Origin of the sequence: Desulfovibrio legallii (genome assembly GCF_900102485.1) — a bacterium.
GTDB lineage: Bacteria > Desulfobacterota > Desulfovibrionia > Desulfovibrionales > Desulfovibrionaceae > Desulfovibrio > Desulfovibrio legallii_A.
In genome coordinates, this window is the sequence record NZ_FNBX01000016.1 from 1 (window position 1) to 57,108 (window position 57,108).

The 57,108-nt window shown below is 64.9% G+C and carries 49 protein-coding genes and 3 tRNA genes (1 of these 52 only partly in view); 35 read left to right on the plus strand and 17 right to left on the minus strand.

Annotated elements, in window-relative coordinates:
• From BLS55_RS09320 to BLS55_RS09385, 14 genes are all read left to right on the plus strand, one after another.
• On the plus strand, window positions 1–216 hold a 216-nt coding region (locus BLS55_RS09320; RefSeq protein ID WP_257243200.1), incomplete at its 5' end, for an indolepyruvate ferredoxin oxidoreductase subunit alpha.
• Window positions 213–1,364, plus strand: coding sequence for a 2-oxoacid:acceptor oxidoreductase subunit alpha (locus BLS55_RS09325; protein ID WP_092153120.1), 1,152 nt, complete (start codon window positions 213–215; stop codon window positions 1,362–1,364). The genes BLS55_RS09320 and BLS55_RS09325, both read left to right, overlap by 4 nt.
• A gap of 1 nt (window position 1,365) precedes the next feature.
• Window positions 1,366–2,163: a 2-oxoacid:ferredoxin oxidoreductase subunit beta gene (locus BLS55_RS09330; protein WP_092153121.1), complete on the plus strand. Its 798-nt coding sequence runs from the start codon at window positions 1,366–1,368 to the stop codon at window positions 2,161–2,163.
• 4 nt (window positions 2,164–2,167) lie between these two features.
• Window positions 2,168–2,725: a 2-oxoacid:acceptor oxidoreductase family protein gene (locus BLS55_RS09335; protein WP_092153122.1), complete on the plus strand. Its 558-nt coding sequence runs from the start codon at window positions 2,168–2,170 to the stop codon at window positions 2,723–2,725.
• A 215-nt stretch (window positions 2,726–2,940) separates the two neighbouring features.
• On the plus strand, window positions 2,941–4,113 hold the full coding sequence (gene sucC / locus BLS55_RS09340) for an ADP-forming succinate--CoA ligase subunit beta (RefSeq protein ID WP_092153123.1): 1,173 nt from the start codon (window positions 2,941–2,943) through the stop codon (window positions 4,111–4,113).
• Window positions 4,110–4,985 (plus strand): succinate--CoA ligase subunit alpha, encoded by an 876-nt coding sequence (gene sucD / locus BLS55_RS09345; RefSeq protein WP_092153124.1) that lies wholly within the window; start codon window positions 4,110–4,112, stop codon window positions 4,983–4,985. Before sucC ends, sucD begins: the two co-directional genes overlap by 4 nt.
• A 284-nt stretch (window positions 4,986–5,269) precedes the next feature.
• Entirely contained in the window at window positions 5,270–5,458 is a 189-nt protein-coding gene (locus BLS55_RS09350; protein WP_092154589.1) for a hypothetical protein, read from the plus strand.
• 141 nt (window positions 5,459–5,599) lie between these two features.
• Window positions 5,600–6,856: an MFS transporter gene (locus BLS55_RS09355; protein WP_218970740.1), complete on the plus strand. Its 1,257-nt coding sequence runs from the start codon at window positions 5,600–5,602 to the stop codon at window positions 6,854–6,856.
• Window positions 6,853–7,722, plus strand: coding sequence for a DUF6282 family protein (locus tag BLS55_RS09360; RefSeq protein WP_092154591.1), 870 nt, complete (start codon window positions 6,853–6,855; stop codon window positions 7,720–7,722). The genes BLS55_RS09355 and BLS55_RS09360 overlap by 4 nt, the downstream gene beginning before the upstream one ends.
• On the plus strand, window positions 7,719–8,477 hold the full coding sequence (locus tag BLS55_RS09365) for an MBL fold metallo-hydrolase (protein WP_092154593.1): 759 nt from the start codon (window positions 7,719–7,721) through the stop codon (window positions 8,475–8,477). The genes BLS55_RS09360 and BLS55_RS09365 overlap by 4 nt, the downstream gene beginning before the upstream one ends.
• 50 nt (window positions 8,478–8,527) lie before the next feature.
• Window positions 8,528–9,907: an FAD-binding oxidoreductase gene (locus tag BLS55_RS09370; protein ID WP_092154594.1), complete on the plus strand. Its 1,380-nt coding sequence runs from the start codon at window positions 8,528–8,530 to the stop codon at window positions 9,905–9,907.
• A 1-nt stretch (window position 9,908) separates the two neighbouring features.
• Window positions 9,909–11,060 (plus strand): (Fe-S)-binding protein, encoded by a 1,152-nt coding sequence (locus tag BLS55_RS09375; RefSeq protein WP_092154596.1) that lies wholly within the window; start codon window positions 9,909–9,911, stop codon window positions 11,058–11,060.
• Window positions 11,061–11,128: 68 nt separating this feature from the next.
• Window positions 11,129–12,592: an SLC13 family permease gene (locus BLS55_RS09380; protein WP_092154598.1), complete on the plus strand. Its 1,464-nt coding sequence runs from the start codon at window positions 11,129–11,131 to the stop codon at window positions 12,590–12,592.
• A gap of 18 nt (window positions 12,593–12,610) precedes the next feature.
• Window positions 12,611–13,891 carry a nickel pincer cofactor-dependent isomerase, group 22 gene (locus BLS55_RS09385; protein ID WP_092154600.1) on the plus strand — a complete coding sequence of 427 codons (1,281 nt, stop codon included), beginning with the start codon at window positions 12,611–12,613 and terminating at the stop codon, window positions 13,889–13,891.
• A gap of 99 nt (window positions 13,892–13,990) precedes the next feature.
• Here BLS55_RS09385 and BLS55_RS09390 read toward each other — a convergent pair whose 3' ends face one another.
• Window positions 13,991–16,063 (minus strand): methyl-accepting chemotaxis protein, encoded by a 2,073-nt coding sequence (locus BLS55_RS09390; RefSeq protein WP_257243201.1) that lies wholly within the window; start codon window positions 16,061–16,063, stop codon window positions 13,991–13,993.
• 455 nt (window positions 16,064–16,518) lie between these two features.
• Here BLS55_RS09390 and nifH point away from each other — a divergent pair, with 455 nt between their 5' ends.
• From nifH to BLS55_RS09445, 11 genes are all read left to right on the plus strand, one after another.
• Window positions 16,519–17,340 carry a nitrogenase iron protein gene (gene nifH / locus BLS55_RS09395; protein ID WP_092154604.1) on the plus strand — a complete coding sequence of 274 codons (822 nt, stop codon included), beginning with the start codon at window positions 16,519–16,521 and terminating at the stop codon, window positions 17,338–17,340.
• A gap of 27 nt (window positions 17,341–17,367) precedes the next feature.
• A complete protein-coding gene (locus BLS55_RS09400) occupies window positions 17,368–17,691 on the plus strand; it encodes a P-II family nitrogen regulator (protein WP_092154606.1) in 324 nt (107 codons plus the stop codon).
• A 9-nt stretch (window positions 17,692–17,700) separates the two neighbouring features.
• A complete protein-coding gene (locus tag BLS55_RS09405; RefSeq protein WP_092154608.1) occupies window positions 17,701–18,078 on the plus strand; it encodes a P-II family nitrogen regulator in 378 nt (125 codons plus the stop codon).
• Window positions 18,079–18,092: 14 nt separating this feature from the next.
• Complete coding sequence (nifD, locus tag BLS55_RS09410; protein ID WP_218970741.1) at window positions 18,093–19,691, plus strand: nitrogenase molybdenum-iron protein alpha chain; 1,599 nt, start codon at window positions 18,093–18,095, stop codon at window positions 19,689–19,691.
• On the plus strand, window positions 19,691–21,055 hold the full coding sequence (locus BLS55_RS09415) for a nitrogenase component 1 (RefSeq protein WP_092154612.1): 1,365 nt from the start codon (window positions 19,691–19,693) through the stop codon (window positions 21,053–21,055). Before nifD ends, BLS55_RS09415 begins: the two co-directional genes overlap by 1 nt.
• Window positions 21,056–21,134: 79 nt before the next feature.
• On the plus strand, window positions 21,135–22,544 hold the full coding sequence (gene nifE, locus BLS55_RS09420) for a nitrogenase iron-molybdenum cofactor biosynthesis protein NifE (protein WP_092154613.1): 1,410 nt from the start codon (window positions 21,135–21,137) through the stop codon (window positions 22,542–22,544).
• Between the two features lie 69 nt (window positions 22,545–22,613).
• Window positions 22,614–25,304, plus strand: coding sequence for a nitrogenase cofactor biosynthesis protein NifB (gene nifB, locus BLS55_RS09425; RefSeq protein WP_092154615.1), 2,691 nt, complete (start codon window positions 22,614–22,616; stop codon window positions 25,302–25,304).
• A gap of 79 nt (window positions 25,305–25,383) precedes the next feature.
• Window positions 25,384–26,313 (plus strand): homocitrate synthase/isopropylmalate synthase family protein, encoded by a 930-nt coding sequence (locus tag BLS55_RS09430; RefSeq protein ID WP_092154617.1) that lies wholly within the window; start codon window positions 25,384–25,386, stop codon window positions 26,311–26,313.
• Window positions 26,306–27,154 carry a beta/alpha barrel domain-containing protein gene (locus tag BLS55_RS09435; protein WP_180365439.1) on the plus strand — a complete coding sequence of 283 codons (849 nt, stop codon included), beginning with the start codon at window positions 26,306–26,308 and terminating at the stop codon, window positions 27,152–27,154. The genes BLS55_RS09430 and BLS55_RS09435 overlap by 8 nt, the downstream gene beginning before the upstream one ends.
• A gap of 145 nt (window positions 27,155–27,299) precedes the next feature.
• On the plus strand, window positions 27,300–27,947 hold the full coding sequence (locus BLS55_RS09440) for a Fe-only nitrogenase accessory AnfO family protein (RefSeq protein ID WP_180365440.1): 648 nt from the start codon (window positions 27,300–27,302) through the stop codon (window positions 27,945–27,947).
• Between the two features lie 50 nt (window positions 27,948–27,997).
• Window positions 27,998–28,939, plus strand: a complete 942-nt coding sequence (locus BLS55_RS09445; protein ID WP_092154623.1) for a hypothetical protein — start codon at window positions 27,998–28,000, stop codon at window positions 28,937–28,939.
• 131 nt (window positions 28,940–29,070) lie between these two features.
• Here the strand turns inward: BLS55_RS09445 and BLS55_RS09450 are convergent, their stop codons facing one another.
• From BLS55_RS09450 to BLS55_RS09460, 3 genes are all read right to left on the minus strand, one after another.
• Complete coding sequence (locus BLS55_RS09450; protein WP_092154625.1) at window positions 29,071–29,817, minus strand: DUF4851 domain-containing protein; 747 nt, start codon at window positions 29,815–29,817, stop codon at window positions 29,071–29,073.
• A 106-nt stretch (window positions 29,818–29,923) separates the two neighbouring features.
• A complete protein-coding gene (locus tag BLS55_RS09455) occupies window positions 29,924–32,551 on the minus strand; it encodes a tetratricopeptide repeat protein (protein ID WP_257243202.1) in 2,628 nt (875 codons plus the stop codon).
• 250 nt (window positions 32,552–32,801) lie between these two features.
• Window positions 32,802–33,884, minus strand: a complete 1,083-nt coding sequence (locus BLS55_RS09460; RefSeq protein WP_092154626.1) for a sigma-54 interaction domain-containing protein — start codon at window positions 33,882–33,884, stop codon at window positions 32,802–32,804.
• Window positions 33,885–33,982: 98 nt separating this feature from the next.
• On the opposite strand from BLS55_RS09460, the gene hrpB reads away from it, so the two are divergent.
• Together hrpB and BLS55_RS09470 are read left to right on the plus strand one after the other, a co-directional pair.
• On the plus strand, window positions 33,983–36,616 hold the full coding sequence (gene hrpB / locus BLS55_RS09465) for an ATP-dependent helicase HrpB (RefSeq protein WP_092154628.1): 2,634 nt from the start codon (window positions 33,983–33,985) through the stop codon (window positions 36,614–36,616).
• 77 nt (window positions 36,617–36,693) lie between these two features.
• Window positions 36,694–36,770: transfer RNA gene (locus BLS55_RS09470), tRNA-Arg, on the plus strand.
• A 314-nt stretch (window positions 36,771–37,084) separates the two neighbouring features.
• On the opposite strand, the gene BLS55_RS09475 is transcribed toward BLS55_RS09470, so the two are convergent.
• From BLS55_RS09475 to lysS, 3 genes are all read right to left on the minus strand, one after another.
• A tRNA-Thr gene (locus BLS55_RS09475) sits at window positions 37,085–37,160 on the minus strand.
• Between the two features lie 66 nt (window positions 37,161–37,226).
• Window positions 37,227–37,823: a ribosome biogenesis factor YjgA gene (gene yjgA, locus BLS55_RS09480; protein ID WP_092154630.1), complete on the minus strand. Its 597-nt coding sequence runs from the start codon at window positions 37,821–37,823 to the stop codon at window positions 37,227–37,229.
• Between the two features lie 3 nt (window positions 37,824–37,826).
• Window positions 37,827–39,332: a lysine--tRNA ligase gene (gene lysS, locus BLS55_RS09485; RefSeq protein ID WP_180365443.1), complete on the minus strand. Its 1,506-nt coding sequence runs from the start codon at window positions 39,330–39,332 to the stop codon at window positions 37,827–37,829.
• Between the two features lie 290 nt (window positions 39,333–39,622).
• Here lysS and BLS55_RS09490 point away from each other — a divergent pair, with 290 nt between their 5' ends.
• The 3 genes from BLS55_RS09490 to BLS55_RS09500 all read left to right on the plus strand — a co-directional run bounded on the left by BLS55_RS09490 (window position 39,623) and on the right by BLS55_RS09500 (window position 42,354).
• Complete coding sequence (locus BLS55_RS09490) at window positions 39,623–40,186, plus strand: glycine cleavage system transcriptional repressor (protein WP_092154632.1); 564 nt, start codon at window positions 39,623–39,625, stop codon at window positions 40,184–40,186.
• A gap of 12 nt (window positions 40,187–40,198) precedes the next feature.
• Complete coding sequence (locus tag BLS55_RS09495; RefSeq protein ID WP_092154634.1) at window positions 40,199–41,584, plus strand: PFL family protein; 1,386 nt, start codon at window positions 40,199–40,201, stop codon at window positions 41,582–41,584.
• Between the two features lie 80 nt (window positions 41,585–41,664).
• Window positions 41,665–42,354, plus strand: a complete 690-nt coding sequence (locus BLS55_RS09500; protein WP_092154636.1) for a DNA-3-methyladenine glycosylase family protein — start codon at window positions 41,665–41,667, stop codon at window positions 42,352–42,354.
• 294 nt (window positions 42,355–42,648) lie between these two features.
• Here the strand turns inward: BLS55_RS09500 and BLS55_RS09505 are convergent, their stop codons facing one another.
• The 10 genes from BLS55_RS09505 to BLS55_RS09550 all read right to left on the minus strand — a co-directional run bounded on the left by BLS55_RS09505 (window position 42,649) and on the right by BLS55_RS09550 (window position 50,829).
• Window positions 42,649–44,160, minus strand: a complete 1,512-nt coding sequence (locus BLS55_RS09505; RefSeq protein WP_257243203.1) for a bifunctional metallophosphatase/5'-nucleotidase — start codon at window positions 44,158–44,160, stop codon at window positions 42,649–42,651.
• Window positions 44,161–44,753: 593 nt separating this feature from the next.
• A tRNA-Thr gene (locus BLS55_RS09510) sits at window positions 44,754–44,829 on the minus strand.
• A 255-nt stretch (window positions 44,830–45,084) separates the two neighbouring features.
• Window positions 45,085–45,465, minus strand: a complete 381-nt coding sequence (locus BLS55_RS09515; protein WP_092154637.1) for a hypothetical protein — start codon at window positions 45,463–45,465, stop codon at window positions 45,085–45,087.
• Between the two features lie 207 nt (window positions 45,466–45,672).
• On the minus strand, window positions 45,673–46,641 hold the full coding sequence (gene gluQRS, locus BLS55_RS09520) for a tRNA glutamyl-Q(34) synthetase GluQRS (protein ID WP_092154639.1): 969 nt from the start codon (window positions 46,639–46,641) through the stop codon (window positions 45,673–45,675).
• Window positions 46,642–46,650: 9 nt separating this feature from the next.
• The gene (locus BLS55_RS09525) at window positions 46,651–47,163 is read right to left on the minus strand and encodes a rhodanese family protein (protein WP_092154640.1); all 513 of its coding nucleotides are present in this window, start codon (window positions 47,161–47,163) and stop codon (window positions 46,651–46,653) included.
• A gap of 8 nt (window positions 47,164–47,171) precedes the next feature.
• Window positions 47,172–48,191 (minus strand): NlpC/P60 family protein, encoded by a 1,020-nt coding sequence (locus BLS55_RS09530; RefSeq protein WP_092154642.1) that lies wholly within the window; start codon window positions 48,189–48,191, stop codon window positions 47,172–47,174.
• Between the two features lie 82 nt (window positions 48,192–48,273).
• Window positions 48,274–48,678 (minus strand): flagellar basal body rod C-terminal domain-containing protein, encoded by a 405-nt coding sequence (locus BLS55_RS09535; protein WP_092154644.1) that lies wholly within the window; start codon window positions 48,676–48,678, stop codon window positions 48,274–48,276.
• A gap of 120 nt (window positions 48,679–48,798) precedes the next feature.
• A complete protein-coding gene (folE2, locus tag BLS55_RS09540) occupies window positions 48,799–49,626 on the minus strand; it encodes a GTP cyclohydrolase FolE2 (RefSeq protein WP_092154680.1) in 828 nt (275 codons plus the stop codon).
• Window positions 49,626–50,042, minus strand: a complete 417-nt coding sequence (gene nikR, locus BLS55_RS09545) for a nickel-responsive transcriptional regulator NikR (RefSeq protein WP_092154645.1) — start codon at window positions 50,040–50,042, stop codon at window positions 49,626–49,628. Before nikR ends, folE2 begins: the two co-directional genes overlap by 1 nt.
• 22 nt (window positions 50,043–50,064) lie before the next feature.
• Complete coding sequence (locus BLS55_RS09550) at window positions 50,065–50,829, minus strand: class I SAM-dependent methyltransferase (RefSeq protein ID WP_092154647.1); 765 nt, start codon at window positions 50,827–50,829, stop codon at window positions 50,065–50,067.
• Between the two features lie 237 nt (window positions 50,830–51,066).
• Between BLS55_RS09550 and carB the strand changes: the two genes are divergently transcribed.
• The 5 genes from carB to galU all read left to right on the plus strand — a co-directional run.
• Complete coding sequence (carB, locus tag BLS55_RS09555; protein WP_092154649.1) at window positions 51,067–54,309, plus strand: carbamoyl-phosphate synthase large subunit; 3,243 nt, start codon at window positions 51,067–51,069, stop codon at window positions 54,307–54,309.
• 69 nt (window positions 54,310–54,378) lie between these two features.
• Window positions 54,379–55,509, plus strand: coding sequence for a glutamine-hydrolyzing carbamoyl-phosphate synthase small subunit (gene carA, locus BLS55_RS09560; protein WP_092154651.1), 1,131 nt, complete (start codon window positions 54,379–54,381; stop codon window positions 55,507–55,509).
• Between the two features lie 219 nt (window positions 55,510–55,728).
• Complete coding sequence (locus BLS55_RS09565) at window positions 55,729–56,157, plus strand: hypothetical protein (RefSeq protein WP_092154653.1); 429 nt, start codon at window positions 55,729–55,731, stop codon at window positions 56,155–56,157.
• Window positions 56,158–56,187: 30 nt separating this feature from the next.
• Window positions 56,188–56,430 carry a glycine zipper domain-containing protein gene (locus BLS55_RS09570; RefSeq protein ID WP_092154655.1) on the plus strand — a complete coding sequence of 81 codons (243 nt, stop codon included), beginning with the start codon at window positions 56,188–56,190 and terminating at the stop codon, window positions 56,428–56,430.
• 170 nt (window positions 56,431–56,600) lie between these two features.
• A protein-coding gene (gene galU / locus BLS55_RS09575; RefSeq protein WP_092154657.1) for a UTP--glucose-1-phosphate uridylyltransferase GalU crosses the window boundary here: on the plus strand, window positions 56,601–57,108 show its 5' portion. 365 nt of this gene lie beyond the right edge of the window; only the first 508 of its 873 coding nucleotides appear in the window; its start codon is at window positions 56,601–56,603; its stop codon lies off the right edge, out of view.

The window sequence follows — 57,108 nt, forward strand, 5'->3', positions numbered from 1 at the left end:
GTCTACATCAATCGCCAATGGTGCAAAGGCTGCGGCATCTGCGTGGCCTTTTGTCCCAAGAAGGCGCTGTCTCTGGATGACGCGGGCAAGGCCTGCCATGATCCTGAGCTGTGCGTGGAGTGTGGCATGTGCGAACAGTACTGTCCCGACCTGGCCGTGACGGTGGAAAAAACCGCCAGGGCAAGCAAGGCCGGCAACGGCAAGGAGGCCGCATGAGCGAGGGCGAAATCCGTTTCGTGCAGGGCAACGAGGCCTGTGTGCGCGGCGCTCTGTATGCCGGGGTGCGTTTTTTTGCGGGCTACCCCATCACCCCATCCACCGAGGTGGCCGAGCACCTGGCGGAGCAGCTGCCCCGCGTGGGCGGCAAGTTTGTGCAGATGGAGGATGAAATCGCCTCCATGTGCGCGGTGTGCGGGGCTTCCCTGGCCGGGTCCAAGGCCATGACCGCCACCAGCGGGCCGGGCTTTTCCCTCAAGCAGGAGGCCATCGGCTATGCGGTCATGGCCGAGATTCCCTGCGTGGTGGTCAACGTGCAGCGCGGCGGGCCTTCCACAGGCCTGCCCACCAAGGTGGCCCAGGGCGACGTGAACCAAGCCCGCTGGGGCACCCACGGCGACCACGCCATCATCGTGCTCACGGCGTCCACCATTCAGGACGTGTTCAGCATCACGGTGGAGGCCTTCAACCTGGCCGAAACCTACCGCACGCCGGTCATCCTGCTGTTTGACGAGGTGGTGGGCCACATGCGCGAAAAGCTCTTCATCCCGCCGGCGGGCGAGCTGCCCGTGGTGGAGCGCCTGCGTACGGACGTGGCCGCGGGGGTCAACTACCACCCCTACCTGCCGCGCGAGGACGGCCGCCTGCCCATGTCGGACTTCGGCGGCGTGCACCGCTACAACGTCACGGGCCTGTTCCACGACATCTGGGGCTTCCCCACGGAGAATCCGGAACAGGTCAGCAAGCTGGCCTACCACCTGGTGGACAAGATCGAAAACCGCGCCCACCTGCTGGCCCGCTGGAAGGAATTCTACCTGGAGGATGCGGAGCACATCATCATCTCCTACGGCTCCTCGGCGCGCAGCGCGCGGCACCTGGTGGAGACCCGCCGCGCCAAGGGCGACCGCATCGGCCTGCTGGAGCTGCAGACCCTCTGGCCCTTCCCGGCCCAGCTGGTGCGGGAAAAAACCGCCCACGCCCGCAACATTTTTGTGGTGGAGATGAACATGGGCCAGGTCACCACCCAGGTGAAGCAGGTGGTGCAGAAGCCGGACCGCGTGTTCCTGGTCAACCGCATGGACGGCATCATGGTCACGCCCACGGATATCGGCAAAGTCATGCGGGTTATTGAAGGAAGGGGGTTCTGAGATGAGCGTGCAGAATATCCGGGAGCGGTTCTTCCCCCACATCTGGTGTCCCGGCTGCGGCCACGGCACCATCCTTAACAACCTGCTGCACACCGTGCAGGAACTGCAGATAGATCCCTCCAACATGTGCATGGTTTCGGGCATCGGCTGCTCGGCGCGCATTTCCGGCTATGTGGATTTTCACAGCATGCACACCCTGCACGGCCGGGCCCTGGCCTGCGCCACGGGCATCAAGCTGACCCGGCCGGAGCTCAACGTGGTGGTGCCCATGGGCGACGGCGACGCCATGGCCATTGGCGGCAACCACTTTATCCACGCCTGCCGCCGCAATATCGACATGGTGGCCATCATCATGAACAACCGCATCTACGGCATGACCGGCGGGCAGTACTCGCCCCTTTCCGGCGAGGGCATCCTGGCCACCACCGCGCCCTACCACAGCATTGACCACGCCTTTGACACGGTGAAGCTGGCTACTGGCGCGGGGGCCTCCTTTGTGGCCCGCACCACTACCTTCCACGTCAAGGAGATCGTGAGCCTGCTCAAAAAGGCCTTTGCCCACAAGGGCTTCGCCGTGGTGGAAATCCTCACCCAGTGCCCCACCTACTTCGGGCGCAAGAACAAGATGGGCGGGGCCGTGCAGATGCTGGAATGGTACCGCGACAATACCGCCCCCCTGGGCTCCAAAAAGCTGGAGGAGAACCCCAACCTCATTCCCCGCGGCGTGTTCGTGGACGAACAGCGCCCCGAATACTGCGAGGAATACGCCAAAATCATCGCCAAGGCCCACAAGGAGTAGCCCCATGGAAAGATACCGTTTTCTTCTCTCCGGCTCCGGGGGCCAGGGCATCATCACCATGGCCATCCTGCTGGCCGAAGCGGCGGCCCTGTACGAAGGGCTGGTGGCCGTGCAGTCCCAGTCCTACGGCCCGGAAGCCCGCGGCGGGGCCACCCGCTCGGACGTGATTATCGCGGACAGCGAGATCTTCTTCCCCAAGGTCAACCAGCCCAACGTGCTGGTGGCCCTTACCGACGAATCCGCCGCCAAGTACCTGCCGCTTATCCGGCCCGGCGGCATGTGCCTTTACGACAGCGACCTGGTGCACCCCTCGGCCCGCATCGACGCCCGGCGCGTGGGCCTGCCCCTGTTCCACGCCGTAAAGGAAGCCTTTAACGGCAAAACCCAGGCCTTCAACATCTGCGTGCTGGGGGCCCTGGCTACCCTGACCAAGGCCGTGCGCCTGGAATCCCTGGAAAAAGCCCTGGCCGACCGCTTTGCTCCGGCCTTCCACGAAAGCAACAAAAAAGCCCTCCACCTGGGCGCGCAGATGGCCGCGGCCGCGCCTTCGGCCCAGGCGTAAGGGGAAACTGCCTCCGGCGGCCAGGGGGGCACGCCCCCCTGGACCCCCTTTTCACCGCTCCTGGTCCCACAAGGCTTGTTTCAGGGTACGCCCAGCGCGTTTCCTGAGAGAATAAAAGTTTTTGGGGGTGGGGGCGTGGGGGAGGAGACCCTTTTTCAAAAGGGTCCCTCCCCCACAAAAAAACAACAAAATAACAACATAACAAAGGCTTATCCATGAATATTCACGAATACCAGGCAAAGGGCCTGCTGGGCCAGTTCGGCGTGCCCGTGCCCGCGGGAGCGCTGGCGGCCACGGCGGCCGAGGCCCGCGCCGCGGCGGCAGGCCTGCCGGGCCCGGTGTGGGTGGTCAAGGCGCAGATCCACGCGGGCGGCCGGGGCAAAGGCGGCGGCGTGCAGGTCTGCAAGAATCTGGACGCAGTGGAGGCCGCGGCCGGGCACATCATCGGCATGCAGCTCATCACGCACCAGACCGGGCCGGAAGGTAAGAAGGTGCACAAGGTCTGGGTGGAGCAGGGCACGGAGATTGCCCGCGAGCTCTACCTGGCCGTGGTGCTGGACCGGGGCGCGCAGCGCCTGACGGTCATGGCCTCGCCCGACGGCGGCATGGACATTGAAGACGTGGCCGCGCGCACGCCGGAGCGCATTTTTACCACCAGGCTGGACGGCGGGCACCACATCTGGCCGTACCAGGCGCGGCAGCTCTTCTTTGGCTGCGGGCTCACGCCGGAGCAGGTGGGCAAGGGCGCGGCCCTGGTGCAGAACCTGGTGCGCCTGGCCGTGGAAAAGGACGCCGTGCTGGTGGAGATCAATCCCCTGGCCGTGACCACGGCGGGGGACATTGTGGCCCTGGACGCCAAGATGGATTTTGACGAAAGCGCCCTCAAACGCCACCCGGACGTGGCCGCCATGGACGACCCAGAGGAAGGCGACCCCCTGGAGCGCAAGGCGCGGGAGCTGGGCGTGAACTATGTGCGCCTCTCCGGCTATGTGGGCACCATGGTCAACGGCGCGGGCCTGGCCATGGCCACTATGGACGCCATCAAGCAGGCCGGGGCGGCGCCCGCCAACTTTCTGGACGCGGGCGGCGGGGCCAACGAGCAGATGGTGGCCGCGGGCTTTGAAGTCATGCTCTCCGATCCGCATGTGCGGGGCATCCTGATCAATATTTTCGGCGGCATATTGCGCTGCGACATCGTGGCCCAGGGCGTGGTCAACGCGGCCCGCAAGGTGGACCTGCGCCTGCCCCTGGTGGTGCGGCTGGAAGGCACCAATGTGGAAGAAGGCCGGCGCATCCTCAGGGAAAGCGGTCTGAACTTTGAAACGGCGGCCTCCATGAGCGAGGCGGCGCACAAAATTGCGGCCCTCACCGCTGGAGGTGCGGCATGAGCATATTGGTCAACAAAGACACGCGCGTGCTGGTGCAGGGCCTCACGGGGCGCGAAGGCCGCTTCCATACGGAGCAGATGCTGGCCTACGGCACCCAGGTGGTGGCGGGCTGCACGCCGGGCAAGGGCGGACAAAGCGTGCTGGGCGTGCCCGTGTTCAACACCGTGGCTGCGGCCGTGAAGGCAACGGGCGCGGACGTGAGCGTGGTTTTTGTGCCCGCAAGCGTGGCCGCGGACGCCGTGTGTGAGGCCGCAGACGCGGGCCTGCGCCTGGTCATCTGCATTACGGAGCACATCCCGGTGCTGGACATGGTGCGGGTCAAGGCCCGACTCAAGGACACGGGCACGCAGCTGGTGGGCCCCAACTGCCCAGGGGTCATCACTCCCGGCCAGTGCAAGATCGGCATCCAGCCCGGCTACATCCACAAGCCCGGCTCCGTAGGGGTGATCAGCCGCTCCGGCACCCTGACCTATGAGGCCGTGCACCAGCTTACAGCGCAGGGCCTGGGCCAGAGCACCTGCGTGGGCATCGGCGGCGACCCCGTGCCAGGCCTGTACTTTACGGATCTGCTCAAAATGTTCCGGGAAGACCCGGAAACCGAAGCCGTCTGCCTGATCGGCGAAATTGGCGGCGACGGGGAAGAAAAGGCCGCCGCCTACATCAAAGAAAGCGCCTACCCCAAGCCGGTGTTCGGCTTCATTGCCGGGCTTACGGCCCCCAAGGGCAAGCGCATGGGCCACGCCGGGGCCATCATCAGCGGTTCCAAAGGCCGGGGCGAGGACAAAATCGCCGCCCTGGAGGCTGCGGGCGTGACCATCATCCACGAGCTCGGCCGCCTGGGCGAAACCGTAGCCGGAACGTTGCGGGCTTAGCCCTCCAGGCCCGCAGGCGGAGGGGCCTTGTCATGCCGCCCCTTCGCCTTCCAAAACCGCGTGCGGGGGGAAATATTGCCGTCCGCCGCACGCCCGCAAGACGCGGCGAACCCGAAGCCGCGCTTGCGGAAAGACCCTGGAAAGGGCCCTGCCGCCTGGCCGTTGGTCAAAATTTCTGCCGACGGCCTGAGCAAGATTGAGGTTCCCAGCGGAAAAGATCGCCGCACGGCAAATGTCCCGGGCCGCGCGGGGGTGCCATGTCAACCGGGGAACAAGGAGCCTATGTGAAAACAAAACAGCTTGTTTCTTTGATCGCGGCTGTAGCGGCCATGTTGTGGATAGCCTTCCTGTCTCCGGAAATGGAAGGCCTGAGCCCCAAGGGCAAGGCCGCGCTCGGCGTGGGCGTCTTCGGCGCCGTCTTCATGAGCCTGATGGTTTATACATACTGGACCTGGATCGGCATGTTCAAATAACCCGCCCGGCGCGGGCGGCAAAGAAACCGCCCGCGCCGACAGCCCTGACGGCGCGCCCCAGCTTTGCGCTCTTTTCCGCCCTTTGGCGACGCACAGCCCGACGCACGACCCTTTGCGACCTCAGCTGAAGGAGGGAGATACGTGAGCAGCAACAGCCACTGGTATGACTTTATGGAACGACGCCACCTCTATGCCCTCATAGGCGGCCTCGGTGCCTGGACCATGGACGCCATGGACATGCTTTTGTACGTCATGTCGCTGACGACCATTATGAAGGAATTTCAGATCAGCATGGCCGTTGCCGGCATGCTGGCTTCCGTCACGCTGCTTTCGTCAGCCTTTGGCGGCGTCATTTTCGGCGTAGTCGCCGACAAAATAGGACGAAAAAAATCGCTGCTGATCGCCATAGCCATCTACACCGTCTGTACCGGCCTGAGCGCCCTGGCTCGCTCCGTGCCGGAGCTCGTCCTCTACCGCACCATCCTGGGCCTGGGCATGGGCGGGGCCTGGGCCGCGGGCGCGCTGCTGGTTAACGAAACCTGGCCCTCGGAACACCGGGGCAAAGCCTCCGGCTTCATGCAGGCCGGCTGGGCCATCGGATATATGCTGGCGGCCGTGCTGGCCGGGCTGATTCTGGCCGACCACGGCTGGCGCATGCTGTTCCTTGTGGGCATTATTCCCTCTTCCATCATCCTCATCTTCATCTTTTTTGCCTGCGAAGAACCCCAGGTCTGGCTGGACTACCGCCGAAAGCAGCGCCTCACCCCAGCCAATAAGACAGAAAAAATCAGATTTTTCGATATCTTCAAGGGACGCCTGCTGCGACTTACGCTCATCGGCGTACTGTTTACCTCCTTCCTGCAGCTGGCCTATTGGGGCCTGTTCACCTGGCTACCGGGCTTTTTGTCCACACCCGTGGCCAAAGGCGGCGCGGGCATGGACATTGTGAAAACCTCCGGCTGGATCTTTGCCATGCAGCTCGGCGCGCTTGCGGGGTACTCCGCCTTCGGCTTCCTGGCGGACAAATGGGGCCGCAAACAAGCCTTCATCTTCTTTCTGGCCATTGCCGCCGTACTGGTGCCCGTGTACGGCAGCCTGCGCAGCCCTGGGTGGCTGTTTGTCCTCGGCCCCTGTATCGGCTTTTTCGGTTCGGGCTATTTCAGCGGCTTCGGGGTGCTGCTGTCAGAGATTTTCCCCACCCGCCTGCGCGGCGCCGGGCTCGGCTTCGTTTATAATACCGGACGCGGCGTCAGCGCCCTTGCGCCCATCATTATCGGCAGCCTGGCCGCGCAGTTCGGCATCGGCACCTCCCTGTTCATCACGTCGTTTTTTTACCTTTGCGGCATAGGCATCATCTTTCTGCTGCCGGAGACCAAAGGACAGGAGCTGCAAGAATGACGGACGCCACCCTGCTGCACGGCGCGTGCGACCTGCACATCCACTTCGGGCCGGATACGACGCCGCGGAAGATGAACGCTCTGGAAACAGCCCGCGCGGCGGCCGCCGCCGGCATGCGGGCCATTCTGCTCAAATGCCACCAAAGCCCCACCCAGGGAGTGGCGGCCTGCGCGGACGCCGCCGTGGACGGCGTACGGGTGTTCGGCGGGCTGGTTCTCAACGCCGCCGTGGGCGGCATCAACCCCGCGGCGGTCAAAGCGGCCTGCGCCATGGGCGCAAAACAGGTCTGGATGCCCACGGCTTCAGCCGAACAGCATCTGCGCCACTTCGGCGGCGCGCCGGAAACGGCCGTGCCCGTTTTTGACAGCAAAGGCAGGCCCGTGCCGCACCTGGAAGAAGTGCTGGGGCTTATTGCCGAAGCGGACGTTATCCTCGGCACCGGCCATCTGAGCCCGGCCGAAAGCGTCCGGATTGCGAATCTGGCCAGGGCCTGCGGGGTGAAAAAAATACTGGTGACCCATCCGGAATTTGAATGTGTGGCCATGCCCACGGAGATGCAAAAAAGCCTGGCCGCCAAAGGGATTTTTTTTGAACGCTGCTTCTACGCCAGCATGTCGCGCCAGGGTCTGCCCGTAGAGTCCATTGCCGCGCAGATCCTGGCCGTGGGCTATGAAAGCACTGTGCTTTCTTCAGATATGGGCCAACCGGAAAATCCCGCCCCTGCACTGGCCCTGGCGGACTTCCTGCAACGCCTGGCGGCCTGCGGCCTGCCCCGCGAACGCCTGCGGCGCATGGTCTGTGACGCCCCGGCCGCGCTGCTGGGCCTGGAGCCGCCCTGCGACGGCGCAGAGGAGGCGCGCGCATGAACCTGCATGTGCTTTATGAAGGGCTGCCCGCCAGATTGGCGCAGGACTACCTTTCGTGGCCCACCTGCGCCTGCGTGCGCAGCGGCGGCGTCAACATCCTTTTTGACACGGGCTTTGCCACCCAGCGGCAACGCCTGCCGCAACGCCTGCGCGAGGCCGCCGGCCTTGCGCCGGAAGACATCCACATTGTGGTGCTGAGTCACCTGCATTACGACCATGCCTACAATTTTGACCTTTTTCCCCAGGCGCGCATCCTGGCCCACACGCGGGAAATAGAACACGCCCTGCACGGTGCAGCCGGCGAATTTGCCTACCAGAATTTTCTGACCCAGGCCATTGCAACGAGCGGCCGCCTGGAAGGGGTGGAGGAAGGCTACAGCCCGGCCCCCGGCGTCAGCGTGCTGTTCGTGCCAGGGCACACCCCCGGCTGTCTCGCCCTGCTTCTGGAGGATGCGGACGCGCCGCCCACCGTTCTGGCCGGGGATGCGGTAAAAAACCTGGCGGAACTGGCCACGGGGCGCATGCCCATGGTTGCGCTGCCGGAAGAAGCGGCGGCTTCCATCCGCAAAATCCGCCGCCGGGCGGCCGTGGTCGTGCCTGGGCATGACCGCATGCTGCATGTGTTTCCGGACCGGATCGAGGCCGCCGCAGGCCTGCCGCTGACCCTTGTTTACGCTGCGGGCTGCGTGCCGCCGGGGCATCCGGACCGCGTGGCCCTGGGCCTGCCTGCAAGCGCCCTGCCCGTTGTTCCGTAAGGCCGGACGCAGACATAACGCACTTTGTTAATGGAGACCAGGAGGAAACTATGTCGGAAGAATATGCCACCGCACTTACGCCGGAACACAAAAAATTTTTGCAGGATCTCTTCAAGGATGGCGTCTCCTTTGACCCGGAAACGCTGCGCGTCTACGCTTCCGACGCCAGCCTGCGCACAGGCGTGGTGCTGGCCATGGTCCGCCCGGAAAATGCGGCGCAGCTCTGCGAGTTTATGCGCTGGGCCGAAGAACAGCGCGTGGTCGTCCATCCGCGCGGGCGCGGCACCAGCCTTTCCGGCGGCTGCGTGCCCACGGTTCCCGGCATTGTGGTTTCCATGCTGGGCATGGACAGGATTCTGGACATTTCCAAGGAAGACTTCGTGGCCGTGGTGGAGCCCGGCGTCAACACCGCGCTGCTCCAGGCGGAGTGCGAGAAGCTCGGCATGTTCTATCCGCCGGATCCGGCCAGCGGCAAGGCCACCAGCGTGGGCGGCAATGTGCTGACCTGTGCGGGCGGTCTGCGCGCCGTCAAGTACGGCGTCACCCGCGACTATGTGCTGGGCGTGGAAGCCGTGCTGCCCGGCGGCAAGATGGTCAAATTCGGCGGGCGGTCGCACAAGGACGTCATCGGGCTGGACCTGGGCCGCCTGTTTGTGGGCAGCGAAGGCAGCCTGGGCATTGTGACCAAGCTCACCCTCAAGCTCCTTCCCAAGCCCGAAGCCTCGGCCTCTGTGCTGGTGGGCTACCCTTCACTGGATGCGGCCCTGGCCTCCATGGGCAAGGTCTTTGCGGCGGGCATTCTGCCCTGTGCCGTGGAATTCATGAATGAAACCGTGCTGGAGATCCTGACCAAAACGGGCGAAGTGCCTTGGCCGGATACGGTCAAATCTCTGCTGCTGTTCCAGGTGGACGGCAGCCGCGATACCGTGCCCCTGGAAAACGCCCGGCTCTCCAAACAGCTGGACGACGCCCTCTGGCGCATGGAAGGCGTGGGCAAGGAAGAGGAGGACAAACTCTGGGCCTACCGGCGCAGGGTTTCGGCCGCCTCCTATGTGCTGGGGCCGGACCGCATCGGCGGGGACATGGCCGTGCCGCGCGGCTCCATTCTCAAGGCCGTGCGCCGGTTTGAAGAAATTGCCGCCGCCAACGGTAAACGGCTTATCGGCTTCGGGCACGCGGGCGACGGCAACATCCACGCCAACCTGCACTACGACGCCTCAGACCCGGACGACGCCCGCCGCACCCAGAAAACCCACCACGAGCTGGACGACGCCGCCCTGGAATTCGGCGGCAGCCTTTCCGGCGAACACGGGGGCGGCTGCCTCAAGGATGTAGGCAAACAGCTGGGCAAAGAGGAACACGCCCTGATGCGCGCCGTGCGGAAGGTTTTTGACCCCCACGGCATCCTCAATCCCGGCAAGGGGTACTAAGATGAAACGCGGATGCACACAGTGCGGCGAATGCCTCAACGTCTGCCCGGTCTACGCCTTGTTTAAGCGAGAGGAATACGCGCCCAAGGGCAAACGGCTGCTTATGGAACCCCTGGACGCCGAATACGGCGACGCCGCCACGGCGCAGCTCTCCTGGGAGCGCGTCCGCCATCTGGCCCGGCTCTGCGCCGGTTGCGGGCGCTGCCAGCGCGTTTGCGCGCGCAAGCTCTCCACCAGCGAACTGCTGGCCGACGCGCGGGCCAGAAACCCCCACTGGACGCAAAGCCTGTGGGAACTCTGGATCCGCCGGGCCGGGCCGCTCTGGCCCCTGGCCGGAAAAATCTCCATGCTCGCGCCCGACGCCGCCGTGCCCGCGGGGCTGCGTTCCTCTCTGGCCACGGCCCGCGCCCTGGTGGACCTGCCCCCCATCAAACCCTGGCTTACCCTCGCGCCCACGCAAAAAGCCCCGGGCACGCCTGTGGTCCTGTTCAGCGGCTGTACCGCCGTCAACGCCCGCCCGCGCTGGGTGGCCAAGGCACGCGAGCTGCTGGCCGCCTGGGGCTACCAGGTGCTGGACGGTTCCGCCTTTACCTGCTGCGGCGGCACCCTGCACCACGCAGGCCGCTACAAGGCCCAGGAGGCGGTGCGCCAGAAGAATCTTCAGGTCTGGCGCAACCTGGGCCGCCCCCTGGTGGCGAGCTTCTGCGCCTCGTGCAAGCACAGCCTGGACGAATACGCCGCAGTGCTGCCCGAAGGCGAGGCCGCCCAGTGGAAAGAGAAGTGCCGCGGCCTTTCCGCCCTGCTGGAGCATCCCCGCATCCAGGCCACGGCGGAAGCCCCGGCCGCAGCGGCCTACCACCAGCCCTGCCACTGGGGCACGGCCGATCCTGACCTGCCCTTGCTCAAACAGGGCCTGCCAGGCCTGAAAAAAGGCACGGGATTGTGCTGCGGCATGGGCGGCATCCTCAAAATGAGCAATCCGGATCTCTCCATGGACATGGCCCGCAAATGTATGGATGGCTTTGCCCCGGAGGCCCGTCACATTATCACCGGGTGCAGCGGTTGCGTCATGCAGCTTTCTTCCGTGGCCGCCGCAAAGCACAAGGAGGTACGCCACTGGCTGGATATCGTCGCCGTGGACGCCGGAAACTGAACCCGCCCCGCAACGACGGAAGAACCACATGCTAACCCCGCCCCCAGGGCGGACGAGGAGGCGTCTTTATGGCGAACAAATTTGAAGAATACGGCAAAAAATACGGCACCGTCATCGCCGTGCTGGTGGCCCTGCTGGTGTGGTGTCTGCCCACGCCGGAGGGCATGAACCTGACCCAGCACAAACTGCTGAGCATATTTTCCGGCGCGGTCATCCTTTGGGTAACGCTCAGCGTTTCCGTAGCCACCAGCAGCTTTATCATCGTTTCCCTGCTCTACTTCTGGGTAGGCAACGCCGAAGGCGCCCTGAAGGGCGGCTCGCTGGTGCACAATGCCGGGTTCGCCCTTTCCGGCTTTGCCTCGCCGGCCCTGTGGATGCTCATTACCGGCTTCATCATTTCCATCGCCATGACGGAAACGGGCATGGCGCGCCGGGTGGCCCTGCACCTTATGCGCAGGTTCGGCAAAACGCCCGGCGGGGCCATCCTTTCGCCCATGATCGCCAACCTGCTGGTTGCCCCCCTTACCCCTTCCAACACGGCCCGCACGGCGGCCATGCTGCCCATTGTGGAAGGCGTGGCCCAGGCCTACCGCGTAGAGCCCGGTAAAAGCAATTTCGGCAAAGCCCTCTTCCTGTCCAATACTTTTGCCTCCAACATCACGGCGGGCGGCTTTCTTACAGCCACCATCCCCAACCCCATTGCCATCGGCATGATCGTGGCCGCTCTGGGCACGGCCGCTTCCGTGACCTCCTGGGGCTTCTGGGCCCTGGCCGCCCTGCCCACCACGCTCATCGTGCTTGTGGGCAGCCAGTATGTGGTGCGCTGGCTCTTCCCGCCGGAAATGAAGACCATCCCCGGCGGGCTGGAATATGTGGAAACAGAGCTGCGCGCCATGGGGCCCACCACGCCCCGCGAAAAAAAGGCGCTGCTCTTCTTCAGCCTGGCGCTCCTCCTCTGGGCCACGGACATGTGGCACCACTTCAATTCCACCATGGTGGCCTTTGTGGTGAGCACGCTCATCCTGCTGCCCAAGGTGGGCGTTCTTTCCTGGAAGGAGGCGCAGAAATCCATCCCCTGGGAGCTCTTTGTCTATTTTGGCGGCGTCATCACCCTGAGCAACGTGCTGACCAAGACCAAGGCCTTTGAATGGGTCATCAAATCCGGCATCACGGGCCTGGGCCTCACCAATGTGGACATGATGCCCCTGATGATCGGCCTTATGGGCTTCACCATTTTCAGCCACATTATCTGGTCCACCACCACGGCCATGGCCGGCGTCATGATCCCCATTTACATCGGCCTGGCGCAGAGCTTTGGCTTTCCCGTGGCCGGCTTTGTGCTGCCTCAGGCCATTCTTATGGGCTACGCCCTGTTCCTGCCCTTCAACACCATGGGCAACATCATCATGTTCGGCGCGGGCTACTACACGGTGAGCGAGCAGCTCAAGGCGGCCTTTGCCGTGGGCCTGTTTGCCTGGGCGGCCTGGGCGCTGACCGCCGTGGCCTGGTTCCCCGTCATTGGTTTGTATTGATAAGGAGAGAAACGAACGATGAGTACAACCCGCAAACCCTTGCCGCCCATGGCGCGCGTGCGCCAGTGCTTTACGCGCCCCAAGGTGGACGACCCCGTAGCGGAAATGACCGCCCAGATGCGCCTGCTGGCCCCGCGCATTAAGCCCGGAACCACAGTGGGCATCACTGCCGGCAGCCGCGGCATTCAGAATATCTGCCCCATGCTGGCGGCCGCCATAGCCGTGGTGCGCCAATGCGGCGCAACCCCTGTACTGCTGGCCGCCATGGGCAGCCACGGCGGCGGCACGGCCCAGGGACAGAAGGAAGTTCTCGACAGCCTGGGCATCACGGAAAAAAATCTGGGTGTCAAGGTCATTACCTGCGATACCTGCCGCAGCATCGGCCAGACCCCGGACGGCCTGGTGGCCTATATGCTGGATTCGGCCTTTTCCGTGGACGCCATTATCCCCATCAACCGCGTTAAGACCCACACCTCCTTCAAGGGCTGCGTAGAAAGCGGCATGTGCAAAAAGCTGGTGGTGGGCCTGGGCGGCCCAGGCGGGGCCGGGCAGTTTCACAGCCTGGGGCAGGCCCAGCTGCCGCGCCTGCTGGTGGAGGTGGGCAAAATCATTCTGGAGAAAATGCCGGTCATCGGCGGCGTGGCCATTGTGGAGAACGCCTACGAAGAAACGGCGCGCATCGTGGCCCTGCCCGCCGAAGCCATGATCGAACAGGAAGTGGAGCTCTTGGCCTGGTCCAAAACCCTCATGCCCGCCCTGCCCGTGGACAGCCTGCACGGCCTTATTGTGGAGGAAATGGGCAAGAACTTCAGCGGCACCGGGGTGGACACCAACATCATCGGCCGCCTGCGCATTACCGGCGAAGCCGAGCCGGAGCGCCCCAAAATCCGCTATGTCTCCGTGCTGGATCTTTCGGAAGAATCCCACGGCAACGCCACGGGCATCGGGCTGGTGGACTTTACCACCCAAAAGCTGGTGGATAAGGTAGATCGCCGAGCCACCTACCTCAACAACCTCACCACCACCTTTGTGACCCGCGCCTTTCTGCCCACCTGGTTCGATACGGAGCAGGAAGCCCTGGAAACCATGATGTTCTGCCTGCGAAGCATCCCCAAGGATCAGGTGCGGCTGGTGCGCGTGCCCAACACCCTCTACCTTACGGACTTCTTCGCCACAGAGGCCGTGCTGCGCGATCTCACCGACGCAGCGCGCTTCACCCTGGTGCACGAACCGCGCCCGGTGCAGTTCGATGCCCAGGGGGCGCTGCTGGACCGCATTGGCAGGCCCCACCAGGCATAGCGCAACTACCGGCCATACAAGAATAAATGAAACGCGCCGCACGGGAATGCAACACCCCCGTGCGGCGCGACGACGTTTGCGCCTCTGTAACAGCCCCGCCTATCCCTGCTTCATGCCCGCTATAAGGTCGCTCAGCCGGCGGGCCTGCGCGGCCAGCTCGGCCACGGCCTTGGCGGCCTCGTCCATGGCGGTGGCCGTCTGCCCGGACATGTCGTTAACCTGGACGATGGACTGGTTGATCTCCTCACTGGCGGCGGACTGCTGCTCGCTGGCCGTGGCGATGGCGCTGACCTGATCCGCCGCACCGGCCACGCTCTCCACAATCTGTTGCAAGGCCGCGCCGGAATCTTCCGCATACTTGGTGGCTGTTTCCACCGCGCCCAGGGCCTTGTCCATAGCGTCCACGCTCTGGGCCGTGCTTGTCTGAATGGCGCGGATGGCGTTGCCCACATCGTTGGTGGAGGCCATGGTCTTTTCCGCCAGTTTGCGCACTTCGTCGGCCACTACGGCAAAGCCGCGTCCGGCCTCGCCCGCGCGGGCGGCCTCAATGGCCGCGTTGAGGGCCAGCAGGTTGGTCTGGTCCGCAATATCCGAAATGACGCCCATGATCTTGCTGATGGAGAGAGCGTGCTCATTGAGCGTGCCCATGTCCTCCTTAAGCGCCAGAGAAACGGTGTGCACCTCCGCAATGCTCTCCAGAGCGCCGCGCACCACGTCCGCGCCGTTGGTGGCGTTGGAGCGGGTGGTCTCCGCAGCGTTGGAGGCGTTGGCGGCGCTTTTGGCCACTTCCTGCACGGTGGCGTTCATTTCATTCATGGCCGTGGCGGCCTCGCCCAGGCGCTGCGCCGAAGCGGCGGCCCCGCGGTTGACCTGCTCCACCTGGGCCGCCAGCTGGTCGGAGGCGCTGGAAATAACGCTGACTACCTCTTCCAGCTGCCCGGCGGCAGCCAGCATGCCTTCGCGGCGGGCGCTTTCGGCCTTTCGGGCCGCTTCTTCGGCCTTGGCCGTGGCCTGTCGGGCCTCTTCGCCAGCCTGTTCCGCAGCCTGAGTCTTGGCCGCGCTTTCGTCCAGCAACTGCTTGATGTTGCCCACCATATGGCCCATAGCCTGGCCCAGGACGCTGAATTCGTCCCCCCGGCGGCGGGCCGCATCCAGCAGAGCCGTCTCCTGCGCGTCCAGCTCCAGATGGCCCCCGGCCGCAGCTTCGGCCAGGGAGGAAATGCCGCCCAAAAGCCGCACCATGCCGCGCACGGCCAAAAAGATAATGCCGCCCACCAGGAGCACGCAGCCCAGGGTCAGCAACGCGCTGTTGGAGAGCATGGCGCGCACGGGGCTGAAAATTTCCGCCCGGTCAAATTCCACGCACAGAATCCAGCCCTCCACGGGCATGGTCTTGTAGTAGAGGCCTTTCTCTTCCCCCTGGGCGTTCACAAAACGGGTGCGGCCCTGGCCCTGGCGCAGCAGCTCCTGCACATGGGGAACGGCGCTTTCGTCCTTGCCCATGCGCTTGGCCTCGGGGTGCAGCACCATCCGGCCCTTGAGGTCGTAAGCGTAAACCAGGCCCTTGCTGCCCACCTTGATCAGATCTGTCGTGCCGGCAGCCAGGTCGGCGTTGGCGATGCCCGCCATGACGATGGCCGCCACCTTCCCTTCACGCTTGATGGGAAAGGCCGCCACCGTGGCCGTCTTGCCCGTGGCAGCGCTGATGATGCCCTCCACACAGGGCTCACCCTGGCGGGCCTTGAGGTAATAATTCCGGCTGGCAAAGCTGGTGCCGACGAATTTTTCGTTGGCCTGGCCCGCCCCCTTGAGGTGGTGCCCCAGCACCATGCCGTCCGGGGCCAGCAGCCCGGCGAAGTACACACTGCGGTTGTTGTCTGTAAACGAGCGCAGGGCCTTGTCCGCGCGCTGGGCCAGATTGCCGTGCAGCACGTCCGCATCGCCGCGCTCATAGGCGTCTATGTAATCGCTGATGCGCTGATTTTCCGAAAGCGTTTTCAGGGATTCCGTAAGCCCCAGAAAAACGCCGTTCAGGCCGATGCTCTGGCTTTCCAGAAGCGCGCTCATATCTGTGCGGATCTGCGCGCGCAGAGCTTCCTCCGCCATCTTGTAGCTTACGCCCGCCACCAGGAGCAGCCCGGCTATGGCAGGCAGCAGTATCCCCAGCGACATTTTCTTCAATAACCCGATTTTCATGCCGTTCCTCTGTGCGTCAAACAGTTTCGGGCCAAGGCCCTAACCCGGGAAGTCTTTTTTTACAATACCGTTAAAATCCCCTTGAGCGCCGATTCACCGCCCCCCCCTCCAAGCGCTGCTGTTGTTTCTCTCCGTTCCTTTCGTAACTTTCTGAAATTTCTTTAGCTGTCTCCAAAAGCCGTTCCACAACACAAAATTGTTTCGTTAAAAAATCCGCTTGGGCCAGTATTATTTTTTTACAATCAATTTCAATTGATTATCTATGTGTCCATTTTTTTCAACAATAAAGTACTTTTTTACAAAAATGTTTTGATTGCGCACGCAGATAATAAAAAAAATTAATTATTAAAGATAGATATGTGTGCGGCACACTTTCTGCACAAAGCGTGAACAGCGCACAAACGCGCAACGCCAAACCAAGAGGAAAAATCATGCGACAGGTAGCTATTTACGGCAAGGGCGGCATCGGCAAGTCCACCACCACACAGAACCTCAACGCCGGCCTGGCTGAGATGGGCAAGCATATTATGATCGTGGGCTGCGACCCCAAGGCCGACTCCACCCGCCTTATCCTGGGCGGCCTGGCCCAGCAGAGCGTGCTGGACACCCTGCGGGAAGAAGGCGAGGACATCGACCTTGATCTCGTCCTGAAGGAAGGTTTCGGGGGCATCCGCTGTGTGGAATCCGGCGGTCCTGAACCGGGCGTGGGCTGCGCCGGGCGCGGCATCATCACCTCCATCGGCCTGCTGGAACGCCTGGGGGCCTACACCGAAGACCTGGACTACGTGTTTTACGACGTGCTGGGCGACGTGGTCTGCGGCGGCTTCGCCATGCCTATCCGTGAAGGCAAAGCCCGGGAAATCTACATCGTGGCCTCGGGCGAGATGATGGCCCTCTACGCGGCCAACAACATCTGCAAGGGCATCAAAAAGTACGCCAACACCGGCGGCGTGCGCCTGGGCGGCATCATCTGCAACAGCCGCAACGTGGACGGCGAGGCCGACCTCGTCTCCGCCGTGGCCAAAGAAATCGGCACCCAGATGATCCACTTCGTCCCGCGCGACAACATGGTGCAGCGCGCGGAAATCAACAAGCAGACCGTCATCCAGTTCGACCCCTCCTGCACGCAGGCCAGTCAGTACCGCACCCTGGCCCAGAAGATCGACGGCAACGACATGTTTGTGGTGCCCAAGCCCCTCTCCCAGGAGCGCCTGGAAGAGCTGCTGATGGAACACGGTCTGCTGGACGCCTAACCCCCAAGCCACTCACGGAGAACACCCATGCAAATGATCCGCACCATCATCCGGCCCGAAAAAACCACGGAAGTGCTTTCCGAGCTCCTGGCGGCGGGTTTTCCCGCCGTGACCAAGCTCGACGTGGTGGGCCGCGGCAAGCAGAAGGGCATCATGGTCGGCGACATCCAGTACGACGAAATCCCCAAGCAGATGCTCATTCTGGTGGTCAGCGACGAAGATAAGGACGACGCCGTCCGCGTGATTCTGCGCACCGCCAAAACCGGCGACGGCCACTATGGCGACGGACGCATCTTTGTCTCCGCCGTCAGCGATGCCTGGACCATCAGCAGCGGCAAGGCCGGGCTCTAGGAGGCCGTTATGCAGGAAATTGTAGCAATGGTCCGCGCCAATATGGTGGCCCCCACCAAGGAGGCCCTGGCCAAGGCGGGCTGCCCCTCCTTCACCTGTATGAAGTGCCTGGGCCGCGGCAAAAAGGGCATGGACCCCGCCACTCTGCGCATGGTTATGGAAAGCGGCGAACTGCCCCGCACCCCCGACGGCGAGGCCCTTACCGAGGTGGGCCGCCTCATCCCCAAGCGCCTCTTCAACATCTGCGTGCCCGACGACAAGGTGGAGGCCGTGGTTCAGGCCCTCATCGCGGCCAACAGCACGGGCCACCCCGGCGACGGAAAAATCTTCGTCGTTCCGGTGGAGGAATCCTATGTGGTCCGCACCGGCGAGCGCGCCGACGCATAAGGAAGGTAACGAGTATGACAATGGACGCCAACGCCGTAGTGCTTGAGCGCTACAACGCCAAAGTTTTTAAAAACCGCAAGGAGCATATGCTCCGGGTGGACCCGGCGGCGGAGCAGCAGCAGATCATCGCCAACACCCGCGCCATTCCCGGCATCATGACCAACCGGGGCTGCTGTTACGCGGGCTGCAAGGGCGTGGTGCTGGGCCCCATCAAGGATATGGTGCTTATCACCCACGGCCCCGTGGGCTGCGGCTTCTACAGCTGGGGCACGCGCCGCAACAAGGCCAAGCCCGAAGACGGAAGCAAGGATAACTTCATCCAGTACTGCTTCACCACCGACCTGCAGGAGCCGGACATCGTCTTCGGCGGCACCAAGAAGCTCAAGAAGGCCATCGACGAGATCATGGAGCTCATGCACCCCAAAACCATCATGATCGCCGCCACCTGCCCCGTGGGCCTTATCGGCGACGACATCCAGGCCGTGGCCTCCGAAGCGGAGAAAGAATACGGCATCCGCTGCGTGGCCTACAGCTGCGAAGGCTATAAGGGCGTGAGCCAGTCCGCCGGGCACCACATCGCCAACAACGGTCTGATGAAGAAGGTCATCGGCACCGGCGAATACGAGCCGGCCACCAAATACTCCGTCAACATCCTCGGCGAGTACAACATCGGCGGCGACGGCTGGGAGCAGGAACGCATCCTCAAAAAGATCGGCTACGAGGTGGTCTCCATCTTCACGGGCGACGGCTCCGTTGAGCGCATTGCCAGCTCCCACAAGGCCAACCTCAACCTGGTCCAGTGCCACCGCTCCATCAACTACATCGCCGAAATGATGAAGACCAAGTACGGCGTGGATTGGCTCAAGGTCAACTTCATCGGCATCGAAGGCACCATAGAAAGCCTGCGCCACATGGCCGCCTACTTCGGCGACCCGGCCCTCATCCAGCGCACGGAGGAAGTCATCGCCGAAGAGCTGGCCGAAATCCAGGACCAGGTAGAGGCCTACAAAGCCCGCCTCAACGGCAAAACCGCGGCGCTCTTCGTGGGCGGCAGCCGCTCCCACCACTATCAGGGCCTGCTTAAAGAGCTGGGCGTCAGCACCGTGCTGGCCGGCTACGAATTCGGCCACCGTGACGACTATGAAGGCCGCGAGATCATCCCCACCATCAAGGAAGATGCGGACAGCAAAAACATTGAGCACCTGGACGTGACCAAGGACGAGCAGAAGTACCACGCCTTCCTCACCCAGGAGCAGTACGACAAGCTGGCTGCGGAAATCCCGCTGGAAAAGTATGCCGGCATGGTCAAGGACATGGACGAAGGCTCCTATGTGGTGGACGACCTCAATATGTACGAGGCCGACAAGTTTGTGGAAGTGCTTAAGCCGGACATCTTCTTCTCCGGCATTAAGGACAAATACGCCCTGCAAAAGGCCGGGACTCTCTCGCGCCAGCTGCACTGCTATGACTACAGCGGCCCCTACGCGGGCTTCAAGGGCGCCGTGCAGTTTGGCCACGACGTCTGCATGGGCTACTTCACCCCGGCGTGGCACATGGTCACCCCGCCCTGGAAGACGCGCGCCACCCTGCAAGGCTCTGTGGGAGAAAAGTAATGCTTGACCTTACCCCCAAAACCCATCTGAACCGCTCGGGCATCCTCATCAACCCGTGCAAGACCTGCCAGCCCGTGGGCGCGCTCTTCGCGGCGCTGGGCGTGCACAACTGCATGCCCTACAGCCACGGCTCCCAGGGCTGCGTCTCCTACCACCGTACCTACCTCACCCGCCACTTCAAGGAACCGGCCATCGCCTGCACCAGCTCCTTTACCGAAGGCGCGTGCGTGTTTGGCGGCGGGCCCAACATCCGCCAGGGCGTCAAAAACGCCTTCGACGTCTACAACCCCGACATCATTGCCGTGCATACCACCTGTCTTTCCGAAACCATCGGCGACGACCTCAATACCTATATTGAGGAAATGGACATCCCCGACGGCAAGTATGTGGTGCACTGCAACACGCCGAGCTATGTGGGTTCGCACATCACGGGCTTCGGCAACATGATGGCGGGCTTCATCAAATACCTGGCCGCCAAGGGAAAGGCCACGGAAACCGTGGCCGTATTCCCCGGCTTCGTAAACCCCGGCGACGTGCGCGAATACAAGCACCTGCTCCGGCACATGAAGCTCAAAAACATCATGTTCCCCGACTGCAGCAATGTCATGGACGCGCCCATGACCGGCAAGTACAAGATGTACCCCGACGGCGGCACCACCATTGAGGAAATCAAGGCGCTGGGCTCCTGCCGCAAGGTTCTGGCCCTGGGCCGCCTCACCAGCGACGAGCCCGCCGCCCAGCTCAAGCGCAGGTGCGGCGTGGAATACGACCTGCTGCCCCTGCCCATCGGCCTGGCCGACACGGACGCCTTCATCATGGCCATGGCCAACCTCAACGGCGGGGACGTGGACGCGGCCCTGGAAGAGGAACGCGGCCGCCTGGTGGACCTTATGCTGGACGCCAACCCCTACTACTACGGCAAAAGGGTGGCCGTGTACGGCGACCCGGACACGGTGCTGGGCCTCACCCGCTTCTGTCTGGAGCTCGGCATGACGCCCGCCTATGCCCTTACGGGCACGCCCGGTGAGGCTTTTGTCAAGCTGGCCACGGCCCTGTTCAAGGAATACGGCAAGGAAGAAGAGTGCAAGGCCTTTGCCGCCAAAGACCTCTTTGACCTCCATCAGTTCATCAAAAACGAACCCGTGGACCTTTTGCTGGGCAACTCCCACGGCAAGCAGATCGCCAAGGCCGAGGGCATCCCGCTGGTGCGGGTGGGCTTCCCCATCCTGGACAGGTACGGCCACCCCGCCCTGCCCATGGTGGGCTACCGCGGGGCCTTCCTGCTGGCCACCCACATCGCCGACGCGCTCATGGATCAGTTCGACCGCGTTTGCGCCGACGAGGACATGGATCTGGTTATGTAGCGGCCGCCCGGCCGCAGACGCACAAGGCATACAAACAAGGGCCGGGGGATCTTCCCCCGCCCTCCCCAAGGGGGTTGTCATGAGCATGGAAGTTCTGGAAGAACGCCGCACCTCCATTCAGGAAAAAGGCCGCGGTGGCTGCTGCGGCGACGGCCTGCGCTGTGATACGGCCAGCGTGGCCGGGGCCGTGAGCCAGCGAGCCTGCGTGTACTGCGGCGCGCGCGTGGTGCTCAACCCCATTACGGACGCCTTCCACATCGTGCACGGGCCCATCGGCTGCTCCAGCTACACCTGGGACATCCGGGGCAGCCTTACCAGCGGTTCTGAATTGTACCGCAACAGTTTTTCCACGGACCTGCAGGAAAAAGACATCGTCTTCGGCGGCGCGGAAAAACTCACCCGCGCCATAGACGAAGCCGTGGCCCAGTACAAGCCCAAACTGATCTTCGTTTACGCCACCTGCATCGTGGGCGTTATCGGCGACGACGTGGAGGCCGTGTGCCGTCGGGCCGAGGCGCAGTACGGCATCCGGGTTATCGCGGTCAAAGCGCCGGGCTTTTCCGGCACCAAGTCCACAGGTTACCGCATGGCCTGCAACGCCCTCATGCAGCTCATGCTGCCCCACGCCGACCAGCCCCGCGTCAAGGGCGTGAACATCCTGGGCGACTACAACCTGGCCGGCGAAATGTGGATCATTAAAAACTACCTCAAGGCCATGGGCATCCCCGTGGTGGCCACCATGACCGGCGATGCCGCCTACGAAACGCTCATCCGCGCCCCTGCGGCTCAGCTCAATATCGTGCAGTGCGCGGGCTCCATGATGTATCTGGCCCGGCGTATGGAGGACGAGCTGGGCGTGCCCTGGATGCGCGCCAGCTTCTTTGGCGTGGAGGATACCTCCACCGCCCTGCGCCAGGTGGCGGAACGCCTGGGCGACGCCGCGGCCAAGGCCAAGGCCGAAGCCCTGATCCGGGAACGCGCCGCCGCGGCCACCAACTTTCTGGAGCGCTACAAGCCCCACTTCGTGGGCAAAAAGGCCGCCATCTTTGTGGGCGGCGGCTTCAAGGCCATCTCCCTCATCCGGCAGTTCAACGAAATGGGCATTGAAACCGTGGTGGTGGGCACGCAAACCGGCAAGCCTGAGGACTATGAAGTCATCGAGAGCCTGGTGAACCCCGGCACCGTCATCCTGGACGACGCCAACCCTGCCGAGCTTGAGACCTTTATGCGCGAAAAAGGCGCGGACATCCTGGTGGGCGGCGTTAAGGAGCGGCCCCTGGCCTACAAGCTGGGCATCGCCTTCTGCGACCACAACCACGAGCGCAAGCACGCCCTGGGCGGCTTTGAAGGGGTGGAAAACTTCACCCGTGAGGTGAACCTTTCCCTCAACAGCCCGGTCTGGCGCTATACCCGCGGCAACAACACCTACGCAGCCACGGCCGCCCGGCAGGCCGCCCGCGTGCGCGAAGCCCTGGCGACCAGAGCCTGAAGCCGGCCGACATACAAAAGGATTTTCTGAGCCAGCTTGGGGCGGCCCCGCCCCGGAAGGAGAAGTCATATGAGCGCCAACCTCGTCAATCTCAATACCAACCCCTGCAAGATGTGCATGCCCCTGGGCGCGGCCAGCGCCTTTTACGGCATCCGCAAGTGCATGACCATCCTGCACGGTTCGCAGGGCTGCAGCACCTATATCCGGCGCCACATGGCCACGCACTATAATGAGCCCGTGGACATCGCCTCCTCCTCCCTCACGGAAGAGGGCACGGTCTTCGGCGGGGCCAAAAACCTGCTCACCGGTCTTGCCAACCTCATCAAGCTCTATGATCCGGAAGTGATCGGCGTGGCCACCACCTGCCTGGCCGAGACCATCGGCGAAGATGTGCCCGCCATCATCAAGGAATTTAAGGAAAGCCACCCCGAAGTCACGGCCCACATCATCCCCGTGGCCTCGCCGGGCTACGGCGGCTCGCAGTACGAGGGCTTTTTCCGCGCGCTGCACGCCATTGTGCGCCACACGCCCATGAATCCCGCCCCCAACGGCTGCGTCAACATCATCACCGGCCACCTTTCCGCTGCGGACACCCGCGCCCTCAAGGCCCTGCTGGAGGCCAGCGGCCTGGACTGCATCCTGCTGCCGGACCTCTCCCAGAACCTGGACGGCGGCCATGAGGCAACCTACAACCGCCTGCCCCAGCACGGCACGCCCCTGGCCCGCATCAGCCTTATGGCCGGGGCGCGCATGACCCTGGAGCTGGCCCCCCTCTGCCCGGAGGAATACTCCCCTGGCGCTTGCCTGCAAGAGGCCTTTGGCGTGCCCTTGCTGCGCCTCAACCTGCCCATCGGCCTGGAAGACACGGACGCCTTCGTGGCCAGCCTGGAGGCCCTGGGCGCGACCCTGCCCGCAAGCCTGGCCGAGGAACGCGCCCGCTACCTGGACGCCATGATCGACGCCCACAAGTACAATGCCCAGTGCCGCGCCGCCGTCTTCGGCGAACCAGACGCCGTGCTGGGCATGACGCGGGCCTGCTGTGAACACGGCGTCGTGCCCGTGGTGGCCGCCACGGGCAGCCGCTGCCCCGGCCTGGACGCGGCCCTGCGCCCCTGCATGACCGCCGCCGCCGAAACGCAGCTTGCCGAAGGCTTCGACATCCTGGACTTCGCGGACTTCACAGCCATTGAAAACGCCCTTACGGCGCGCAAGGCCAACCTCATGCTGGGCAATTCCGACGGCCGCCGCATTGAGGAACGCCGCCACATCCCGCTGCTGCGCTACGGCTTCCCCATCCACGACCGGGTGGGCGGCCAGCGCACCCGCCTGCTGCTCTACGACGGCTCCCTGAGCCTTATGGAAGCCACGGCCAACGCCATGCTGCACCAGACGGAAAGCGTCTTCCGGCAGGAACTCTATGACAAATATTATACGGATGCGGCGGCGGCCAAAACCCTGGACGCCCGCCGCATCGAGCCCGTGGTCCGGCCTGCCGTTGTCGTCGCCGCCGGAGCCCAGGCGGATGCCGCGGCCAACGCCGCGCGCACCAAGTCCCACCCCTGCTTCACCTGCGGGGCGTGTTCCACTGCGGCCCGGCTGCACCTGCCCATTGCCCCGCGCTGCAACCTGAGCTGCAACTACTGCCTGCGCAAGTACGACTGCCCCAACGAGAGCCGCCCCGGCGTCACCACTGCCGTGCTCACCCCCGAACAGGCCGTGGAGCGCTTCCTCCAGGTCAAACGCGACATGCCCAACCTTACCGTGGTGGGCATTGCCGGGCCCGGCGATTCCCTGGCCAACCCCGAAGCCACATTCCGCACCCTGGAGATGATCCGCAAGGAAGACCCCAACATCACCTTCTGCATGTCCACCAACGGCCTGGCCCTGCCGGAATTTGTAGAGGACATGCGCCGGGTGGGCGTAAGCCACGCTACCGTTACCATCAATGCTGTAGACCCGGCCATCGGCGCGCAGATCTACCGCTATGCGGAATACCGCGGCGGGCGCTACACGGGCGAAACCGCCGCCGCGCTCCTGCTGGCCAATCAGCTGGCCGGCCTGCGCGCCCTGACCCGCGCGGGCATTGTCTGCAAGGTCAATACGGTCATGCTCAAAGGCATAAATGATACCCACATCCCCAAGGTGGTGGAAACCGTGCGCGACCTGGGCGCGGAGCTCACCAACATCATGCAGCTCATCCCGGTGAAGGGCAGCGCGTTTGAGAACATGCCCCTGGTCAGCAACAAGGAGCTCATGGACCTGCGCAAGAGCTGCGAACCCACCCTGCGCCAGATGTACCACTGCAAGCAGTGCCGCGCCGACGCTGTGGGCCTGCTGGGCGACGATCGCTCCATCGACTACCGCCCGCCCGCGCCCGCCCCTGCAGCGGAAGAAAGCGCGCCCGTACCGGTGGCGCGCGGCATCCGCATCGCCGTGGCCTCCAAGACAGGCGCCGCCGTGGACCAGCACTTCGGTCAGGCGGACCAGTTCTATATCTATGAAAGCGACGGCACGGCCGCCCGCTACCTGGAAACCCGCAGCGTGGCCCGCTACTGCCGAGGTATGGACGATTGCGGCTCCGGCAAGGCCGGACGCATGGACGGCATCCTGGCCGCTGTGGACGACTGCAAGGGCGTGTTGGCCCTGCGCATCGGCCAAAGCCCCCTGGAAAAACTGCAGCAAAAGGGCATCCGCGTCTTCACCCTGTACGAAACTGTGGACAAGGCCGTAAACGAAGCCGCCAAGGCGCTCTGCGGCTAAGGCCTGCCTTGTCCCCCGGTCCGGGGCGCCCCCGGGCCGGGCCCCATTCCGGCGCTGACCGGCACTGCTGGAGGCCGCCATGCCGCATCTGGTCGATATCACCCTGAGCCTGTTTCTGGCTTCGCCGCCGCCAGCCCTGGCCTACGGCGCAGGCCGCAAGGGCGTGAGCGACGCCTTTGCCCTCTGGGCCGGAGAATGGCTGGACCTCCTCCACAGCATGGGCTTTCTGGTGGAGGTGCCTCCTTCCCTGCGCCACGCCGCGCCCGCGGGGCCCCGCGCCCGCAAGCCCGGCGCGCCGCCCCACGGCCATTACGCCCGTCTGGGAGGCTGCTGCGACGCGCTGCGCGACTTTCCGGCCTTCTGGGCGCGGTACGCTCCCCTCAAAGACCGTATTGAATTCTGCCCCAACGATACAGCGGGCTGCGCCACGGCCCTGGCCGTGCTCTGGCTTTCCCACGGGGGAGCGCGCGTGGCCGGAGCCCTCGGCGGCAGCGCCGCGCACGGGCCGGCCGCCGGGCCCGCGCTGGAGGAAGCGGCCCTCTGCCTGGCCGCGCAAGGGCAGGACGCGGGCCTGCGCCGCCTGGATCTGCTGCCCAGGGCCGCGACCCTGCTGCGTGAGGCGGGTCTGGCCCTTTCCCGCCACAAGGCCGTGCTGGGCGCGGATATTTTTGCAGTGGAATCGGGCATCCATGTGGACGGCATCGCCAAGGCCCCACACCTCTATGAACCCTTCAGCCCGGAAAGCGTGGGCCTGACGCGCCAGGTGGTCATGGGCCGCCATTCTGGCCTGGGGGCCGTGCGCCTTAAGGCCCGGCAAATGGGCCTGCCCCTGCCGGAAGCCGCCCTGCGCCCGGTGCTTGGCGCGGTCCACGCCCTGGCCCTGCGCCAGCAAAGCAGCCTCTGCGATGCCCAGTTTGCGGCGCTGTGCCGCCCCCATCTTCCCCCCGCCATTGCCCAACCCCGGAGGCTCACGGCTCCGGGCGCTCCAGCGGAGGTGGACCGTGCCTGAGATCATTTTGGTGGACACCACATTGCGCGACGGCGAACAGGCCCCAGGGTTCGCGTTTACGCCGCAGGTCAAAATCCGTCTGGCCAGACTGCTGGACGCCGCGGGCGTCGGCCAGATCGAAGCGGGCGTGCCGGCCATGGGCGCGGCGGAAAAAGAAGTGGTCCGCGGCGTGCGCGCGGCCTGCGCCCAGGCCCGCGTTTCCACCTGGAACCGCCTGCATGAGGGCGACATCCGCCAGTCCCTGGACTGCGCGCCGCACATCATCCACCTCTGCTGCCCCATCTCGGACCGGCAGATCAGAGAAAAGCTCAAATCCACCCGCCCGCAGGTGCTGGATTTGCTGCGACGCTGCGTGGCCCTGGCCGCCAGCCGCGGCGCGGAAGTGACCGTGGGCTTTGAGGACGCCTCCCACGCTACGCCGGACCAGTTGCGCCAGGCGGCTCAGGCGGCGCGGCAGGCAGGCGTGCGCCGCGTGCGCTGCAGCGATACCGTGGGGGCCTATACCCCGGATCAGGTCTGGCGCGCCGTGCGCGTGCTGCGCGAAGCGGGGCTGGATGTGGAAATCCACGCCCACAACGACCTGGGCATGGCCGTGGCCAATTCTCTTATGGCCGCCAGCGCGGGCGCGGCCTATGTGAACACCACCCTGTGGGGCATCGGCGAAAGGGCCGGCAACTGCGGCCTGGCCGCCTTTGCCCACGCTGCCGCCCGCCTGGGAGGCGCGGCCTGCGCCGTGGCCCCGGAGGCCGCGCGCGATCTGGAGCAGGAAGCCGCCGCGCTGCTGCCCGCTCACGCCCTGGACGCCTGGGGCTTGGGGCCGCGCCGTCCCTTTGGACATTAAACAGCGGGGCAGCCCCCGTTCTGCGCCAGCTGAAACCGGATTTGGGCAAAACAAGTATGGGAAACCGCGACAGCCGAGAGGAAACGGGGCCATGCCCCTTGCCGCAGGAGCTGCGTCCCTGATTTTTATACAAAAGGAGAACGTCATGCGCTGTAGCCATATTGCCGTTATGCAGACCGCCGACGCTGCCCTGGCCGGAGTGGAGACCTGCGCCCGCATCGTGCTCTGGACCCGCGCCGAGGATGCGGAAACAGGCTGGGCGCAAGGGCCCGCCCTGCCTTTTTCTTTGGGGGGCTGCGGGAATATGGCCGCCCTGCGCGGGCGGCTGCGGCAGCTGGCCGGCCTTCTGCCGCAGGGCGCTGCCCTGGTGGGCACGGGCATATCGGGCCTGGCCTACAACGAGCTGAGCCGCCTGGGCTTCTGCCTCTGCGAGCTGACCGCCTTTGACCCGCAGCTGCTGCCGCCTCTGGCAGCGGAAATTGAAGCCAAGGCGCAGGAAGACGCCCCCGTGCCCACGGGGCCGGTAGCCACAGACGCGCCCGGCGTTTACGCCATTAACCTCATGGAAGTGATGGCTGCGCATCCGGAAATCTCGTCCAAAAAGGCCCTGCGGCCGTTTCTGGCTTCCACGCCCTTTGTGGAGCTGGAGCTGATCTGCGGGCACATGCCGCCCTGGCTGGAAGAATACATGCGCGAACACCGCCTGACCTGCACCCGCAGCCATCTGCCGGACGGCGCCCTGCGGGCGCGCATCACCCACGCCCTTTGCGGCGAGGCCGCACAACCCTGTTAACGCAACGCCCCGCGCGGCTTGCCCGCAACCCGCGCGGAAAGGAGGCTCTTATGGCTGCCGTTGACGCCCGTTCCACTGTCTTCACCCCTTACGGCCCGGTCTACAACATCCACATTCTTGCCCGCTGGCCCGACGGCACGCCGCGCGACTGCCGCTGCCTGGGCCCGGATACCGTGGCCACCCCCCAGGGCTGGCTGCCGCCCCTGTACGCAGCGGACGACATACGCCGCACCAGCGACAGGAGCTTCAGCCTCTACCCCAACGGCATGTGGCGCAGCCTGGAGCTGCAAACCCAATGCCCCGTGCCCACGCCCCTGGGCGAGCTGCCGGTGGAGTGGCTCTCCTGGTTCCCCAACGGGGCGCTCAAACGCATCCTGCTGCGCAAGGGAAAAACCAGCGGCTACTGGACGGAAGAGGATGAAGGCCGCCTGGCGAACGTCTGCGCCCTGAGCCTGCCCACAGGCCCGGTGGAAGCCAAGGTGCAGGGGCTGCGCTTCCACCCTTCCGGGCGCTGCGCCAGCGTCACCTTCTGGCCAGGCGAGCGCCTCACGCTGCCCAGCGCTCTGGGGCCCTTGCCCGTGCGCAACGGGTGCGCCTTCTATGCCTCCGGCGCACTGCGCAGCTGCGAACCGGCCCGCCCCCTGCCCGTGCCCACGCCGGCCGGGCTCATGGTGGCTTTTGACCCCACGGCCACGGCCATCTGCGGGGACGTCAACTCGCTGCAGCTCACGGAAGAAGGCGCGGTCTGCGGGCTCACCACCACAGCCCGCCTGCGCTGGACCGACGCCCAGGGCCCCCACACCCTGACCCCGCGCCTGGAGCTGGACCAGCTCACCATGCGCCGCACCGTGGTAGTGCCCCTGCACCTGACCTTCACCGAGGACGGCCGCACCCGGATTGACGACGGCCGCAACGTGCGCACCGTGTCCACCGCCGGGCTGACGGCCGCCTCCTTCACCCCTCTGCCCGACCTGCGCCTGCCCGCTCTGTAAAACAAGGACCAGGCAAGCGCCGGACGCGGCCGCTGCCAACAGGCTGTTACGTCAACAGGATATAAGCGAAAAGGCCGTCAACGTTCCAACGCTGACGGCCTTTTCGACGCAACATCCGATCAGCGCGGCGGCTACCGCGTCTGCAGCAATTCCTGCCGGGAAACCGTGCCCAGGAAGTTCTGGTCCACATACTGCCAGCGCACTTGCGGCAGGGAGCCCGCCTGTGCGGCCTGAGCGTCCGCCGGGGCCGGACCCACCACAAAGGCGGCGCGGGCGCGCTGCTCAAAGGCCCGCAAAAGGTCCGTGCCGGGAATCTCCAGCGTGGTTTTGCCGGCCAGCTCCGCCGGCAGGGGCTCGCGGTATTCCAGCACGATTTTGTCGCGGTCAAAATTGGCCCGGGCCATGAACTGGCGCACCAGCCAGGCTGTAGGCCGTCCGTCCGTTTCTTCCTTGACGCCTGCCAGAGCCGTGAAGGGATCGCGTTTGGCGCTCACGATGGCGGTGCTGGCCTGAAAGCCCATATCGCCCAACAGCTCCACGCCGGGGTCTACGCTGAAGGACCGTCGGCTCGCGCCGTCCCAGAACCAGCCTTGCGGCACCTCGGCATGGGCCACAATGGCCAGGGCCCCTTGCGGCGCGGCAGCGCCGTACACGGCCAGCCAGACCCGCACGGGCAGCCCGCCCACCATATCTGTATCGGGAAGCTGCACATGCCAGCGCCCATTGCCCATGAGGGGCAGCTGCGCCGCGCGCGCGCTGATGGCCGGACGCGCCGTGGAAACATACGCGCCGTCCAGCACGCCGCGCCGCTCCGCCTGGGCGCAGCCCAGCAGCAGAGCGCCGCACAGGGCGGCCCAGCAAAGCAAAAGTTTTTTCATACGTCCTCCCGGCGGGCCGTGCGTCCGCCATATTCCCAATATACGGCAAGCCGCTCCGGCTGGCAACGGCGCCCCAAGCCTGCGGCGCCCCGCGGCAAGGCGCGCTTTATGGCGCGGCGGGGGCGGCGTTCTGCGCAGGCGGCTGCCCGGAAGATTGGGCAGGATTCTGCGCAGGCGGCTGCCCGGCCGAGGATCCCGCCGCGCTGCCGGGCATGAAGTTCTGCAGATCGCGCGAGACGGCAAAGGTGCGCAGCTCGGCCGCCGCGGCCTGAGCAAAAGGGGAATCCTTATAGTCGCGCACGATGGATTCCAGAAGCATCTGCGCCCTGGTGGCGTCGCCCAGTTTGCGGTACAGGCGGGCCTCCCGGAAGCGCAGGCCGGGGTATTCCGGCGAATTGGACGGCACAAAGGCGTTATAGCGGGCCAGCCACTGCAGGGCTTCGGGCACGCGGTTGCCCACTTCACAAATGTCCATCAGGGCCAGCATGGCGTCCTTGATGCGCTGGGGGTCGGCTTTGTCCGAGCGCTCGTCGTGCAGGCGGGTGAAAAGCTCCACCACCTTACGGTTCAGCTGGTAGGCGGCGGCAATGTCCTTGCGCTGCTCGGCGTCGCGGGCCAGAAAATAGGTGGCGTAGGCCCGCTGGTAGAGGGGGATATCCTGTTTGTCCGCCAGCTTGTGCCACATGGCCAGGGCCGGGGCATTGAGGTTGAGGTTCTGGGCCGAAAGAGCCATGGCGTAGTCCAGCTGATTGCGCAGCTGCGGCCGCAGCGGCCATGTGGAAACCAAACGGCCCAGATCCAGAATTTTGTCCCAGGCCCCGGCCTGCAGGTATCGATTAAAAAACGTCACAAAGGTGGCTTCGCCGTACTGCGGGTCCATGGGCGAGGCCAGGAAGGGCGTAAGCATCTCCAGGGCGCGGCGCTCCTCGCCCCGCTCCAGCAGCCCCTGGGCCAGGGCGTAGCGCAGGCGCGGGTCCGGCGCGCCGTAGCGTTCCCGCACCAGGGGGAAGCCGTTCCAGAGGATCAGGATGCGGCCGTAGTTGCCCTCGGTGAGGGAGTTGGTCAGCTCTTTCTGAAAAGCCATCCAGATGAGCTCCCGCGCCTGGGGCACATCGGAATTTTCGGGGTGGGCGTCAATAAAATCCGCCGCCTTGCCCATGGCGTCGGTATAGCGCCCGTCCCAGTACTGCCACATGGCTTCCTTAAGCCCGACCAGCGCCGCCTGAGGGGCTTCGCCCCCGGCAGCGGCAAACTCCCGGTAGAATTGGGGCAGATTTTTTCCGGAGGCGCGCGCAAACACTTGGCTCATAGCCGCATAGGTGATGGGCGCATCGTAAATGCCGCCTTCCGCCAGGCGCAGGCGCGCCATCCAGGCGGCAAAGGAGCCCGAAAACTTGTCCCGCGTCTGCGTGTAAACAAACGTCGCCGCCTTGTTCGCCCCCAGGCGGGAATACATGTCGCCCATCCGGAGCAGCCTGGCGTCCGCGCCCTTGGCCTGGGGCACCAGGTTGTAGTGCAGCCAGTATAGGGGTAAGGCCGCCGCAGGGAGGTTCAGAGCTTCGGCATTGCGGGCCTGCAGCAGCAAAAAGTCCGGCTGGTCAATATAGTGTCGCGGCCAGCGCTTGCTGATAAAATCCAGAATAAGCCGGGCCTGGTCATATTTCTTTTCCCGATGCAGGGCCGTGGCCAGCCCCACGGAGGCCTCCATGAGCACGGAGGATTCGGGGTATCTGTCCAGCACCAGGGCAAAGGACTGCTCCGCCGCAGCATTGCGCTCTTTGGCAAGCTGCGCCTGCCCCAGGGCCGTAAAACCCTGGGCCACGCCAGGGTAGTCCGGATAGCGGCGGTACAGGGCCGCCATGTACCCGCCAGCATCCACCAGGTTGCCCACGTTGACGTTGGCCAGGCCCAGACGCAGCAAGGCGTCGGGCACGCGGGGCGAGCGCAGGTTGGCGTGCATAGCCTCATTGGTGGCGGATACGATGGGCTCAAAGCCCGCCAGCGGATCATCGGCGTAGCGGGCCCAGAGGCAATCGCTGATATGGTAGAGGGTCGCCTCCCGCTGTTCCGGCGTCAGGTTGGGCAGCTTGCGGATCTGCTCCAGTTGGGGCAGCGCTTCGTCAAATTTCCGTTCCTGAAGCAGGCGTTCCGCTTCTGCCAGCATCTTAGCCGGGTCAGCCGGCTTGGGCACGGGATTGCCCTGCTCGTCCACATAGACGACCGGGCGGGGTTCCTCCACAACCGGGGCCTTTTCTTTTTCCGGCTTCTGCTCCTTCAGGCCGAGCACCTCGCCGCTGACCTTGCCGGAAACCTCCGTATGCGCGGCGGCAGTCGGCGGCGCGGTCTGCGCCGGAGGAAGGGGCTGCACGGCGGGCGCTGCCGCGTCCTGCGCACGGGCCGGAGCGTTTTGCCCGGCGGAACCAACCGGGGGCGCGTCGGGCGCGGCTTCGGAGCGGGCGGCGGCAGTCGGCGCGGCTGGGCCGGGGGCCGCGACGCCGGGCGGCGTTCCGGACGCTGCGCCCCCCCCGGTGCCGAAGGTTGCGGGAGACGGCGCGTTCTGTGCGGGCGTGCTCTGCGCTGGCGGCGCAGGGGGAGGGACAGCAGCGGCCGCCCCAGTGGTGGAAAGGGCTTTATCCGGAGGCCAGTTTTCCGGCCCGCCGGGGTTGACGGGGCTGCGCAGGCTTTGGCGGCCCCCCGCACCCGGCGTCGCCTCGGCGGCCAGAGCAACGGGCACACTGCCCCCAAACGCCGGTCCGGCGCAGCGGGAAGGCAGCGCAGCCTCCGTCAGAAGCAGGGCCAGGGCCAGGGGCAACAGCCCACGGCGCAAGAAGCCCCGCCCGCGGCGGCGCGGCGCAACCGCGTCCTTGACGACGTTTGTCTGATGCCGATTTGCGGCGGCTGCCGTATTCTGATTCACCTGTTCCCGCCGAGCATGGAAGTTTTTGTCGCCCCCTGGGGCGCACGAAAACATGCAAAAAAAATGCCTAGACCTGCCGCTTTTTCAACTTTTCAATAAGCGTAGTGCGCTTGATGCCCAAAAGCTCGGCAGCCTGGTTCTTGACGCCTTCGGCCCGGTCCAGGGCCTCGTCGATCAGGCGGCCCTCCACCGCATCCAAAAAATCCTTAAGATTCAACCCATGCGTCGTCAACACAGCCAGATCCGGCCAGACGAACGCGCCCGGCTCCCCGCCGGAATCCCCGGCCTGCAGCCTTCCCGCCGGTACGGCCGCCGCCACCACACCGGTGTCGGACGCGGCCTCAGCCTCATCCACCTCCGGCAGGGCGGCAATCTCGCCCACATGATCCAGGATCTTGGCCGGCAGATCCTCCGGGCGGACGGTATCGCCGTCCACCAGGATGCTCAAGCGCTCCATGAAGTTTTCCAACTCGCGCACATTGCCGGGCCAGGCATAGGCCACCAGCACGCGCCGGGCGTCCGGGGTCAGCCCCAGGGGCGGCCGCCCCTTTTTGGCGCAGAAATGGTTGAGAAAATGGCGGGCCAGCAGCAGCACGTCACCGCCGCGCTCCCGCAGCGGCGGCAAATGCAGGGGAATGACATTGAGGCGGTAGTAAAGATCCTCCCGAAAGCGCCCGGCCGCCACCTCGACCTCCAAGTCACGGTTGGTGGCCGCCACAATGCGCACATCCACCTTTTTGCTGCCCGTGCCGCCCACCCGCTCGATTTCCTTTTCCTGCAGCACCCGCAGAATTTTTACCTGCAGACTCAGATCCATCTCCCCGATTTCATCCAGGAAAACCGTGCCGCCGTCGGCCATTTCAAACCGGCCCGGCCGGGAGCGGATGGCATGGGTAAAGGCCCCTTTTTCGTGGCCGAAGAGCTCGCTTTCCAGCAAATCCTTGGGAATGGCCCCGCAGTTGATGGGCACAAAAGGCTTTTCCGCCCTGCGGCTGTTGGCGTGCAGGGCGCGAACCAGCAATTCCTTGCCAGTTCCCGATTCTCCGGTTACAAGCACTGTGCTGTCGGTGGGCGCCACCTTGCCAAGCACTTTAAAGACCTCGGCCAGCGTGGTGCTTTGCCCGATAATGCCGCTGGTGTTCAACTCCATGGTTCTTTTCTCCGCCTGAAGGCTTTCTTCTGTGTCAATACACTGACACGGCCCGGATTGCCAGTAAAAAAGCGCCCGCAACAGCCCGGCTCACCGCCATGATCATACCTGCCCCTGCCCAGCCGCCCATTGCTTTGCCCCCCTGCCCCCTGGACGCCGTGCGCCCGGAGGTGACCCGGACTCTGGCGCAGGGCGGCAACCTGGTCCTGCAGGCCGAACCGGGCGCGGGCAAAAGCACCCGTCTGCCCCTCTGGCTGCTGTCCGCCCCGTGGCTCCACCCGGAGCGCGGCGGGGGCCGCATCCTCCTGCTGGAACCCCGCCGCGTAGCCGCCCGCGCCCTGGCCCGCTACCTGGCCCGCGCCCTGGGCGAAGAGCTGGGCCGCACCGTGGGCCTGCGCATGCGCGACGAAACCCGCGTCAGCCGCGCCACCCGCCTGGAGGTGCTCACCGAAGGCGTGCTGACCCGCCTCCTGCAGGATGATCCCCAGCTCAGCGGCACGGCCTGCGTCATCTTTGACGAATTTCATGAGCGCTCCCTCACGGCGGATACGGGCTTGGCGCTCTGCCTGGAAAGCCAGGCGGCCCTGCGCCCGGACCTGCGGCTGGCGGTCATGTCCGCCACGCTGGACGCCGCGCCCGTGGCGGCCCTGCTGGGCGGCTGCCCGGTCATTTCCTGCCCCGGCCGCGCCTTCCCCGTCAGCATCCGCTACCTGCCCCCCAGGGCGGAAGCGGGGCGCTTCCCCGGCGGCGCGCCCCTCCTGTGGCGGCATGCGGCCACAGTCATCGCCGGGCTCTGCCGCACGGAACCCGGCGGCCTGCTGGCCTTTCTGCCCGGCGCGGGGGAAATCCGGCAGGTGGCGCAACTGCTGGAAGGCCGCCTGCCGCCGGAGGTCGATCTCCACCCGCTCTACGGCAATCTTCCTCCGCAGGCCCAGGACGCAGCCCTGGCCCCGCCCCCTCCGGGACGGCGCAAAGTGGTGCTGGCCACCGCCATCGCCGAGACCTCCCTGACCATAGACGGCGTGCGCATGGTAGTGGACTGCGGCCTGGCCCGACAGGCCAGATTTGACCCGGCCAGCGGCCTGACCCGGCTGACCACGGAGCGGGTTTCCCTGGCCGGGGCCGTGCAGCGCGCGGGCCGGGCCGGGCGCACGGAACCGGGCCTCTGCTGCCGCCTTTGGGACGCCGCCGAAGACCGTGGCCTGCGCCCCGCGGCGCGACCGGAGATTCTGGAAGCGGACCTGAGCGGGCTTACCCTGCAATTGGCCGTCTGGGGGGCGGATCCCGCCGCCCTGCCCTGGCTTGACCCGCCGTCCACCGCTTCCGTGGCTGTGGCCCGCCAGGCTTTGCAGCGCCTGGGTGCGCTGGACGCGCAACACCGCGCCACGCCCCTGGGGCGGCGCATGGCCGCCCTGCCGCTGGAACCGCGCCCGGCCAAAATGCTGCTGGACGCGCAGGCCCAGGGGCACGGCCCTCTGGCCTGCTGTCTGGCCGCACTGCTGGAGGAACGCGCCCCCGGCGCAGCCGCCGGATACGGGGCGGATCTGGGCAGACGTCTGGACAGGCTCTGCCGATCCGATCGGCCAGCAGACAGCCCGGCAGGCAGATGCAACGGGGGAAACGGCGTGCAGGCTCCATTGCGGCGACAGGCCCGCCGTCTGGCGGCCATGATCGGGCTGGAAGGAGATATTTTTGCCCTGGCAGCGGCGGATCACAAAGCCGCGGGTACGGTGCTGGCGCAAGGCTGGCCGGAACTGATCGCTCAGCGGCAGAACCGGGAGGAAAACACGGCAGGCGGTCCCTGCCCCGGCGTCACATACCGCCTGCGCTGCGGCCGCGCCGCACGGCTTCCAGCAACGGACGGCCTGAGCCGCAGCCCCTTTCTGGCCGTGGCCGAGGTGGACGGAGCTGCACCCCACGGCCGTATCCGCCTGGCCGCGCCGCTGGAGCCCGAAGATCTGGAAGCCCGGTTCGGCCAGGAGATGCGGACGGAAGATCTGGTGCAGATCAGCTCTGAAGGGCAGATCACGGCCCGGCGGCAGACCCGGCTGGACGCGCTGCTGCTGCGGGATGCACCTCTGCCGCACCCGGCCCCGGAGCAGTGCGCGGCGGCGCTCTGCGCCCATTTGCGGCAGTGCGGGCTCAACGCATTGCCCTGGGACGACGCGGCTCGGCAATGGCAGGCGCGTGTGACCCTGCTGCGCGGCCTGGAAGGCGAACCCTGGCCGGACGTGAGCGACGCCGCCCTGCTGCAAAGCCTGGAACTCTGGCTGGCCCCGGCGCTCGCGGGCTGCACGGCGCTTGCGGATCTGACTGCCGCGGCATTTACGGCGGCCCTGCACGGCCTGCTGCCCAAGCACATGGCGCGGCGCCTGGCGCAGGCGGCCCCACCCCACTGGCGCGTGCCCTCCGGGGCACTGCGGCCCATTGTCTATGGCGAGGAAGGCGGCCCGCGGCTGGCCGCCAAGCTGCAGGAATTTTTCGGCTGCACTGCGACGCCCGCCATTGCCGATGGGCGCGTGCCCCTGACCCTGCACCTTAATTCGCCTGCGGGCCGCCCCTTGCAGATCACCCGGGATCTTCCCCACTTCTGGCGGCACGGCTACCCGGCCGTGCGGGCCGAAATGCGCGGCCGCTATCCCCGCCATCCCTGGCCCGAAGACCCTGCCGCGGCAGAGGCCACGAGCCTCAGCGCCAAACGGCTGGCCGCCCGACACGACAAAAAACGCTGACGCCCAGGGCCGAATGCTTCGCCGCTCCGCAACGCCGCCTTGACACGCGCCGCCAGACCTTCTACACAGAACCCGTCGCGCTCATAGCTCAGTCGGATAGAGCGACAGCCTCCTAAGCTGTAGGCCCCGTGTTCGAATCACGGTGGGCGCACCAAGTTTTTCAAGCACTTACTGTTCTGCGGTAGGTGCTTTTCCTTTTGGGCACATGCCCCTATCTCTGAAATGCCGTGGCGGCTGCGCGAACAGACCCCCGCCTTGCAGGCGTAAGCGCAATTTATTGGAGCTGTTAAACGCCGGAACGCGCGTGTAGAAGCGTCTGCCCCGATCTTTAGTGTAGACCCGTGTAGACTCGTGTAGGCCCCCAAAAGCGCATGGCCGTAGAGCGGTTGCCCGAAATTGGAAATGTGCACAGATTCATGTGCACAAAAGAAAACGGGTCACTGCCGAAACAGTAACCCGTTGATTTCCTGGAGCCCTTGTCCGGGATTGAACCGGAGACCTCATCCTTACCAAGGATGCACTCTACCGACTGAGCTACAAGGGCGCGGTGACGAAGAGGATTTGTATCCTAAGCCTCCAGATTCGTCAAGCATTGCGGGCCGGATTTGCGTCAAAAAATTTTCTCGTCCCGGACCATGTCGAACCGGCGGCGCAATGCGCGGAACAAAGCCCGCGCGGCGTGGGGCGCAGCGTTGGCCGCTTTTTCCCTTCGGGCTTCCAGGGCCAGGGCGCGCAGCTCGGCCCGCGCCTTTGCCGCGGCGTCCGCGGCCGGATCGTCGCCGCCCGTCGCTTCAGCCCCAGCGGGCAGCGCGCCCAGCAGGGAGTCCAGCTCCGCCTCCGGGGCGGCGAGCAGGCGATGACGCCATTGCTCCGCCAGGTGCAGGGCCGCGCCCGCCGCCGCAGTCTTGGCCTGCCGGGCCTCCAAGGCGGCGCGCACGGGTTCCGGGTCCACCTCGCGCATGAGGCGGCCGATGAACTGCAGCTGCCTGCGGCGGCCTTCATGATCGCCAATGCGGGCGTAGAGCTCCAGGGCAGCCGCAAGGTCTGGCGGCAGATTGAGCGCGCGCATTTCCGGCAACGGCAGGCGGGCGAGCTCCGCCCCCAGATCCTGCAAAGCGAGGCTGGCGCGCTTCCTGGCCGAACGGCTGGGCCGGGGGGCCTCCTCCTGGCCGTCGGCGGACCACTGATGACGTCGGGCGCGGGGCATGGCCTAACTTTCGGGCCGCAGCAGGGGAAAGAGGATGACTTCGCGGATGGAGGCCGAATCCGTCAGCAGCATAACCAGCCGGTCAATGCCCACGCCCTGCCCCGCCGCCGGCGGCATGCCGTACTCCAGGGCGCGCAGGTAGTCTTCGTCCATGCTGTGGGCCTCGTCGTCGCCGGCCTCGCGCTCGCGCACCTGATCCTCAAAACGCAGACGCTGGTCCACGGGGTCGTTGAGCTCGGAAAAGGCGTTGGAAAGCTCCCGCCCGGTGATGAAGAGCTCAAAGCGGTCGGTGATGCCCGGGTTCTGATCGTTGCGCCTGGAAAGCGGCGAAATTTCCGTAGGATAATGGTAGATAAAATGGGGCTGGATGAGCTTGGGCTCCACATCCAGGTCAAAGAGTTTGGCCTGGAGTTTCTGCAGATTTTCGCTGTCCGCCGCCTTTTCGCCGCGCTGGCGGATATAGTCGCGTACGCGAGTGTAATCGTTGTAAAATTCCGGGCTGTGCCCCCCCACCTGGGTGAGAGAATCATAAAAACTCAGCCGCTTCCATGCGCCGGGGGTCAGGTCGATCATTTCGCCCTGGTAGGGCACCACCGTATCGCCGCAGGCCGTGCGCGCCAGATGGGCAAAGAGCTGCTCGGTGAAGTCCATGAGATCTTCAAAGGTTGCGTAGGCCCAGTAGAATTCACACATGGTGAATTCCGGATTATGGCGGGTATCGATGCCTTCGTTGCGAAAATTGCGGTTGAGCTCAAAGACCTTTTCAAACCCGCCCACCAGCAGCCGCTTGAGGTACAGCTCCGGCGCTATGCGCAGAAAAAGGTCCAGGTCCAGGGCGTTATGATGGGTTTTGAAGGGCTTGGCCGTAGCGCCGCCGGCCAGGGGCTGCATCATGGGAGTTTCCACCTCCATGAAGCCGTTGTCCTCCATAAACCGGCGGAACTCACGCACAATGAGGCTGCGCTTCAAAAAAATCTCCCGCGCGCGGGGGGTGACGATGAGGTCCACATAGCGCTGACGGTAGCGCATTTCCAGGTCTTTGAGCCCGTGGTACTTTTCCGGCAACGGCCGCATGGAGCGGGTAATGAGCTTGATGCGGCGGCAGGCCACGGTAAGCTCACCGGTCTTGGTGCGGAAAAGATGGCCGGATACGCCCACGATATCGCCCACGTCCAGCTTCTTGACGATGGCGTAGTCCTCTGCGGACATGTGCTCGCGCGAGGCGTAGCACTGGATGCGGCCCGTCTGGTCCATAAGGTGGAAAAAGGCCACCTTGCCGAACGAGCGCAGGGAAACAATGCGCCCGGCCACGGCAAAGACGTCCTCCTGCCGGTCCAGCTCCTCCCCTTCCAGGGGGCCGTAGGTTTCCAAAACCCAATTGATATCGTGTTGTTTTCGGAAATTATTGGGAAAAAGAGGCACGCCCGCGTCCAGCAGATCGCAGGCTTTGACCACGCGGTTCTTGACGACCTCATTGAGGTCGTCGCGGGCCGCGAAACTTTCCAGCATGGGCATAAAATAACTTGCGTGCGGCGACTTGGTGCCCAACTTCACCGCGGGCTTTTTACTTTTCTTTTCCCTTTCTTCCACGGAAACAACTCCTGCGCTGCCCTGAATTCAAAGAACTGTCAGGCTATGCTCTTCACGCCACGGCGTCAAGATTGAAGCGCAGGCGCAGCAGGGCCCCGGCCTCCTGCGCCGATGGCGGCCGTGGCCCACTTGTTTTTGCCATCCATAGAGTGTAAAAGAACTTTTTTGACCTCTAGGCCGCGCGACGCGCGGTATTTCAAGGGAAATCCATGCAAAAGTATACAGCCTCCTTTCTGGGGCGGGATTGCCCCGGCGTGGTGGCCACGGTCAGCCGCATCCTTGAAGAAACGGGCTGCAATATTGAGGAAGTGACCCAGACCATTCTTTCCGGCGAGTTTGCGGCCATTTTTGTGGTGGCCGCGCCCGATGGCCCCGACGCCGAGGGCCTGCGCCAGAAGCTCAGCGCCGGGCTGGCCGCCGCCGCCGTAGACCTTTCCGTGCTGGTGCGCCCGGCCGTCAAAGGCCAGTGGGGCACGGACCTGCACTGCGAACCCTTTGTGGTTACCGCCGACGGGCCGGACAAGCCCGGGCTCATTGCAGCCATGAGCCGCGTTTTCGCCCGGCACGGCGTCAATATTGAAAGCCTCAAGGCCATCCTGGGCGAGGGCGGGCCCAACCGCGCCCTGTTCGTCTTTGAAGTGATGGTGCCCGAAAGCGTCGATCTGGGGCGGCTGCGCCGCGAACTGGCCTGCGAAGGCCAGAAGCGCGACCTGCGCGTGAGCGTGCAGCACCGGGATATTTTTGAGGCCGTGCACCGGGTAACCCCATTTTAGTCAGGATACGCCATGCTCTCAGAACGCGAAATAACCAGCACCCTGAACATGCTCCGCAACGAGCATCTGGACGTGCGCACCGTCACCCTGGGCGTGAGCCTGTTTGACTGCGTGAGCCACGACCTGGACCTCTTCACCGCCAACGTGCGCGCCAAGCTGCGCCGCTACGCCGCCCAGCTGGTGGCCGTGTGCGACGATGTGGGCGACAAATACGGCATCCCCGTGGTCAACAAGCGCATCAGCGTAAGCCCCATTGCCGTGGTGGCCGCGCCTTTCGGCCCGGACGGCATGGTGCGGGTCTGCCGCGCCCTGGACGAGGCCGCCCGCGAGGCTGGCGTGGACTTTCTGGGCGGCTTTTCCGCCCTGGTGGAAAAAGGTTTTGCCAGCGGCGACCGCGCCCTCATCGAAGCGCTGCCCGAAGCCCTCTCCCAGACGGAGCGCATCTGCTCTTCCATCAATGTGGCCTCCTCCCGCAGCGGCATCAATATGGACGCCGTGGCCCTTATGGGCCGCCAAATCCGCGCTGTGGCCGCGGCTACGGCGGAGCGCGGCGGCATCGGCTGCGCCAAGCTGGTGGTTTTTGCCAATATTCCGCAGGACGTGCCCTTTATGGCCGGCGCTTACCTGGGCGTGGGCGAACCCGACGTGGTCATCAACGTGGGCGTTTCCGGCCCCGGCGTGGTAAAAAAAGCCCTGGACCGCGCCCGCGAGGCCGGCCACAACAGCAAGGGCGGCCGCCTCACCCTGCTGGACATGGCGGAGGTCATCAAACGCACGGCCTACAAGGTGACCCGCGTGGGCGAAATCATCGGCAGCGAGGTGGCCGACCGCCTGGGCATCCCCTTCGGCGTGGCCGACCTTTCGCTGGCCCCCACCCCGGCGGTGGGCGACTCCGTAGGCGAGATCTTCCAGAGCCTGGGCCTTTCCAGCATCGGCGCGCCCGGCTCCACCGCTGTGCTGGCCATGCTCAACGACGCCGTCAAAAAAGGCGGGGCCTTTGCTTCCTCTTCCGTGGGCGGCCTCTCAGGGGCCTTTATCCCCGTTTCTGAAGATTCCAGCATTGAAGCGGCGGCCACCTCTGGCCGCCTGAGCCTGGAAAAACTGGAAGCCATGACCAGCGTCTGCTCCGTAGGTCTGGACATGATCGCCATTCCCGGCGATACCCCCGCCAGCACCATTGCCGGCATCATCGCCGACGAAATGGCCATCGGCGTCATCAACCACAAAACCACGGCCGTGCGCCTTATCCCCGTGCCCGGCAAAAGCGTGGGCGAAGAAGTCTCCTTCGGCGGCCTGCTGGGCAAAGCCGCCATTATCCCCGTCACGCAGGGGGACGCTTCGGAATTCATCGCCCTGGGCGGGCGCATTCCCGCGCCCATCCACAGCCTGAAAAACTGACCTTCCGGCCCCGCCCCGATGGTTCGCGCCGTGGGGGCGGGCCGCTCCCTCCTCTATCCCATACACAGGGAGGACGCGCCATGCCCGCTGCCTTCCGGGTTGCCGCCCCCTATTTTTGCTACGGAGAAAAAGAAATCGCGCACCTCGCCCGGCGCGACGCGCGCCTGGCGCGCGCCATGGCGGCCATCGGCCCCGTGCGGCGCACCGTGCGCCCGGATTTTTTCGCCGCCCTTATGCACGCCATCGTGGGACAGCAGATAGCCACCAAGGCGCAGGAAACCGTCTGGGCGCGGCTGGAAACGGCCCTCGGACAGGTGACGCCGCGCACCGTGGCTGCCGCCGGGACGGAACTGCTGCAAAAACAGGGGCTTTCATTCCGCAAGGTGGGCTATATGCAGGGCGCGGCTGCCGCCGCCCTGCGCGGCGATCTGGATTCGGAAGCCCTGCGCCTACTGGACGATGCAAGCCTCTGCACGGCCCTCTGCCGTCTGGATGGGGTAGGCGTGTGGACAGCGGAAATGCTCATGCTTTTTTCCCTCCAGCGGCCCAACATCCTGAGCTATGGCGATTTGGCCATCCAGCGCGGCCTGCGCATGCTCTACCGCCACCGGGAACTCTCCCGCGAGCGCTTTGAGCGCTACCGACGGCGCTACAGCCCGTATGGCTCCGTAGCCAGCCTTTACCTTTGGGCCATTGCAGGCGGGGCCTTGCCGGAGCTGACGGACCCGACCGCGCCCTGCGCAGCCCGGAACGCCGCCGGGGAAAGGTAGTGTCCAGAATTTTTCGCACATTTCGTAGCGGCCCGCGCGGCAGGGCCCACAGCGCACGCCCACTCGGCTTTGACGCTGCCACTGCCGTTGCCGTCCCCCTGCCAGGATAATTGCAAAATGCAACTTCGCTACGCCGCCGCTATCGGCCCTCGCCGATTCCAGGGCATTTCAAAGTTGAAATGCCCGGCGGCTGCGTGAGCAGACGCCCGCTGCGGAGGCGTAAGCGCAATTTAGTTGCGCTGTTAAGCGCCGAAGCAAGCGTGCCGTAAACTTTGAGAATGCCTGTTCTCAAAATTAATCTGCTCCAGAGGCTCCAATCCGCGTGATGCGTCCGGCGGCAGGCATGGGTAACGGGCTGTGCGCCTTGATGTAGGCGGTCAGTACGTCCACGTCCGCCGGATCCGGCGCTTCTACGGGCACGCCCTTGGCCAGCATGGCATAGCCGTCGCCCCGTCGCTCCAGGTAGTCCACCAGTGCGACGCGATAACGGCCCTGCGGCGTCACGGGATGGGCGCCGCCGTACTTATCCACCATCTCCGCCATGACGATGCGGTTGCCCGACGGACGGGCGGGGGCGTATGCATAGCGCATGCCCGCCACCTGCAGCAGGGGAGAGCCCACGCCCTTGTGGTCCGCCACGCCGTGCTCCAGGGCCGCCAGGAGTTGTCCGCCGCTGAAATCCCGGATGATGACCCTGTTGCCGAAGGGCAGCACGGCCAGCATGTCGCCAAGGCTGAGCGTTCCACGCCGCAGCGGCGCGCGCAGGCCGCCGCTGTTGATGAGGGCGATCTGCGCCCCATGGGCGCGGCCATAGTCCAGCATGGAGTCAGTGACGACCATGCCGGCCAGACATTCGCCCCGACGACAGGCGTGAAGGCCGTCCCTGAACTCCAGACCGTTCACGCCCACGGGCACGGAAGTGAAGGCTTCAAGTCTGCGGGTATATTTTGCAATTTTGGCTTCCATAGCCGGATCCGGGGGAACGGACGCGTCCAGCGGCCGGGCCGCGCCGTTCCAGCGCAGAGGCACGCCCTCAGCGTCGAAGGTCACATCCAGCTCGCCCAGATATTTGGCCAAAGCCCCGGCGGTGACCACCAGCACGGGCTGCCCGGAAGGGGAATGCTCCACCAACGGGTACGGCCCGGCGTCGGACCCAGGGCCGAGATAAGTGTGGGTGTGCCCGCCCACGATGATGTCCACCCCGTCTACGTTGCGGGCCAGTTCCACATCCTTGGGCAGTCCCAGATGGGTGAGGGCGATGATGTGCCGCACGCCCTGGCGCTGCAGCGCTGTGACGGCTTTTTTGAGCGTGTCGGCGCTTCTGGTGAAGCGGGTTTCAGGGCAGGCCGAGGACAGGGTGCGCACACTGGGGTTGGCCAGGCCCACGATGCCAACCCTGACGCCCCGCACTTCCTTAATGATCCATGGAAGTACCGGCGCATCGCGCAGGGGGCAGCCGGGGCGCGCGTCCAGGTTGGCGGCAAGTACCGGGTAAGGTTGGGCGCGCACGAAATCTGCCGCGGCTTCGCAGCCGTCATCGAATTCATGATTGCCCAGGGTCATGGCGTCATAGCGCAGCAGGGCATTGATATCCGACAGCATGGGCCACTTGTTGACCGTAAAGAACAGCGTGCCCTGAAACTGGTCGCCCGCGTCCAGAACAAGCACATTGTCATGATCGGCGCGGGCGCGGTTTATGGCCGTGGCAAGTCGGGCGAGGCCGCCGGTGCAGCCCTCGGACTGCAGGCAGGCGTTGCCCTGAGCGTCGCGTCCGGCCAGATAGGAGTGCAGATCGTTGGTATGCAACAGCAGAAGTTCAAGACCGTCTTGCCGCCGCTTCGCCTCCTGTCCGGATTCCTGCGCTACGCCACGCTCGGCGTACAAGCAAAGAACAAGGGAGAGCACAGCCAGAAAAGACGCAACAGCTGCGGAAAAGCGGAGCCGGATCGAACGTGCAGGCATGGTGCCCCCCAGAAAAAAAACGCAGACAGCACTGGCCGACGCCAAGACAAAGCCGAGCTCCTTTTCCCACAGCATGCGGGCGGGCGTTCGGCCGGGAACAGGCGTTCCCGGTGTTGCTATACTCCACCCCTACGCAGCTTTTGGCAAGGCAGCGAGAGCGGCCACAGCGCCACGCGAATGTTTTTCACGTCCAACACCAGGGCAAAATCCTGCCAAAGCGGCCAGATAAACGGTCTGCACCCCGGCGGCGGGGCCGTTCTGCCGCCAAAGTGCTGGTCACACATGGCACAGGCTTTACTTGTAAGTGCCCATAAAAATGGGAAGATTACCCATAGGTAATCCTCCCAAAAAGAAGTAGCGTTTATGGGGAGGATTACCGAGGGGATAAAAACAAGAAGGGTTTATGTGTCTTTGTAACACATAAACCCTTGATTTTATGGAGCCGCCTGTCAGATTTGAACTGACGATCTGCTGATTACGAATCAGCCGCTCTACCAACTGAGCCAAGGCGGCGTATGGAAAATTGTTTTTTTGCGTCAGGGTCTAAGCAGGCCAGAAAAACACAAAATCCATCAGCCAAAACTGTGTGGTGATATTTTGATTTTTCTAACGTTAATCTACCCAAGCCCTCCGAAATCCTACTTATTACGCATCAGCTGCTCTACCAAGTGAGCTAAGCTGGCAACCGGCTACATCTGCCAAAAAAACCGCCGCATGTCAAGAGATTCTGCCCGGTTTTGGCCTGCTGCGCCACGGTCTTCTGCGGGCTCAGGCCCGGTGCAGCACCAGGGGGATGGCGTGCGTATTGCGGCACAGCTCTTCAGTGTGGCCCAGTTCCCAGCGCACGCTTTCGGGCTGCCAGTTGAGGCGCTCCGCCACCTGACGCGCCACCCCCGCCACGTTGAGGATGGGGTGGCGCTGAAAAACCTGGGGCAGGCCATAGGTCAGATTACAGGCCAGGCAACGGCCAGGACGCTGCCGCAGCTCAAAGGCCAGTTGCGCCTGCTCCGGCGTCACTTCGCGGCACACCAGCACGATGTCATACGCGCCTTCCTCCGCGCCGCCGAACAAGGCGTCGAAAAAGGCGTCCGCCCGGTCAGTCGGAAAAATTTCGTCCAACGCATTTTGATCCAAAGACTGCACAGCCATCAGAAACGCTCCGCCATTGCACAGCAAGGGCCGCTCAGCGCCAACCCCCGCCTGGTTACGCCATCGCCGGAAAGCAGGCGGCAAAGGCGGCCATAGGACGCCCCTGTCCACGCCCACAAGCCGGCGCAATCCTTTGCCAAAAAATAGCGCCGCTGCGCTCCTCGGCCGAAGCGCCGCCCCGGCCCTGCGCTGTCTGCCGCAGCGCCCTCAACTGATAAGCGCGCGTAGGCAGGCCGCATCCAGGCGGATATCCGCCCGCGGCACCGTCGCCAGAGAAAATTTTGTCAGCAGATCCTGGGGCCGCAGCGCCGCGCCGCTGGGATTGCACCCCGCCAGCCGCCCCAGAAGGCCCACAACTCGCCGGGCATCCACGCCGCGCTCCCGCAGCTCGCGCAGGGCAAGGCTGTGGTGCCGCTTGGCCAGCCGCTCCCCCGCCGCATCCAGCAAAAGGGGCACATGCGCATACGCGGGTACGGGCATGCCCAGCAAGCGCAGCAAAGCTATCTGCCGTGGGGTGGAAGGCAATATGTCCCGCCCGCGTACCACCTGGGTCACGCCCATAAGGCCATCGTCCACGGCCACAGCCAGCTGGTAAGCCACCACGCCGTCGCTGCGCCGCAGGGCGAAATCCCCACCGCACGCCGCCAGCGTGAAACGTTGCGGCCCCTGCACCGCATCCACGAAGTCGATGGGGTCTTCCGGGCAGCGCAGGCGCACGGCGGCGTGTCGCCCCTGGGCCAGCAGAGCCTGCCGCTGCGTCTCGCTCAGCCCTCGGCAGGTGCCGGGGTACGGCGCGCCGCGGTCATCCACATGAGGGGCCGCCGCCATCTGGCGCAGCTCCTTGCGGGTGCAGAAACAGGGGTAGGTCAGACCGGCCGCTTCAAGCCGCGCCAGGGCTGCCTCATACAGGGTGCCGCGCCCGCTCTGGGCATAGGGCGCGTGCGGGCCGCCCACATCCGGCCCGGCGTCCCAGTCCAGCCCCAGCCAGCGCAGATCTTCCAGAGCTGCGGCCGCCAAGTCCGGCTGGGAGCGCTGCGGATCAATGTCCTCCAGGCGCAACAATACGCGGCCGCCCTGGGCCCGTGCGGCCAGCCAAGCCAGCAGGAAGGCCCAGGCGTTGCCCAGGTGGAGCAGGCCCGTAGGGCTGGGCGCCAGCCTGCCGCAGCAGCGGAGCATAATGAAAAGCTATTTCTTGTTCCAGGGCATGGCCGCCAGCAGCAGAGCCAAGCCGCAGAAGCCGGTGACCCCGGCAAAGACCAGGCCCGCTCCCACAAAGGCTGAGAGCCAGAGCATGCCCGGCCAGACCAGCCCGCCCAGCAGCCCCAGCAGCACCAGGGAGCCCGCGCCGATCTGGATCTGCCGGAACATGGGCAGGGATTTACCCCCGCGCTCCACCGGCAGCCCTTTGGCGGCCCAGTTCTGCGTGCCGCCTTCCAGCTGATAGGCCGGGCCTCCGGCCAGCTGCTGGAGCAGGTCGCTGTCCATTCTGGTGCGCCTGCCGGAATTGCAGGTAAAAATAATGGGGACTTCCGCCGTGGCCGGACGCAGGCCTATCCAGCGGATAATGGAAAGGGGCGCGGCTTCGGCGCCGGGCAGACGCAACGCGGCCAGTTCATCGGGTTCACGCACGTCCACCAAGCGGGCCGTGCCTTCTTGCAGTTTTTTTTGCGCTTCTTCAGGAGAAATGCTATCAAGCATGAGAAAGCCTACGAATTGCCGCCCCGTTTTTTGAGAGCGGTCTTGGAAGTTTTGCCCACATCGCCCTTGGCCGCCACCTTACGCACGTCGGCAGATTTTTTGTCCGCCCTGGACGCCTTGGGGGCTCCTTTGGCGGCACGGTCCTTGCCGGACACATCCTTTTTGGCGGATCGGACGGAGGCTTTGTCAGGGGTTTGGGCGGCCTTGCCGCGCTTGGCGGCGTGAACGGCCTCGGACTTGGCGGAAGAGGAAGCCTTGGGGGAAGATTTGGCGGATCTGGCGGATTTGGCGGAAGTTTTGGCGACGCGGACGGCCTCGCGGCGTTTGCCGCTACGCTCGTTACTGGCTACCTGCACAATTTTGTCAGCCTTTTTGCGGGACTTGACGCCGGCTTTCTGTTTGCCCTTCGCCTTCTTGGCGGAGGAGAGATCGCGCACGGCCCGTTCTTCCGTAAAATCGTTGAGGCGGCGCTCAGCCTGGGCCACCAGGTCTTGCCCGCCTTCCATCTTCACGCGCCGCGCGCCCAGAAATGTGTTGCTGAAATAGGGGTCGTCCAGGGAGGTAATCCGCACGGTGGAGCGTCGGTGGGGGCTGTGGATAAATTTGCCGTCCCCCACATAGATGCCCGTATGGTAGCCCCGCCGCGGATGGCGAAAGGCCACGATATCGCCGGCCCGCATGTCCTCCACCCTGGTGATGCGCTTGCCCACTACGGATTGTTCCCGCGCGGTGCGCGGCAGGCTCACGCCCACGCTTTTGTACGCCCAGCAGACGAAACCGGAGCAATCGAACCCGTCAGGCGAAGAACCGCCCCGCACATAGGGCGTGCCCAGGGCAGAGCGGGCTTTGCTGATGAGTTGCTGGCTGGCCTCCTGCTGCTTGTTGTCAAAAGCGGCCTCATAGGACCGGCGGAACCGTTCCACACGCAGGGTCTCGTCTTGGGGGCCGCTTTGCTGCTGCCTGGCCGCGCAACCAAAAGCCAGGACGCAGGACGCGAGCAGCACGCCCAGTTTCAGGCACTTACCCATCCGCGCTCCGTATTGGGTTTGCGCCGCGCCGCAAGGGCGGGCGGAGTTTTTCTTCACTGGCGGACGCTCCGGGGCAGAGCAATCAGGCCTTCATGTCAAGCAAGGTGCCCAGCATGGCGTCGGCCGTGCGCACAACCTGTGCATTGGCCTCATAGGCGTGCTGCGTGGCAATCATCTCCACGGAAGCCGTTCCCAGGTCCGTGCCGCTGGGCGCGCCGACAATGGTGGTAACGTCGTACACGGCCTGCGCCGGGCTCACGGCGGACGCCCCGTTTGCCGCCTCAGGCCGCGCGGCGTCCGCTGCGGGCAACACCGCACTGAGACGCGCGCCAAAGCCCGCGGGCCCCGTGGCATAGGCGGCACGCCCAGGCTGAAAGCCGGCCGTGGAAACATTGGCCACATTGTGCGCCGTTACTGCCAGGCCCCAGGACTGGGCCGTCATGGCGCCCGCGGCTACGGCCAGACTGCTGTTGCTGCTGTTCGTCATAAGGGCACCTGGGTTGGTGTAGCACAAGAAACAACAGGTAGGGAAGAATTTTTTTAGACTCTATACATAACGATAAAAGTTATCAATAATATTCTTCTGGTGCCTGCCGCTGCTCACGGCTTACGTCGCCGCCGGCCCGTCGCTCTGCTCCGTCGTCGCGTACGGCCGCCGCACGGCGCTCAGGTCGCGCTCAATGCGGGCAAAGGCGTTGTGGTTGTGGATAGATTCCATGCTCTCCACCTCCACGCTGAACTGCTCCACCTGGCCGTGTTCCAGCAGGCGCTGCGCCACGTTGCGCACCACGTCCTCCACAAAGGCGGGGTGGGCAAAGGCGTTTTCCGTCACAAATTTTTCGTCCTCGCGCTTGAGCAGGGTATAGACCGCCGACGAGGCCGAGGCCTCGGCGATGTCGATAAAATCTTCCAACCAGGAGAAGGCCCGCATGCGCAGCCGCATGCGCACCAAGGCCCGCTGACTGTGCGCGCCCTCCTTGCTGATGGCCTTGGAGCACGGGCACACGGTCATGACCGGCACGTCCGCCTCCAGCACAAAGGATTGGCCGGAGTCGTCCAGCTCGCCCGTGAGGCGGCAGGCGTAGGCCACGGTGGCCGGGCTGCCGGAAACCGGAGCCTTTTTGGAGATAAAATAGGGGAAGCTGAAGCAGGCAAAGGCCCGCCGCGCGCCCAGGCGCTCCTTGATGGTCAGCAGCAGCCGCCGCACGGACTGGTAGCTGATTTCATCATTCCAGGCCTCCAGCGCCTCCACAAAACGGCTCATATGGGTGCCTTTGAAGGACGAGGGCAGGTCCACGCCCAGGTCCACCCTGGCCACAGTCTGCTGGCTGCCCCGGCTGCGGTCGCGCACCAGAAGGGGCAGGTGCAGGTCGCGCACGCCCACCCGGTCTATGTTCAGCGCCACCTGGGGGGCGTGGCTTTGCACGTCTTCCATCATGCCAGATCCTGCCCCGTTGTTGTGCCCGTGAATACCCCGTGCTTCACGCCCCGGCAGGAAATGAGCTTGTCCGCCAGGGCCCGCAGGCGGCGGGGTTCGCCTTTGAGCACCAGCACTTCCAAACAGTTGTAGTGGTCCAGATGCACGTGCAGGGTGGTGATGATCAGCTCGTGCTCGTCGTGCTGGATCTGCATGAGCTTGCGGGCCAGGTCGTTTTTGTGATGGTCATAGACCAGCGTCAAGGTGCCAGCGCCGTAAACGTCGTTGTGCCAGCTCTCCTCCACCAGGGCCTTGCGGATCAGATCGCGGATGGCCTCGGAGCGGTTGGGATAGCTTTTGCGCCGACAGAGTTCGTCAAACGGTTCCAGCAGGTCTTCGTCCAGAGACACGCCAAAGCGGGCCAGATTTCCCATAACATATTCCTGTGGCGGCTGTTCAGCGGAGCCGCCCGTTGCCGATGCGCCCGCCGCCGGAAGTTGGAAAGGCCGGGGCGCGGCGGATTTCCCAGACCCGCACGGTGACGGGCACAGGCTGGGCGTAGATGGGCTCCACAACGCGGCTGAAAACCTGCCGCCCCTGCCAGCCGCCGTTGTGCAGAGCGTGCAGAAAGGCCTCATACACAGTGCGGCCCGGCTCCGCCACCCAGGCCGCCCCGTCCGGGGCCAGGGCGCGGTCCAGAAAGTGCAGCACCGGGGCCACAAAGCGCTTTTCGTACATGATGTCGCCGCCCCAGACGCGCGCCATGCCGCCCTGGGCCACAGCGGGCCGCCGCCAGTCCATGACTGCCCATAACGGCTGGTCCACGTTGTTGCGGGCGGCGTTCCGGCGGGCGAAGCGCAGGGCTTCTTCCTCGTAGTCCACGGCCGTGACCCGCGCCCCCAGCCACTGCCCCGTCAGGGCTGTGAGCCCCAGGCCGCAGCCCAGGTCCAGGCAGGCGCGCCCGGCGATTTCCTCCCGCCGCAGGGCCAGCCAGTCGGCCAGGGCCACGCTGGCGGGCCAGAGTTCCGTCCAGTAAGGGAGGCGCTCATCGGCAAAATCGTCGGGGTCGGCGGTCATGGCTTCCCACAACGATTCCAGATCGGCCGCCCGCTCAAGCCGCCACAGCCGCCCCGCCGCGCGCACGGCAATATGCGGGCTGTAGGCGGTAAGCCCGTGCGTGCCCGCGGATTCCGGGGCATTGCCAGAGGGTTGCGGCGGCATCTTCACCGTGGCACCATAACGCATTGCCGCCGGGCTGTACAGGGCAGGCCCGCACCCTGCCCGCCGCCCCGCACGCAGGGCGCATCCCTGCAGATCGCGCCGCCAACCGGTTTGCCCGCCAGCCGTCGGCACGGTTGACGGCCGAGGGCTTGGCATGTATTGTTCCCCAGTTTTAGCAAACGGCGTCGGCAGGGCCGAGGCCGCCCTTCCCATCCCCAAAATCCGCAGGAAGATCCAATGCCCAAGCGTACGGATTTGCACAAAATTCTCGTCATCGGCGCGGGGCCCATCATCATCGGTCAGGGCTGCGAGTTTGACTACTCCGGCTCCCAGGCCGTCAAGGCTCTCAAGGAAGAGGGCTACGAGGTGGTGCTGGTCAACTCCAACCCGGCCACCATCATGACCGATCCGCACCTGGCCGACGCCACCTATGTGGAACCCATCGAGCATGAAACCCTGGCCACCATCATCCGCAAGGAACGCCCCGACGCCCTGTTGCCCACCCTTGGCGGTCAGACGGCTTTGAACGCCGCTCTTGGGCTGGCCAAGAGCGGCGTTTTGGCGGAATGCGGCGTGGAGCTCATCGGCGCGCGGGCCGAGGTCATTGAAAAGGCCGAAAGCCGCGAGCTGTTCCGCGAGGCCATGGAGCGCATCGGCCTCCAGGTGCCGGCCAGCGGCATTGCCCGCAGCATGGACGACGTGCGCCGCCTGGGCAATGTGCTGCCCTTCCCGCTTATCGTGCGGCCCGCCTTCACCCTGGGCGGCACGGGCGGCGGCGTGGCCTACAACCTGGAAGATCTGGAAGAGGTGGCCGCCAACGGCCTTGCCGCCAGCCCCACCTCCGAAGTCATGATCGAACAGAGCGTGCTGGGCTGGAAGGAAATTGAGATGGAGGTCATGCGCGACGCCAAGGACAACTGCGTCATCATTTGCTCCATTGAAAACTTCGACCCCATGGGCGTGCACACGGGCGACTCCATCACCGTGGCCCCCATCCAGACGCTCTCAGACGCGGAATACCAGAAGATTCGCGACGCTTCCATCGCCATCATGCGCGAAATCGGCGTGGAGACGGGCGGTAGCAACGTGCAGTTCGGCATTAATCCGGCCAACGGCGACCTGGTGGTCATTGAGATGAACCCGCGGGTGTCGCGCTCCTCGGCGCTGGCCTCCAAGGCCACGGGCTTCCCCATCGCCAAAATCGCGGCCAAGCTGGCCGTGGGCTACACCCTGGACGAGCTCAGCAACGACATCACCCGCGAGACCGTGGCCAGCTTTGAGCCGGCCATCGACTACTGCGTGGTCAAGGTGCCGCGCTTTACCTTTGAAAAGTTCCCCGGGGCCAAGGACGAGCTGACCACCTCCATGAAGAGCGTGGGCGAAGCCATGAGCATCGGCCGCACCTTTAAGGAAGCCCTGCAAAAGGGGCTGCGCTCCATGGAGATCGGGGCCACGGGCCTGGGCTTTAACTTCCGCGCCGCCCTGCCCGAACGCGACGCCATTCTGGAGGCCCTGCACAGGCCCAATTCCAAACGCATCTTCGCCCTGCGTCAGGCCCTGGCCGCGGGCCTGAGCGAGGAAGAAATCGTGGCCGCGTCCTCCTTTGACCCCTGGTTTGTGCGGCAGGTCAGGGACATCGTGGACATGGAGGCCCGCATCAGCGACTTCGGCCTGGCCAACGACATGACAGCCGCCAACCCGGACCTGCGCCACATCCTGCGCGAGGCCAAAGAGTACGGCTTTTCCGACCGGCAGCTGGCCGAAATGTGGAAACGGCCCGAAAGCGACATCCGCCGCCTGCGCAAAGAAATGGACATCGTGCCCACCTACTACCTGGTGGATACCTGCGCAGCGGAATTTGAGGCCTACACCCCCTACTTCTACTCCACCTACGAGCGCGGTGACGAGCTGGCGGTGGAAGACAGGCGCAAGGTGCTCATCCTGGGCGGCGGCCCCAACCGCATCGGCCAGGGCATTGAGTTCGACTACTGCTGCTGCCACGCCTCCTTTGCCCTGCGCGACGCGGGCGTCATGGCCATTATGGCCAACTCCAACCCCGAAACCGTGTCCACGGACTACGACACCTCGGACCGCCTCTACTTCGAGCCCCTGACCTTTGAAGACGTCATGAACATTGTTGAGAAGGAAAAGCCCGAAGGCGTCATCGTGCAGTTCGGCGGACAGACGCCCCTCAACCTGGCCGTGCCCCTCATGCGCGCGGGCGTGCCCATCCTGGGCACCAGCCCGGACGCCATTGACCGGGCCGAAGACCGGGAGCGCTTTCAGGCCCTCATCCAGAAGCTCCATCTGCTGCAGCCGCCCAACGGCACGGCCATGAGCCTGGAAGAAGCCAAGGCGGCGGCCGAACGCATCACCTACCCCGTGGTGGTGCGGCCAAGCTATGTACTGGGCGGGCGCGCCATGGCTGTGGTCTACGACGCTGCGGAGCTTGCCGACTACTTCCACGCCCAGGTGCCCCAGAAGCCGGAGCATCCCATCCTCATCGACAAGTTCCTGGAACACGCCGTGGAGGTGGACGTGGACGCCCTTTCCGACGGCAAGGACGTCTATGTTGCCGGCATTATGGAGCATATCGAAGAAGCCGGCATCCACTCCGGCGACTCGGCCTGCGTGCTGCCCTCCTACTCCCTCTCCTACGACCATGTGGCCAACATCGCGGCCCAGACCGAAGCCCTGGCCCGGGAGCTGCGCGTGGTGGGCCTCATGAACATCCAGTTCGCCATTAAGGGCGACGACATCTATATTCTGGAAGTGAACCCGCGCGCCTCGCGCACGGCCCCCTTTGTCTCCAAGGCCACGGGCGTGCCCCTGCCCTACCTGGCCACCCAGGTCATGCTGGGCAAAACCCTGGAGGAGCTGGACCCCTGGGGCCTGCGCAAAGGCGGCTTCGTCTGCGTGAAGGAAGCCGTGCTGCCCTTCCAGCGCTTCCCCGGCGTGGACGTCATCCTGGGACCGGAAATGCACTCCACAGGCGAAGTCATGGGCATGGGGCCGAGCTTTGGCGAAGCCTTCCTCAAAAGTCAGCTGGGCGCAGGCCAGGTGCTGCCCCAGGGCGGACGCATCTTCCTTTCGGTCAACGACAGGGATAAGCCCTATCTGCCTGAAGTGGCTAAAAAATTCGCCACGCTGGGTTTCCAGCTTCTGGCCACGCGCGGCACCGCCGCCGTGCTGCGCGCCCAGGGCCTGGAAGTGGAAGAGGTGCTCAAGGTCTATGAAGGCCGGCCCAATATCGTGGACCTGCTCATCAACCACGAGGTGGCCCTGGTCATCAACACGGCCTCTGGCAAGCACACGGCCAGGGATTCCAAAGCCATCCGACACGCGGCCCTTATGTACAAGGTGCCCTACTGCACCACCATCGCCGCCGCCAGGGCCACGGCCACGGCCATCGGCTCCCGCCGCGACGAGGTGCATGTGGAAAGCCTGCAGGAATACTACGCGCGCGAAGCGCGGGCATAGGCTACGGGCCACGCCCACGGGCGGGCCGATGCAGAAAGATATGACGCGCAAACTGCGCGGGGGTACAGTATGAAAGCATTGCTGGTGCTGGAAGACGGCTTTACGTTGGAAGGCAAATCCTTTACCGGCGACTTTGAAACCGGCGGCGAAGTCATCTTCACCACGGGCATGACAGGCTATCAGGAGGTGCTCACTGACCCCTCCTACTACGGGCAGATGGTCTGCATGACCTATCCGCTCATCGGCAACTACGGCATCTGCCCGGAAGACATGGAATCCGCCCGGGTGCACTGCGCCGCCTTTCTGGTCAAGGAATGCTGCAGGCAGCCTTCCAGCTGGCGGGCCGCCATGTCTTTGCCCGCCTTTCTCCAGCGCTATGAAACCCCAGGCATGGAAGGGCTGGACACCCGCGCCCTGACCCGCCACCTGCGCCTGCACGGGGCCATGCGCGGCGTCATCTCCACCAGGGAGCAGAACCCCCGCATCCTGCAGGAACGCGCCCGCGCCCTGCCCACCATGAAGGGCCGCAACCTGGTGCCCTTTGTGGCCGCCCGCACGCCCTACGCCTGGATCGACAACGCCCCGCAGGACGTCAGCCTGGACGAAAACGGCGCGTATGCCTGGCGCGGCACGGGCCTGCCCCTGCTGGTCTATGACTACGGCATCAAGTGGAACATCCTGCGCTGCCTCTGCGCGGCGGGCTTCGAGCCCCTGGCCGTGCCTCCGGATTTCAGCGCGGCGCAGGCCAAGGCCAGTGGGGCCCAGGGCGTGTTCCTCTCCAACGGCCCTGGCGATCCGGCCACCCTGACCAGCGAAATCGCCCTGGTGCGCGAGCTTATAGACATGTTCCCGGTCACGGGCATCTGCCTCGGCCACCAGCTCATCGGCCACGCCCTGGGCGGCTGCACGGACAAGCTCAAGTTCGGCCACCACGGCTGCAACCACCCGGTCAAAGACCTGACCACCGGACGCATTGAAATCTCGTCGCAGAACCACGGCTTCCATGTGGTGCTGGACGGCGTGCCCGATGTGGAGGCCACCCACGTCAACCTCAACGACAACACCCTGGAAGGGCTGCGCCACGTCAAGCTGCCCGTCATGAGCGTGCAGTACCATCCCGAAGCCGCGGCGGGCCCCCACGACGGGCGCTACCTTTTTGCGCGGTTTAAGGATATGATTGCCGCAGCCGTCAACGCCTGAGGCCCGGCCGCCGGCTCTGCCGGCCCCGTTACGCGCGCGGCCCTTGCCGGAATGCCTCGCGCAAAACAAGGGCCTTGCCCGTTGCGCGAACGCGCCGGGCGCAGCCGGCCCGGGAAGACGGCACTTGAAATGCCCCGGTGCTTGCGGCTATGCTGGGGCGACGTCCGCGCGTCTTTTGGCGGCCCTGCCGCCATGACCCCAACCCCAAAGGAGCTTCGCGTGAAAAAGACACTGCTGAGTCTGGCCCTGGCCCTGGCCCTGGCGGCGCCCTGCGCCCCGGCCCTGGCCGCCGACGACGGACCGCACACCACGCGCAATAACCCCGTGGAACAATTCACGGGAGCCGTCTGGCAACGCACCGAAGAATCTGAAAAAGCCTCCTTCCTCTTCGGGGTGGAAACCGCCATTACCGTGGAATACTTTGTTAACGCCAAACTGACCGAAAAAGCCGCCAAGGCCGGCAAACGCCCGGTCTACACCCTCTCCCCCTTTGAAAAAGGCTGGATGAAGGCCTTCAAGGGCATGAACCGGGCCCAGGTGGCGGCCGAAGTGGACAAGTGGTACGCCGCCAACCCACAGAGCCTCGACCGCCCGGTCATGGAAGTGATCTGGTATGAACTCATCGCGCCCCGTCTGGCCGCCAAGTAAGTGGCCGCACGGCAGCGCAAGGAGATTGCTATGAAAAAATTCCTGATGATCGGCCTTCTGGCCGCAGTGGTGGCCAGCGGCCTCGGCTGCACCAACATGAGCAAAACCCAGCAGGGCGTGGCCAGCGGCGCGGCCCTGGGCGCTCTGGGCGGCGCAGGCGTGGCCGCCATAGCCGGCGGCTCCGCAGGTTGGGGCGCGCTGACCGGCGCGGGCGTGGGTGCCTTGGCCGGCGGCATTATCGGCCACGAGCAAAGCAAGAACAAAGGCTGGTAACAAACCGGCCCGCCCGGCGGGGGGAAAGCCTCCCGCCACAGAGAGGCCGCCCTTGCCGGGCGGCCTTTTTTGTCCTGATCCGGCCCGAGCCCTGTGCCGGATTTCACTTGCCCAACGCTTTTTTTGGGCTCATAATTACAGGCAAATCCCCCCTAAAACCGGAGGCAGACATGAAGGATATTCGCAAGGTCGTCATCCCCGTAGCCGGATGGGGCACGCGCTCCCTGCCAGCCACCAAGAATATTCCTAAGGAAATGCTGCCCATCTACAACAAACCTGTCATCCAGTATGTTGTGGAGGAGGCCCAGCGCGCCGATATTGAAGACGTCATCTTCGTCACCAACCGGGACAAGAGCGTCATTGAAGACCACTTTGACTACAACCTGCAGCTGGAAGCCGTGCTCCAACGGGCGGGCAAACTGGACAAGCTGGCCGAGGTGCGCCGCGTGGCGGAAATGGTCAACATCATGTCCGTGCGCCAGAAAAAGCAGCTGGGCCTGGGGCATGCCGTGCTCTGCGCCCGCGAGCTGGTGCGGGGCGATCCCTTTGCCATTATGGTGGGCGACGACCTCATGTTCGGTGGCGTGCCCGGCATCGGTCAGCTCAAGGAAGTGGCCCTGGCCGAAAACATGCCCGTCATTGGGGTCATGGAAGTGCCGTGGGAAAAAGTCGACCGCT

What these genes read in the sequence shown, in the direction of transcription:
- BLS55_RS09325 (WP_092153120.1), top strand. Translation starts at nt 213, where the DNA reads ATGAGCGAGGGCGAAATCCGTTTCGTGCAGGGCAACGAGGCCTGTGTG.
- BLS55_RS09330 (WP_092153121.1), top strand. Translation starts at nt 1,366, where the DNA reads ATGAGCGTGCAGAATATCCGGGAGCGGTTCTTCCCCCACATCTGGTGT.
- BLS55_RS09335 (WP_092153122.1), top strand. Translation starts at nt 2,168, where the DNA reads ATGGAAAGATACCGTTTTCTTCTCTCCGGCTCCGGGGGCCAGGGCATC.
- sucC (WP_092153123.1), top strand. Translation starts at nt 2,941, where the DNA reads ATGAATATTCACGAATACCAGGCAAAGGGCCTGCTGGGCCAGTTCGGC.
- sucD (WP_092153124.1), top strand. Translation starts at nt 4,110, where the DNA reads ATGAGCATATTGGTCAACAAAGACACGCGCGTGCTGGTGCAGGGCCTC.
- BLS55_RS09360 (WP_092154591.1), top strand. Translation starts at nt 6,853, where the DNA reads ATGACGGACGCCACCCTGCTGCACGGCGCGTGCGACCTGCACATCCAC.
- BLS55_RS09365 (WP_092154593.1), top strand. Translation starts at nt 7,719, where the DNA reads ATGAACCTGCATGTGCTTTATGAAGGGCTGCCCGCCAGATTGGCGCAG.
- BLS55_RS09370 (WP_092154594.1), top strand. Translation starts at nt 8,528, where the DNA reads ATGTCGGAAGAATATGCCACCGCACTTACGCCGGAACACAAAAAATTT.
- BLS55_RS09375 (WP_092154596.1), top strand. Translation starts at nt 9,909, where the DNA reads ATGAAACGCGGATGCACACAGTGCGGCGAATGCCTCAACGTCTGCCCG.
- BLS55_RS09380 (WP_092154598.1), top strand. Translation starts at nt 11,129, where the DNA reads ATGGCGAACAAATTTGAAGAATACGGCAAAAAATACGGCACCGTCATC.
- BLS55_RS09385 (WP_092154600.1), top strand. Translation starts at nt 12,611, where the DNA reads ATGAGTACAACCCGCAAACCCTTGCCGCCCATGGCGCGCGTGCGCCAG.
- BLS55_RS09390 (WP_257243201.1), bottom strand. Translation starts at nt 16,063, where the DNA reads ATGTCGCTGGGGATACTGCTGCCTGCCATAGCCGGGCTGCTCCTGGTG.
- nifH (WP_092154604.1), top strand. Translation starts at nt 16,519, where the DNA reads ATGCGACAGGTAGCTATTTACGGCAAGGGCGGCATCGGCAAGTCCACC.
- BLS55_RS09400 (WP_092154606.1), top strand. Translation starts at nt 17,368, where the DNA reads ATGCAAATGATCCGCACCATCATCCGGCCCGAAAAAACCACGGAAGTG.
- BLS55_RS09405 (WP_092154608.1), top strand. Translation starts at nt 17,701, where the DNA reads ATGCAGGAAATTGTAGCAATGGTCCGCGCCAATATGGTGGCCCCCACC.
- nifD (WP_218970741.1), top strand. Translation starts at nt 18,093, where the DNA reads ATGACAATGGACGCCAACGCCGTAGTGCTTGAGCGCTACAACGCCAAA.
- BLS55_RS09415 (WP_092154612.1), top strand. Translation starts at nt 19,691, where the DNA reads ATGCTTGACCTTACCCCCAAAACCCATCTGAACCGCTCGGGCATCCTC.
- nifE (WP_092154613.1), top strand. Translation starts at nt 21,135, where the DNA reads ATGAGCATGGAAGTTCTGGAAGAACGCCGCACCTCCATTCAGGAAAAA.
- nifB (WP_092154615.1), top strand. Translation starts at nt 22,614, where the DNA reads ATGAGCGCCAACCTCGTCAATCTCAATACCAACCCCTGCAAGATGTGC.
- BLS55_RS09430 (WP_092154617.1), top strand. Translation starts at nt 25,384, where the DNA reads ATGCCGCATCTGGTCGATATCACCCTGAGCCTGTTTCTGGCTTCGCCG.
- BLS55_RS09440 (WP_180365440.1), top strand. Translation starts at nt 27,300, where the DNA reads ATGCGCTGTAGCCATATTGCCGTTATGCAGACCGCCGACGCTGCCCTG.
- BLS55_RS09445 (WP_092154623.1), top strand. Translation starts at nt 27,998, where the DNA reads ATGGCTGCCGTTGACGCCCGTTCCACTGTCTTCACCCCTTACGGCCCG.
- BLS55_RS09450 (WP_092154625.1), bottom strand. Translation starts at nt 29,817, where the DNA reads ATGAAAAAACTTTTGCTTTGCTGGGCCGCCCTGTGCGGCGCTCTGCTG.
- BLS55_RS09460 (WP_092154626.1), bottom strand. Translation starts at nt 33,884, where the DNA reads ATGGAGTTGAACACCAGCGGCATTATCGGGCAAAGCACCACGCTGGCC.
- hrpB (WP_092154628.1), top strand. Translation starts at nt 33,983, where the DNA reads ATGATCATACCTGCCCCTGCCCAGCCGCCCATTGCTTTGCCCCCCTGC.
- yjgA (WP_092154630.1), bottom strand. Translation starts at nt 37,823, where the DNA reads ATGCCCCGCGCCCGACGTCATCAGTGGTCCGCCGACGGCCAGGAGGAG.
- lysS (WP_180365443.1), bottom strand. Translation starts at nt 39,332, where the DNA reads ATGCTGGAAAGTTTCGCGGCCCGCGACGACCTCAATGAGGTCGTCAAG.
- BLS55_RS09490 (WP_092154632.1), top strand. Translation starts at nt 39,623, where the DNA reads ATGCAAAAGTATACAGCCTCCTTTCTGGGGCGGGATTGCCCCGGCGTG.
- BLS55_RS09495 (WP_092154634.1), top strand. Translation starts at nt 40,199, where the DNA reads ATGCTCTCAGAACGCGAAATAACCAGCACCCTGAACATGCTCCGCAAC.
- BLS55_RS09500 (WP_092154636.1), top strand. Translation starts at nt 41,665, where the DNA reads ATGCCCGCTGCCTTCCGGGTTGCCGCCCCCTATTTTTGCTACGGAGAA.
- BLS55_RS09515 (WP_092154637.1), bottom strand. Translation starts at nt 45,465, where the DNA reads ATGGCTGTGCAGTCTTTGGATCAAAATGCGTTGGACGAAATTTTTCCG.
- gluQRS (WP_092154639.1), bottom strand. Translation starts at nt 46,641, where the DNA reads ATGCTCCGCTGCTGCGGCAGGCTGGCGCCCAGCCCTACGGGCCTGCTC.
- BLS55_RS09525 (WP_092154640.1), bottom strand. Translation starts at nt 47,163, where the DNA reads ATGCTTGATAGCATTTCTCCTGAAGAAGCGCAAAAAAAACTGCAAGAA.
- BLS55_RS09530 (WP_092154642.1), bottom strand. Translation starts at nt 48,191, where the DNA reads ATGGGTAAGTGCCTGAAACTGGGCGTGCTGCTCGCGTCCTGCGTCCTG.
- BLS55_RS09535 (WP_092154644.1), bottom strand. Translation starts at nt 48,678, where the DNA reads ATGACGAACAGCAGCAACAGCAGTCTGGCCGTAGCCGCGGGCGCCATG.
- folE2 (WP_092154680.1), bottom strand. Translation starts at nt 49,626, where the DNA reads ATGGAAGACGTGCAAAGCCACGCCCCCCAGGTGGCGCTGAACATAGAC.
- nikR (WP_092154645.1), bottom strand. Translation starts at nt 50,042, where the DNA reads ATGGGAAATCTGGCCCGCTTTGGCGTGTCTCTGGACGAAGACCTGCTG.
- BLS55_RS09550 (WP_092154647.1), bottom strand. Translation starts at nt 50,829, where the DNA reads ATGCCGCCGCAACCCTCTGGCAATGCCCCGGAATCCGCGGGCACGCAC.
- carB (WP_092154649.1), top strand. Translation starts at nt 51,067, where the DNA reads ATGCCCAAGCGTACGGATTTGCACAAAATTCTCGTCATCGGCGCGGGG.
- carA (WP_092154651.1), top strand. Translation starts at nt 54,379, where the DNA reads ATGAAAGCATTGCTGGTGCTGGAAGACGGCTTTACGTTGGAAGGCAAA.
- BLS55_RS09570 (WP_092154655.1), top strand. Translation starts at nt 56,188, where the DNA reads ATGAAAAAATTCCTGATGATCGGCCTTCTGGCCGCAGTGGTGGCCAGC.